General features: G+C 59.8%; 46 protein-coding genes and 1 tRNA gene. 14 read left to right on the top strand and 33 right to left on the bottom strand.

Annotation, left to right across the window (positions count from 1 at the left end):
• Positions 1-93: 93 nt before the first annotated feature.
• Together ACVW0Y_RS22685 and moaB are read right to left on the bottom strand one after the other, a co-directional pair.
• A complete protein-coding gene (locus ACVW0Y_RS22685) occupies positions 94-1,308 on the bottom strand; it encodes a molybdopterin molybdotransferase MoeA (RefSeq protein ID WP_457441466.1) in 1,215 nt (404 codons plus the stop codon).
• Entirely contained in the window at positions 1,305-1,844 is a 540-nt protein-coding gene (gene moaB / locus ACVW0Y_RS22680; protein WP_457441464.1) for a molybdenum cofactor biosynthesis protein B, read from the bottom strand. The genes ACVW0Y_RS22685 and moaB overlap by 4 nt, the downstream gene beginning before the upstream one ends.
• Positions 1,845-1,920: 76 nt before the next feature.
• On the opposite strand from moaB, the gene mobA reads away from it, so the two are divergent.
• The 4 genes from mobA to ACVW0Y_RS22660 all read left to right on the top strand — a co-directional run bounded on the left by mobA (position 1,921) and on the right by ACVW0Y_RS22660 (position 3,400).
• The gene (gene mobA / locus ACVW0Y_RS22675; protein WP_457441462.1) at positions 1,921-2,511 is read left to right on the top strand and encodes a molybdenum cofactor guanylyltransferase MobA; all 591 of its coding nucleotides are present in this window, start codon (positions 1,921-1,923) and stop codon (positions 2,509-2,511) included.
• Between the two features lie 194 nt (positions 2,512-2,705).
• Positions 2,706-2,927, top strand: a complete 222-nt coding sequence (locus tag ACVW0Y_RS22670) for a YgdI/YgdR family lipoprotein (RefSeq protein ID WP_457441460.1) — start codon at positions 2,706-2,708, stop codon at positions 2,925-2,927.
• A 100-nt stretch (positions 2,928-3,027) separates the two neighbouring features.
• Positions 3,028-3,104 (top strand) — tRNA-Pro (locus tag ACVW0Y_RS22665).
• Positions 3,105-3,208: 104 nt separating this feature from the next.
• Complete coding sequence (locus tag ACVW0Y_RS22660) at positions 3,209-3,400, top strand: hypothetical protein (RefSeq protein WP_457441458.1); 192 nt, start codon at positions 3,209-3,211, stop codon at positions 3,398-3,400.
• A gap of 3 nt (positions 3,401-3,403) precedes the next feature.
• Here the strand turns inward: ACVW0Y_RS22660 and ACVW0Y_RS22655 are convergent, their stop codons facing one another.
• The 3 genes from ACVW0Y_RS22655 to ACVW0Y_RS22645 all read right to left on the bottom strand — a co-directional run bounded on the left by ACVW0Y_RS22655 (position 3,404) and on the right by ACVW0Y_RS22645 (position 5,480).
• Positions 3,404-3,640: a glutaredoxin family protein gene (locus tag ACVW0Y_RS22655; protein WP_457441456.1), complete on the bottom strand. Its 237-nt coding sequence runs from the start codon at positions 3,638-3,640 to the stop codon at positions 3,404-3,406.
• 42 nt (positions 3,641-3,682) lie between these two features.
• Positions 3,683-4,807 (bottom strand): DUF5610 domain-containing protein, encoded by a 1,125-nt coding sequence (locus ACVW0Y_RS22650; RefSeq protein ID WP_457441454.1) that lies wholly within the window; start codon positions 4,805-4,807, stop codon positions 3,683-3,685.
• Between the two features lie 109 nt (positions 4,808-4,916).
• Positions 4,917-5,480, bottom strand: a complete 564-nt coding sequence (locus ACVW0Y_RS22645) for a TetR/AcrR family transcriptional regulator (protein WP_457441452.1) — start codon at positions 5,478-5,480, stop codon at positions 4,917-4,919.
• Positions 5,481-5,658: 178 nt separating this feature from the next.
• Between ACVW0Y_RS22645 and ACVW0Y_RS22640 the strand changes: the two genes are divergently transcribed.
• Positions 5,659-6,513 (top strand): MBL fold metallo-hydrolase, encoded by an 855-nt coding sequence (locus ACVW0Y_RS22640; protein WP_457441470.1) that lies wholly within the window; start codon positions 5,659-5,661, stop codon positions 6,511-6,513.
• Between the two features lie 125 nt (positions 6,514-6,638).
• Positions 6,639-7,943 (top strand): OprD family porin, encoded by a 1,305-nt coding sequence (locus ACVW0Y_RS22635; RefSeq protein WP_457441450.1) that lies wholly within the window; start codon positions 6,639-6,641, stop codon positions 7,941-7,943.
• A 152-nt stretch (positions 7,944-8,095) separates the two neighbouring features.
• Here ACVW0Y_RS22635 and cysS read toward each other — a convergent pair whose 3' ends face one another.
• Positions 8,096-9,478 carry a cysteine--tRNA ligase gene (gene cysS, locus ACVW0Y_RS22630; RefSeq protein ID WP_457441448.1) on the bottom strand — a complete coding sequence of 461 codons (1,383 nt, stop codon included), beginning with the start codon at positions 9,476-9,478 and terminating at the stop codon, positions 8,096-8,098.
• Positions 9,479-9,487: 9 nt separating this feature from the next.
• Positions 9,488-11,194, bottom strand: a complete 1,707-nt coding sequence (locus ACVW0Y_RS22625) for a glutamine--tRNA ligase/YqeY domain fusion protein (protein WP_457441446.1) — start codon at positions 11,192-11,194, stop codon at positions 9,488-9,490.
• Positions 11,195-11,315: 121 nt separating this feature from the next.
• Here ACVW0Y_RS22625 and ACVW0Y_RS22620 point away from each other — a divergent pair, with 121 nt between their 5' ends.
• From ACVW0Y_RS22620 to ACVW0Y_RS22610, 3 genes are all read left to right on the top strand, one after another.
• Positions 11,316-11,813, top strand: a complete 498-nt coding sequence (locus ACVW0Y_RS22620) for a peptidylprolyl isomerase (RefSeq protein WP_108097383.1) — start codon at positions 11,316-11,318, stop codon at positions 11,811-11,813.
• Between the two features lie 8 nt (positions 11,814-11,821).
• Positions 11,822-12,568: a UDP-2,3-diacylglucosamine diphosphatase gene (locus ACVW0Y_RS22615; RefSeq protein ID WP_457441468.1), complete on the top strand. Its 747-nt coding sequence runs from the start codon at positions 11,822-11,824 to the stop codon at positions 12,566-12,568.
• A gap of 172 nt (positions 12,569-12,740) precedes the next feature.
• Positions 12,741-14,087, top strand: a complete 1,347-nt coding sequence (locus tag ACVW0Y_RS22610; RefSeq protein WP_457441444.1) for a hypothetical protein — start codon at positions 12,741-12,743, stop codon at positions 14,085-14,087.
• Between the two features lie 126 nt (positions 14,088-14,213).
• On the opposite strand, the gene ACVW0Y_RS22605 is transcribed toward ACVW0Y_RS22610, so the two are convergent.
• The 4 genes from ACVW0Y_RS22605 to ACVW0Y_RS22590 form a co-directional block, all read right to left on the bottom strand.
• Positions 14,214-14,777 carry a DUF1285 domain-containing protein gene (locus ACVW0Y_RS22605; protein WP_457441442.1) on the bottom strand — a complete coding sequence of 188 codons (564 nt, stop codon included), beginning with the start codon at positions 14,775-14,777 and terminating at the stop codon, positions 14,214-14,216.
• Between the two features lie 11 nt (positions 14,778-14,788).
• Positions 14,789-15,391 (bottom strand): DUF4823 domain-containing protein, encoded by a 603-nt coding sequence (locus ACVW0Y_RS22600; RefSeq protein ID WP_457441440.1) that lies wholly within the window; start codon positions 15,389-15,391, stop codon positions 14,789-14,791.
• Between the two features lie 96 nt (positions 15,392-15,487).
• A complete protein-coding gene (locus ACVW0Y_RS22595; RefSeq protein WP_457441438.1) occupies positions 15,488-16,696 on the bottom strand; it encodes a S41 family peptidase in 1,209 nt (402 codons plus the stop codon).
• A 17-nt stretch (positions 16,697-16,713) separates the two neighbouring features.
• Positions 16,714-17,529: a hypothetical protein gene (locus ACVW0Y_RS22590; protein ID WP_457441436.1), complete on the bottom strand. Its 816-nt coding sequence runs from the start codon at positions 17,527-17,529 to the stop codon at positions 16,714-16,716.
• A gap of 648 nt (positions 17,530-18,177) precedes the next feature.
• Between ACVW0Y_RS22590 and ACVW0Y_RS22585 the strand changes: the two genes are divergently transcribed.
• A complete protein-coding gene (locus ACVW0Y_RS22585) occupies positions 18,178-18,468 on the top strand; it encodes a DUF3077 domain-containing protein (protein WP_457441434.1) in 291 nt (96 codons plus the stop codon).
• 114 nt (positions 18,469-18,582) lie between these two features.
• Here ACVW0Y_RS22585 and ACVW0Y_RS22580 read toward each other — a convergent pair whose 3' ends face one another.
• The 3 genes from ACVW0Y_RS22580 to ACVW0Y_RS22570 form a co-directional block, all read right to left on the bottom strand.
• The gene (locus ACVW0Y_RS22580) at positions 18,583-20,529 is read right to left on the bottom strand and encodes a hypothetical protein (protein ID WP_457441432.1); all 1,947 of its coding nucleotides are present in this window, start codon (positions 20,527-20,529) and stop codon (positions 18,583-18,585) included.
• Between the two features lie 461 nt (positions 20,530-20,990).
• The gene (locus ACVW0Y_RS22575) at positions 20,991-22,070 is read right to left on the bottom strand and encodes a Rieske 2Fe-2S domain-containing protein (RefSeq protein WP_457441430.1); all 1,080 of its coding nucleotides are present in this window, start codon (positions 22,068-22,070) and stop codon (positions 20,991-20,993) included.
• A gap of 51 nt (positions 22,071-22,121) precedes the next feature.
• Positions 22,122-23,075, bottom strand: a complete 954-nt coding sequence (locus ACVW0Y_RS22570; protein ID WP_457441428.1) for a PDR/VanB family oxidoreductase — start codon at positions 23,073-23,075, stop codon at positions 22,122-22,124.
• Positions 23,076-23,358: 283 nt separating this feature from the next.
• On the opposite strand from ACVW0Y_RS22570, the gene ACVW0Y_RS22565 reads away from it, so the two are divergent.
• Complete coding sequence (locus ACVW0Y_RS22565) at positions 23,359-23,832, top strand: MarR family winged helix-turn-helix transcriptional regulator (protein WP_457441426.1); 474 nt, start codon at positions 23,359-23,361, stop codon at positions 23,830-23,832.
• Between the two features lie 46 nt (positions 23,833-23,878).
• On the opposite strand, the gene ACVW0Y_RS22560 is transcribed toward ACVW0Y_RS22565, so the two are convergent.
• From ACVW0Y_RS22560 to ACVW0Y_RS22550, 3 genes are all read right to left on the bottom strand, one after another.
• Entirely contained in the window at positions 23,879-24,775 is an 897-nt protein-coding gene (locus tag ACVW0Y_RS22560; RefSeq protein ID WP_457441424.1) for a radical SAM protein, read from the bottom strand.
• Between the two features lie 43 nt (positions 24,776-24,818).
• Complete coding sequence (locus tag ACVW0Y_RS22555) at positions 24,819-25,787, bottom strand: GTP 3',8-cyclase MoaA (RefSeq protein ID WP_457441422.1); 969 nt, start codon at positions 25,785-25,787, stop codon at positions 24,819-24,821.
• Positions 25,788-25,878: 91 nt separating this feature from the next.
• Positions 25,879-26,517: a TetR/AcrR family transcriptional regulator gene (locus tag ACVW0Y_RS22550; protein WP_108097394.1), complete on the bottom strand. Its 639-nt coding sequence runs from the start codon at positions 26,515-26,517 to the stop codon at positions 25,879-25,881.
• A gap of 78 nt (positions 26,518-26,595) precedes the next feature.
• On the opposite strand from ACVW0Y_RS22550, the gene ACVW0Y_RS22545 reads away from it, so the two are divergent.
• Positions 26,596-27,729, top strand: a complete 1,134-nt coding sequence (locus ACVW0Y_RS22545) for an aminotransferase class V-fold PLP-dependent enzyme (RefSeq protein ID WP_457441419.1) — start codon at positions 26,596-26,598, stop codon at positions 27,727-27,729.
• Positions 27,730-28,281: 552 nt separating this feature from the next.
• Here the strand turns inward: ACVW0Y_RS22545 and ACVW0Y_RS22540 are convergent.
• The 13 genes from ACVW0Y_RS22540 to ACVW0Y_RS22480 all read right to left on the bottom strand — a co-directional run bounded on the left by ACVW0Y_RS22540 (position 28,282) and on the right by ACVW0Y_RS22480 (position 38,305).
• Entirely contained in the window at positions 28,282-29,067 is a 786-nt protein-coding gene (locus tag ACVW0Y_RS22540) for a TatD family hydrolase (RefSeq protein WP_457441417.1), read from the bottom strand.
• 11 nt (positions 29,068-29,078) lie between these two features.
• On the bottom strand, positions 29,079-29,435 hold the full coding sequence (locus tag ACVW0Y_RS22535) for a PilZ domain-containing protein (protein ID WP_108097397.1): 357 nt from the start codon (positions 29,433-29,435) through the stop codon (positions 29,079-29,081).
• A 35-nt stretch (positions 29,436-29,470) separates the two neighbouring features.
• Positions 29,471-30,457 carry a DNA polymerase III subunit delta' gene (locus ACVW0Y_RS22530; RefSeq protein WP_457441415.1) on the bottom strand — a complete coding sequence of 329 codons (987 nt, stop codon included), beginning with the start codon at positions 30,455-30,457 and terminating at the stop codon, positions 29,471-29,473.
• Positions 30,450-31,082 carry a dTMP kinase gene (gene tmk, locus ACVW0Y_RS22525; protein ID WP_457441414.1) on the bottom strand — a complete coding sequence of 211 codons (633 nt, stop codon included), beginning with the start codon at positions 31,080-31,082 and terminating at the stop codon, positions 30,450-30,452. The genes ACVW0Y_RS22530 and tmk overlap by 8 nt, the downstream gene beginning before the upstream one ends.
• A gap of 19 nt (positions 31,083-31,101) precedes the next feature.
• On the bottom strand, positions 31,102-32,151 hold the full coding sequence (gene mltG, locus ACVW0Y_RS22520) for an endolytic transglycosylase MltG (protein WP_457441412.1): 1,050 nt from the start codon (positions 32,149-32,151) through the stop codon (positions 31,102-31,104).
• A 3-nt stretch (positions 32,152-32,154) separates the two neighbouring features.
• Entirely contained in the window at positions 32,155-32,970 is an 816-nt protein-coding gene (gene pabC / locus ACVW0Y_RS22515) for an aminodeoxychorismate lyase (protein ID WP_457441410.1), read from the bottom strand.
• Positions 32,970-34,214 carry a beta-ketoacyl-ACP synthase II gene (fabF, locus tag ACVW0Y_RS22510; RefSeq protein ID WP_457441408.1) on the bottom strand — a complete coding sequence of 415 codons (1,245 nt, stop codon included), beginning with the start codon at positions 34,212-34,214 and terminating at the stop codon, positions 32,970-32,972. Before fabF ends, pabC begins: the two co-directional genes overlap by 1 nt.
• A gap of 112 nt (positions 34,215-34,326) precedes the next feature.
• The gene (gene acpP / locus ACVW0Y_RS22505) at positions 34,327-34,560 is read right to left on the bottom strand and encodes an acyl carrier protein (protein ID WP_058066290.1); all 234 of its coding nucleotides are present in this window, start codon (positions 34,558-34,560) and stop codon (positions 34,327-34,329) included.
• 193 nt (positions 34,561-34,753) lie between these two features.
• A complete protein-coding gene (gene fabG, locus ACVW0Y_RS22500) occupies positions 34,754-35,497 on the bottom strand; it encodes a 3-oxoacyl-ACP reductase FabG (protein WP_457441406.1) in 744 nt (247 codons plus the stop codon).
• Between the two features lie 15 nt (positions 35,498-35,512).
• The gene (gene fabD / locus ACVW0Y_RS22495) at positions 35,513-36,451 is read right to left on the bottom strand and encodes an ACP S-malonyltransferase (protein WP_457441404.1); all 939 of its coding nucleotides are present in this window, start codon (positions 36,449-36,451) and stop codon (positions 35,513-35,515) included.
• A gap of 116 nt (positions 36,452-36,567) precedes the next feature.
• On the bottom strand, positions 36,568-37,578 hold the full coding sequence (gene plsX / locus ACVW0Y_RS22490) for a phosphate acyltransferase PlsX (RefSeq protein ID WP_457441402.1): 1,011 nt from the start codon (positions 37,576-37,578) through the stop codon (positions 36,568-36,570).
• Positions 37,579-37,581: 3 nt separating this feature from the next.
• A complete protein-coding gene (gene rpmF / locus ACVW0Y_RS22485) occupies positions 37,582-37,764 on the bottom strand; it encodes a 50S ribosomal protein L32 (protein ID WP_110614910.1) in 183 nt (60 codons plus the stop codon).
• Positions 37,765-37,777: 13 nt separating this feature from the next.
• A complete protein-coding gene (locus tag ACVW0Y_RS22480) occupies positions 37,778-38,305 on the bottom strand; it encodes a YceD family protein (RefSeq protein ID WP_457441400.1) in 528 nt (175 codons plus the stop codon).
• Positions 38,306-38,411: 106 nt separating this feature from the next.
• On the opposite strand from ACVW0Y_RS22480, the gene ACVW0Y_RS22475 reads away from it, so the two are divergent.
• Positions 38,412-38,990: a Maf family protein gene (locus tag ACVW0Y_RS22475; RefSeq protein WP_457441398.1), complete on the top strand. Its 579-nt coding sequence runs from the start codon at positions 38,412-38,414 to the stop codon at positions 38,988-38,990.
• Between the two features lie 68 nt (positions 38,991-39,058).
• On the opposite strand, the gene ACVW0Y_RS22470 is transcribed toward ACVW0Y_RS22475, so the two are convergent.
• From ACVW0Y_RS22470 to rluC, 3 genes are read right to left on the bottom strand one after another with little or no spacing between them, the layout of a single operon-like run.
• Positions 39,059-40,018: a S49 family peptidase gene (locus ACVW0Y_RS22470; protein ID WP_457441396.1), complete on the bottom strand. Its 960-nt coding sequence runs from the start codon at positions 40,016-40,018 to the stop codon at positions 39,059-39,061.
• The gene (locus tag ACVW0Y_RS22465; protein ID WP_457441394.1) at positions 39,999-40,706 is read right to left on the bottom strand and encodes an HAD-IA family hydrolase; all 708 of its coding nucleotides are present in this window, start codon (positions 40,704-40,706) and stop codon (positions 39,999-40,001) included. Before ACVW0Y_RS22465 ends, ACVW0Y_RS22470 begins: the two co-directional genes overlap by 20 nt.
• Positions 40,696-41,652, bottom strand: coding sequence for a 23S rRNA pseudouridine(955/2504/2580) synthase RluC (gene rluC / locus ACVW0Y_RS22460; protein ID WP_457441392.1), 957 nt, complete (start codon positions 41,650-41,652; stop codon positions 40,696-40,698). The genes ACVW0Y_RS22465 and rluC overlap by 11 nt, the downstream gene beginning before the upstream one ends.
• A 569-nt stretch (positions 41,653-42,221) precedes the next feature.
• Here rluC and rne point away from each other — a divergent pair.
• Entirely contained in the window at positions 42,222-45,410 is a 3,189-nt protein-coding gene (gene rne / locus ACVW0Y_RS22455) for a ribonuclease E (protein ID WP_457441390.1), read from the top strand.
• Positions 45,411-45,559: the final 149 nt, after the last annotated feature.

Raw genomic sequence — 45,559 nt, 5'->3', positions numbered from 1 at the left:
TGGTGTGTGGTGGGGTGGTGCGCGGGCGTCGTGCTGGTCTACCCACCATCGGGGTGCCCCCCCCCCCCCGCTCCTACGGGTTTACGTGGTCTATCAGTTGAGCACTTCACTCAGGGGAATAAAGTTCACGCTCTCCCCTTCACTCAACGTCCTGCCTTCCGGCACTTCCACCAAGCCTTCCGCCCACGCCGCACTGCGCAGCACGCCGGAACTCTGGTTGCTGTAGAGCACGGCGCGGCCATTTTCGATACGTGCGCGCAGGTATTCGCGGCGCTCGCCGGCAGTGCGCCAGACAAAGCCCGCCGGCACCGGAAAACGCAGCGGCAACACCTCTTGCACGCCCATGCGGCGTAACAGATATGGCCGCGCCAGCAGCGCGAAGGTCACCAGCGTGGAGGCTGGATTGCCGGGCAAACCCATCACCGGCACGCCTCGGAAATGGCCGAAAGTCAGCGGCTTGCCGGGCTTGATCGCCAGCTTCCACAGCGCCAGCTCGCCCTCTTCGCGCAGGGCATGGCCAAGGAAATCCGCCTCGCCCACTGACACCCCGCCGGTGGAGAGAATCAGATCGGCCGTGTTGAAGCCACCCAATCGCTGGCGGGTAAGTTCGAGGTCGTCCGGCAGAATGCCGCCGTCGATCACTTCGCAGCCGACCTGCTGCAGCCACTGAATCAGCAAGGTGCGATTGCTGTTGTAGATCTGCCCGGGGCCGAGCGGCTGACCGGGTTCAATCAACTCGTCGCCGGTGGACAACACCGCGACGCGCGGACGGCGCACCACGCTTAACTGCGCCACACCGAGGGTGGCGCACAGGCCGAGCTTGATCGAATTCAGCCGCGTACCGGCCACCAGCACGGTTTCCCCAACACGGGTTTCCTGGCCTTGCGGGCGGATGTTCTGGCCAACGCTGAGGGCTTCGCTAAAACGCACCCGACCATCGTCCTGCACGTCAGCGTTTTCCTGCATTTCCACACAGTCCGCGCCCGGCGGAACCGGTGCGCCGGTGAAGATTCGCGCGCAGGTGCCGGGCTGCAAATGCTGCGGTGCCTGGCCGGCGAAAATGCGCTGGCTGACTTGCAACGGCTCGCCACGCCAATCGGCCAGGCGCAGGGCATAACCATCCATGGCGCTATTCGGCCAGGGCGGCAGATCCAGGCTGGCCACCAGCGGCTCGGCCAGCACACGGCCATGGGCAGCGGCCAGCGCCACGGCTTCAACCTCGACAATCGGCGTCGCCTCAGCCAAAGCCAGCAGACGCTCCAACGCTTGCTCCACCGGCAGCAGGCCGGGGCGTTTGGCCACACTCATCCGCGCGTCTCGCAGGGCGCAGCCTGCTTCAGGTGCGGGACGAAGTTGCACGGGCGATGACGGTTATCCAACTGCTCGGCCAGGATGCCATCCCAGCCGGTGCGGCAGGCATTGGTCGAGCCCGGCAGGCAGCACACCAGGGTGCCGTTGGCGAGGCCAGCGAGGGCGCGGGACTGGATGGTGGAGGTGCCGATATCCGGCAGCGAAATCTGGCGGAACAGCTCGCCGAAGCCATCGACCTGTTTGTCCAGCAGGCAGGCCACCGCTTCCGGGGTGCTGTCGCGGCCGGTGAAGCCGGTGCCACCGGTGATCAGCACCACTTGCACAGTGTCTTCGGCAATCCAGGTGGCGACCTGGGCGCGGATTTTGTACAGATCATCTTTAAGCAGCACGCGGGCGGCCAGGTGGTGGCCGGCGGCGGTAAGGCGATCAACGAAGAGTTGGCCCGAGGTATCGGTGTCCAGGGAGCGGGTGTCGCTGACGGTCAGCACGGCGATATTCAGGGGCACAAAGGGTGCATCAGCCTTGGTGTTCATAGGCTCAATCCGGTTGTGGGGGAGGCAGGTCGGTGTTTATATCACAGCCCTTACCTACAACGCGCCGGGAGCGCCCATGACTGATTCGACCACCCTGCCCGCCTGTTCGATTTTGCTTTTGGCCGGCGGCCGCGGCCAACGTATGGGCGGCCTGGACAAAGGCCTGGTGAGCTGGCGCGGCAAGCCGTTGATTGCCCATCTGCACGGGCTGACCCGGCCATTGACCGATGACCTGATCATTTCCTGCAACCGCAATCAGGCGCTGTATGCGCACTACGCCGACCAGTTGGTGGGCGACGACAATGCGGATTTCTGTGGCCCGCTGGCGGGTATTCGCGCCGGCCTCGCCGTGGCCAGATATCCCTGGGTGCTGGTGCTGCCCTGCGATGCGCCACTGATTGATCTGCCGCTGCTACAAGCCATGCAGCGCCTGGCCGAGGAACAGCAAAAACCTGTGATGCTGCGCCGCGGCGCACAGTGGGAACCGCTATTCAGCCTGCTGCCGACGGCCATTGCGCCGGGGGTGGAAGAGGCCTGGCAAGCGGGCAAACGCAGCCCGCGGCAGGTGTTTGAGTGGCAGGGGGCGATGTATCTGGATCTCGCCGAAGACGATCCGCGGCTGGCCAACCTGAATACCCCGGAGTTGTTGGCGAGTACCGAGCGTTAAATGACGTTTGCAGGGATCGCGGCTGAAGCCGCTCCTACGAGGTCGCCCAATCCGAAGGAGCGGTTTTAACCGCGATTGTTTTGATCTGAGTGCCATGGCCCAATGAACTTGACCGGTAGGCTTGCGTCTCATGCTGCGTAAAAAAGCTGTGCCACACGCGCAGATAGTCGTCTGCCTATAACGGAGAAAAACCCATGAATCAGCGGATCATTGCCGCCTTTGCATTGGCCTTTGGCCTGGTTGCCCTCGCCGGTTGCTCCTCGCCATCGGTGATCACTTTGAACGACGGTCGCGAGATCCAGACCGTCGACCAACCGGAATACGATAACGACTCCGGCTTCTATGAATTCGAGCAATTGGATGGCAAACGGACCAAGGTCAATAAAGACCAAGTGCGTACGGTGAAAGAACTCTGAAGTCTGTCCAGCACGCAAAGAAAAGGGTTAGTCCGCGTAAGAAAAATTTCCGGCTAACCCCTTGTGCGCTAAAACTTTTTCAGTAAAATCTGGCCTCATTCGGAGTGTAGCGCAGCTTGGTAGCGCGTCTCGTTCGGGACGAGAAGGTCGCAGGTTCGAATCCTGTCTCTCCGACCAATCCCTGAAAAACCCGCCCTCTCGGCGGGTTTTTTATTGGCCGCGTTTTCGCCTTTACTACAAGGCGTGCAGCCACCCATTTCTTACTTTATTGAGAACAGATAATGAGCGCAGAAAAAACCGTAAACGGTTATGTGATCAAGCAGATCGGCGCTGGTAACTGGTGGATGTGTTCGGCCGCTGGCGAACAGGTCGCCGGGCCTTTCCCGAGCGAAAAAATGGCCGCCGAAGTGGCGGCCGTTTTTGAAGACACCCCACCGCCACCGCGCCGTCGTGGCGAGAAAGACGACGAGTAACGTTCAGCGAAGAAAGGCGGCGACCTGGTCGGCATCGAACGGCCAGTTCAGCTCCGCCCCCGTGTCGCAGCGGCGCAGCACGGGAATGCGCAGGCCGTAGATTTCCACCTGCGCTTCGTCGTCGCCGATATCCACCAGCTCCACCAGCAGCCCGTGCTCGACAAAGGGCATCAGCAGCGCTTCGGCCACTTCACACAGATGACAGCCTAGGGTGCCGAACAATTGGCATTCGGGAAGCATGACTGCGCCTCAAGAAAAAAGATGAGGCGCAGTTTAGCCGACTCACTCGCCGCTGGCAGCGCCGGCCGCGGTTGGCGTGGCGGTTTGCGCAGTGATCAGGCCTTTGAGGCCATCGAGCAGGCGGTCGTTGAGGGTTTGCGCCTTGTCCAGGTCTTCCTGGTTGAAGCGCTCATCCAGACTGAACGCGCCCTTGAGCAGGTCGGACATGGTTTTCGCCGGATCGCTGGACAGCCCGCTGGCCGTCTGCAGCCCATCCACCAGGCTCTTGGCGTAGTCCTGCAGCGCACTGTTGCTGGCCCCGGCTTTGCTGCCGCCGGCCACTGAGCCATAGGCCTCGGTAGCGCGCACGCTGGCGCTGGTCATGTTCAGCGACAGACTGGCCAGTTGCGTGCCATTGATATCCAGCTTCACCGCCTGATCAAAGGCACCCTGCAGATCACCGGAATAAAACTTATCGGAGATATCCGAGACCTTGCTGAACAAGTCTTTCAGCGAAGCCATTTCCTCGTCGTTCAAATCGCCATCCACTTCCACGGAATAGCCGGCCACTTGAATGGTCTTGGTCGATGACGAGCTGCCATCAGCGGACGACGTGCTGTCGCTGGACGAGGCATTGGCGGCGCGGATACGCACTTTGTCGCCTTCCAGGGTGGTCAGGTCGAGGTTGAAGCTCTGCGCCTGGGCCTGGTAGTTGCGGTTGCTGTAATCACCGCTGATCGACGTGGTATCGCCGGACGACGGCGCGCCCAGGCTTTCGCCGAGCTTGTCCAGGCCATCGGTGATCTTGCTGTAGGTCTCGTCGATATCGCTGGCAATCTTGCCGCCCAGCACACCCAGACCATCGAGAATTTTCTTCGCTTCGGCAAAGCCCTGCTCCACACCCTTGCGCGCTTGCTCGAGCATGTCCTGCAGCTCGGCCGGATCGGCACCTGAGGCGGCCTTGGCTTTGATGCTGCCTTCGACAAAACCGAGAATGCGCTCGGACACTTTATCGGGCGTGTAATTGCTGGCTTTGTCGTTAAGGTCGCCGGGCTTCAGGCCGAGGCGGTCGGCCAAGCGATTGGCCAAGGTTTTTTGCGGATCAAGAGTGCCGCCGGTGGTGGCGGCAGAGCCAACATTGCCGGTACGCAGGTTGGCGGGCAGAAAGGCAGCGGAAGAAGTAGCCATGGTCATGTTCCTCGACAGGACATCTGCAAGGTTGACGGCAGCCCCCAGGGAAAGTTAAGGGCATTTCACCGCGAGCCCGACAGGTGGTCCTACAGATTAGTAGGAAAATTCACACTGAAACTACGGCCGCAGCCAGTAGCACCAGCGCCGCCGCCTTGGCTTCTGCGGCCTGATCGCCTGGGCCATACAAATGCGCCATATCCACCGCGCCCTCAAACAAAAACTGCAGCTGCCGCGCCAGTACGCCCGGCTGTGCCACACCAAGGCGCTGCAGGGCGTCCTCGAAGTACGCGGCGAAAAAGCGCTTCTGCTCCGCCGCCTGCTGATGCACCGGGTGGCTGCGCTCGGAAAATTCCGCCGCCGCGCTGGCGAACAGGCAACCGCAGAAATCATCTTGCTGCAGCCATTGCTGCAAGCCATCGAATGCCCCCAGTACCGCGGCGCTCGGCTCGGCATGTTGGCGGGCGAAATCCAGACGCTGACGGATTTCGCCAAAGCGCGACTCCAGGGCCGCCACGATCAGCTCGTCCTTGGATTTGAAGTGCTTGTAGAGGGTCATCTTGGCCACGCCCGACTCCGCCAGAATGCGGTCGATCCCGGTGGCGTGATAGCCCACGCGGTTGAATAGCGACAGGGCGGTTTCGATCAATTGCTCGCGCTTGCTTGCTGCCATGTAAGGCCTCCTGAGGGCCGCATTATGCGGTCCCCGCGCCGACTGCCGGAAGACGTAGACGACTTTGGGTAAAACTTCCCTTGAACTATACAGACCTGTCTGTTTACTATCCATTCCAGACCACAACAACATGAGCGATACCGTTATGCGTCTTACTGTGATGCCCAGAGGCCCCGCCATGCGCTCGCACTACTTAATCCTGCTGATGCTGTTGAGCCTGCCCAGCTTCGCCGACGGCCTGCGTTTCAGCCTGGTGAAAACCTCGCAGGCCGAAACCCTGGATGCCTTCACCTATGCCGGCGGCAGTTGGACCGACAAGGTCAAGGTCAACCACACCGCCGTGCTGATCCAGCACCACGCCGCCACCCTGCTGTTCGACACGGGCCTGGGGCGGCAAGTGGACAGCCAGTTCGAGGAAATGCCGGCCTGGGACAAACCCCTGCTGCAATACGGCCCGGTGACTCCGGCGCGCGATCAACTGGACCGCGACGGCATTGTGATCGACCGCATCCTGCTGTCCCATGTGCACTGGGACCATGCCTCGGCGCTGGTGGATTACCCGGAAGTGCCGGTGTGGGCACCCTATGACGATATCGACTTCAGCCATATCTCCACCCCGCCGGCCGTATTGCCCAGCCAGTTCAAACACAAGGTGCTGTGGCACCCCTACGAACTGGAGCCGGTGCCCTTCATGAGTTTTAGCGACAGCCTCGACCTGTTTGGCGATGGCAGCCTGGTGCTGGTCTCGCTGCGCGGCCACACTCCGGGGTCGGTGGGCCTGTTTCTGACCTTCGACGACGGACGGCAGTTCTTCTTTACCGGCGATGCCAGTTGGCGATTGGAAGGTTTTACCGGGCCCCACGAAAAATTCTGGCTTAGCCGCAAAATGGTCGACAACGACCCCGAACAGACAGCCAATATCCTGCAAACCGTGCACAACCTGCTGATCAGCCATCCCCAGCTGAAAATAATCCCGACCCATGACGCTGCTGTGCAGGACAAGCTCGGCTACTACCCGCACTGGGTCCAGTAACTGGCGCAAACGCCCGGCAGACTAAGGTCTAAAGGGCGTAGGCGATTTTCTCGTGCTTAGATTCATACGCGGTAACAATTCGGTCACACCATCACCGACCGAGCCGCCACGAGGAGAAAACAATAATGAGCAAAGCTCCCCTCGCCCACGCTGTAGCCCTGGCTGCCGTTGGCGTTTCGTTGTCCCTTCCAAACATTGCCCACGCCGACTTCATCAAAGACAGCAAAGCCAGCGTCGAGCTGCGCAACTTCTATATGAACCGCGACTATCGGCAGGATGGCAGCCCCAACCCGCCTGGCGTCACCGGCAAACCTGGCGAATTTCGCAGTAAATCCGAGGAATGGGCGCAGGGCTTTCTGCTGCGTTACGAGTCGGGCTACACCGAAGGCGTGGTAGGCGTGGGCGTTGATGCCCTGGGTACCTTGGGGGTGAAGCTGGATTCCGGCCGTGGCCGTACCGGCACCCAGTTGCTGCAAGTGGATCGGGAAACCGGCCGCGCCCAGGACAGTTATGGCGATGCGGGCGTCACGGCGAAACTGAAAGTCTCGAAGACCATTCTGAAAGTCGGCACCCTGGCACCCAAGGTGCCCGTGCTGCAAGCCAACGACTCGCGTCTGCTGCCGCAACTGTTCCAAGGCGGCCAGCTCACTTCGCTGGATATCGACAACCTGACCCTGGATGCCGGCCAGCTGAAACGGGTGAACTACCGCGACTCGTCCGACTATGAAGAAATGGTCATCAATGGCGGCGGTCGGCGCGGCATCGTCACCAGTGCGGGCCTGACCAGTGACGAATTCAACTTCGCCAGCGGCAGCTACAAGTGGAACGACCAGCTCAGCACCACTTACAGCTACGGCAACCTGGACGAGTTCTACAAGCAGCACATCGTCAACCTCACCCATGTACTGCCGCTGGCCGACAAGCAATCGCTGAAATCCGACATCCGCTACGCCAGCTCCACCGATGACGGTAGCCATAGCAACGTCGACAACAAAGCCTTCGGTGCCATGTTCACCTACAGCCTCGGCGGTCACGCCTTCGGTGCCGGCTACCAACACATGAGCGGCGACACCGGCTATGCCTACGTCAACGTAACCGACCCGTTCCTGGTCAACTATGTGCAGATCGGCGACTTCGCCGCCAAAGACGAAAAGTCCTGGCAGCTGCGCTACGACTACAACTTCGCCGCCATCGGCATTCCCGGCCTGACCTTTATGACCCGCTACCTCAACGGCGACGACGTCGACCGCGTCGGCGGTGCCAACGACGGCAAGGAATGGGAACGCAACATGGACATCGGCTACATCGTTCAGGACGGTCCGCTGAAAAACGTCGGAGTGAAATGGCGTAATGCCACGGCACGCTCGAACTTTGGTAATGACCTGGATGAGAACCGCTTGATCGTGAGTTACACCCTGGCGTTGTGGTAACAGACCCCGCCCCCTTGTAGGAGCGGCTGGGCGGCATTCCGATCAGCCGCGATCCCTGGCAAAAGCATCGCGGCTAAAGCCGCTCCTACGGGGACATGCGCCCCCCAACAAAAAGCCCGCCAATCGGCGGGCTTTTTATTTAGCGCGACACGTCAGTCAGCCAAGCGCCAGGTCGTCCCGCCCTTGCCGTCTTCCAACACCACGCCCATGGCGGTGAGTTGGTCACGGATGCGGTCGGACTCGCCCCAGTTCTTGTCGGCGCGGGCTTGCAGGCGCGCGGCGATCAAGGCGTCCACTTGTGCAGCGTCAACCTTGCCTTCAGCGCCAGCACGCAGAAAGTCATCGGCCTCCATCTGCAGCACACCCAGCACGCTGGCCAGCTCTTTCAGGCGCGCCGCCAAACCGGCAGCCGCGTTGATATCGCTGTCACGCAGGCGGTTGATCTCGCGCACCAGCTCGAACAACACGGCGCAGGCTTCCGGCGTGCCGAAGTCATCGTTCATGGCGGCGGTAAAACGCTCCACCAAGGCTTCGCCACCGGCGGCCGGTGCGGACGGCAGGCCTTTCAGTGCGTGGTAGAAGCGCTCCAGCGCGCCTTTGGCTTCCTTCAGGTTGTCTTCGGAATAGTTGATCGAGCTGCGGTAGTGGCTGGATACCAACAGGTAGCGCACCACTTCCGGCTGATACTTTTCCAACACATCGCGGATGGTGAAGAAGTTGTTCAACGACTTGGACATCTTCTCGCCGTTGATACGGATCATGCCGCAGTGCATCCAGGCATTGGCGTAGGGCTTGCCGGTGGCCGCCTCGCTCTGGGCGATCTCGTTTTCGTGGTGCGGGAATTCCAGGTCGTTGCCGCCGCCATGGATGTCGAAGGTGTCACCCAGGCAGCAGGTGGACATCACCGAGCACTCGATATGCCAGCCCGGCCGGCCTTCGCCCCAGGGCGATGCCCAGCTTGGCTCGCCCGGCTTGACGCCTTTCCACAGCACGAAGTCCAGCGGATCTTCCTTGGCCTCGTCCACTTCGATACGCGCACCAATGCGCAGGTCTTCGACCTTTTTGCGCGACAGCTTGCCGTAGCCGAGGAATTTATTGACCCGGTAGTACACATCGCCATTGCCCGGCGCGTAGGCGTAACCCTTGTCGATCAGGGTCTGGATCATCGCGTGCATGCCGTCGATATGGTCGGTGGCGCGCGGCTCCATATCCGGCTTGAGAATATTCAGCCGGGCTTCGTCTTCGTGCATGGCATCGATCATGCGTGCGGTCAGGGCATCGAAGCTCTCGCCGTTGTCGCGGGCGCGGTTGATGATCTTGTCGTCGATGTCGGTGATATTGCGCACATAGGTCAGGTCATAACCGCTGAAACGCAACCAACGGGTGATCAGGTCGAAAGCCACCATGCTGCGGCCGTGGCCCAGGTGGCAGTAGTCGTACACGGTCATGCCGCACACATACATACGCACCTTGTTGCCATCCAGCGGCTTGAACGGTGCCTTGGTCTTGGTCAGGGTGTTGTAGATGGAAAGCACGTTAACTCCTCAAGCCCACGAATCGCGCAGGGTCACGGTACGGTTGAACACCGGACGGCCTGGTTGCGAGTCTTTGATATCGGCGCAGAAGTAACCTTCACGCTCGAACTGGAAGCGGTCTTCCGGCTTGGCCTGGGCCAGCGACGGCTCGGCGCGGCAGCCGGTGAGCACTTGCAGCGAATCGGGGTTGATGTTGTCGAGGAAGCTCGCGCCTTCTTCGGCTTTTTCCGGGCTTGGCGAGCGGAACAGACGGTCGTACAGACGCACTTCGCACTCGACGCTGGCAGCGGCCGGCACCCAGTGGATCACGCCTTTGACCTTGCGACCTTCAGGGTTCTTGCCGAGGGTGTCCGGGTCGTAGGAGCAACGCAGTTCGACGATGTTGCCATCGGCGTCTTTGATCGCTTCGTCGGCACGGATCACGTAGCTGCCGCGCAAGCGCACTTCACCGCCCGGTTCCAGGCGCTTATAGCCCTTTGGCGGCTCTTCCATAAAGTCGTCGCGGTCGATGTAGATCTCGCGCTCGAACGGCAAGGCGCGTACGCCCATGTCGTTTTTCGGGTGGCACGGCAGTTCGAGGTTCTCGACCTGGCCTTGCGGGTAATTGGTGATCACCACTTTCAACGGACGCAGCACACACATGGCGCGCGGGGCGTTGTGGTCGAGGTCGTCACGGATGGCGAATTCGAGCATGGCGAAATCGACGATGCCGTCGGAACGGTTGGTACCGATCATTTCGCAGAACTTGCGGATCGAACCGGCGGTGTAGCCACGGCGGCGGAAGCCCGACAGGGTCGACATACGCGGGTCGTCCCAGCCATTCACGTGCTTCTCATCTACCAGCTGCTTGAGCTTGCGCTTGCTGGTCACGGTGTAACTCAGGTTCAGGCGCGAGAACTCGTACTGACGCGGGTTGGCCGGCACCGACAGGTGCTCGAGGAACCACTCGTACAGCGGGCGATGGCCTTCGAATTCCAGGGTGCAGATCGAGTGGGTGATGCCTTCGATGGCGTCCGACTGACCGTGGGTGAAGTCGTAGTTGGGGTAGATGCACCAGGTGTCGCCGGTCTGGTGGTGATGGGCGTGGCGAATGCGATAGAGGATCGGGTCGCGCAGGTTCATGTTCGGCGAGGCCATATCGATCTTGGCGCGCAACACGCGAGCGCCGTCTTCGAATTCACCCGCCTTCATGCGCGCGAACAGATCGAGGTTCTCTTCAACCGAACGCTCGCGGAACGGGCTGTTCTTGCCTGGCTCGGTGAGGCTGCCGCGGTATTCCTTGGCTTGCTCGGGGCTCAGGTCATCGACATAGGCGTTGCCGGCCTTGATCAACTCGACGGCCCAAGCGTGCAACTGGTCGAAATACTGCGAGGCGAAACGCACCTCGCCATCCCACTGGAAACCCAGCCACTGCACGTCGCTCTTGATTGCGTCGATGTATTCCTGGTCTTCCTTGGCCGGGTTGGTGTCGTCGAAGCGCAGGTTGCAAACGCCACCGAACTCCTCGGCCAGGCCGAAGTTCACGCAGATCGATTTGGCATGGCCAATGTGCAGATAGCCATTGGGCTCTGGCGGAAAGCGGGTGACGATCTTGCTGTGTTTGCCCGAATCGAGGTCAGCCTGAACGATCTGACGCAGGAAGTTGGCAGGGACAACTGGGGCGGCTTTGCCATCAGCGGCGGGAACGGCAGCAGAGTCGTGAGTAGGCTTGCTCATAGGATCCTTGAACGTACAGGTGCGCAGCCAGGGTAGGCCGACCAAAACAAAGCGCTTATCATAGCCGAAGCTGTCAACCCCCTGACAGGCCTTCGAATTTCTCGACAGAGTGGATTTTCCCATGATCAAGCTGCACACCAACCACGGCGTCATCACCCTGAACCTGTTCGCTGACAAGGCACCGGAAACCGTTGCCAACTTCGAGGAGTACGTTAAGGCCGGTCACTACGACAACACCGTATTTCACCGCGTGATCAGCAACTTCATGATCCAGGGCGGCGGTTTCGAGCCAGGCATGAAGCAGAAAGCCACCCGCGCCACCATCAAGAACGAAGCCAACAACGGTCTCTCCAACAAGGTTGGCACCGTGGCCATGGCCCGTACCATGGAGCCGCATTCGGCCTCCGCGCAGTTCTTTATCAACGTTTCCGACAACAACTTCCTCGACCACAGCGCACCCACCGTTCAAGGCTGGGGCTACACCGTATTCGGTGAAGTGGTGGATGGCATGGACGTGGTCAACAAGATCCGCGCCGTCGCCACTACCATGAAGTCCGGCCACCAGGACGTACCGGTGGATGACGTGATCATCGAACGCGCCGAGATCGTTGCCGAGTAAGCCGCTTGATCACACTTCTGATCTCGGATCTGCACCTGGAAGAACAACGCCCGGATATCACCCGGGCGTTTGTGCATTTTCTCGCCGGCCGTGCCCGCACGGCCGGTGCCCTGTATATCCTCGGCGACTTCTTCGAAGCCTGGATTGGCGACGACGCCATGAGTCCGTTCCAGGCCTCCATCGCCCAGGCCCTGCGTGAGCTGAGCGACAGCGGCACCGCCATCTACCTGATGCACGGCAACCGCGACTTTATGCTCGGCCAAGGTTTCTGCCGCGCCGCTGGCTGCACCCTGTTGGCCGACCCCACCAAGGTGGAACTCGGCGGTGAGCCGGTATTGCTGATGCACGGCGACAGCCTGTGCACCCGTGACCAAGCCTATATGCGCCTGCGCCGCTACCTGCGCCACCCGCTAACCCTGTGGATTCTGCGCAACCTGCCACGGCGCACCCGGGAAAAGCTGGCGCGCAAACTGCGCAAGGAAAGCAGCGCGCAAACGCGGATGAAGGCGGCGGATATCGTCGACGTCACCCCGGAAGAAGTGCCACGCCTGATGCAAGACTATGGCGTACGCACCCTGATCCACGGCCACACCCATCGCCCTGCCGTACACCGTTTGCAAGTCAACGGCGAAGCGGCGCGGCGCATTGTGCTGGGGGATTGGGATAAACAGGGCTGGGCATTGCAGGTGGATGACCAGGGTTTTCAGCTGGCGGCGTTTGAGTGGGTGCCCGTTGAACCGGCAGCCCAGGCCTGAGCAGACAAATGCTTCCCCTTTGCCGAATAAATCCCTTACACGAAAAGACGTGTTTCCCCTGCCTCTGGGAGGCAGCCTGCTGATTGCGTTTGTTCCTCGTTGGAAGCTGGCCGTACTAGCCAAGTAGCGTTGCTGCCTGGCTGGCCAACCTTTTTATAGAGGAATATTCGCCATGAACACACAGTTCGCATCTTCACGTCTCACCCTACTGGCCCTGGCCTGTAGCGCCGGTCTGGCGTTAATGCCGAATGCCCAGGCGGCCTATAACGGCAAGCTATTGGTGGGCGACCAGGTACCGGATTGGGCGGTGGGCAATGAATACAACTGCTCTGGCGTGCTGATCACGCCACGGGTCGTAATCACCAGCGCAGAGTGTAATAACGGCGCCCCCGTTTACTTCCATCGCAAAACCGGGCAACAGTATACCGGCAGAGCAATCTCATATCCCGTCGTCAAGAACGTGCTGGGCAATGTCAGCATCTTTATTACCGACGCTAAATTTGGTGGAGACGCGGCCATCCAGACCGCACCTGTCGCCAGCTATCTCGAACAAAAGAAAGAATTGGTCGATGGCAACGACGAACTGACCCAAGGTGCGCAGTTGGTGTTCTACACCCGAGATTCGCTAAACATTATTTCTGGCGATAAATCCAACCGCCAAATGCGCGTGGTAGATGCCTACCTGGATTGGACCAATTACCGCGGTGCCCCCGACAACGGTGACGCCGTCCCGGACGGCCCGCCGCTGATCTACCGTTCGGCGAGCCGATATCGGCAGCTGGAGCCCGACTACCTGACTGGCAGCATTGGCTATTTCTACTCGCTAGGCGGCCCGAACTTCACCGACCAAGATGCGGACGACGCCGTTATCTATACGGCGGGCTTGCCCAACGCACGCTTCACGATGGATTCGCCGGTAACGAATGACGATGGCGGTGGCCTGTTCCTTCGTAAACCTAATGGCGATTTGCGTCTGGTCGGCACGCAATTCGGCGGTTGGGCCCATGTACGCCTCAGTCATTACTGGCCATGGGTAGTGAATACCCTGGAGGAACAGGGCCTACGCCAGGACGCCATACTGCTCAGCCAAAAGGTGCTGGGTGTGGGTAACTGGGGTGAGAACAATCAAAGCGGGAAGATCGGGCAGATCTACGTCTACGACAACCCGTTCACCAGCAAGATGGAGTTCTTCCGCCTGGTGCACCTTGGGGCAGACCAGCGCTACGGGTACTTCCCCATCAACCAGAAAGACAACAGCTACTGGGAATACCTGGGCACTACACTGCCTGATATGGAACAGGCCACCACCGACTTCAAAACCTGGGGTAATAGCGACAGTAGTGCCACGCCGGGAGACCTCTATGTGTACGACAACCCGTTTACCCACGACGTTGAATACTTCCGCCTGAAATCAGCTGGCACCTACGGTTATTTCCCGACCAATAAAACCAGCAATGCGGACTGGACTTACCTGGGCACCGACCTGCCCACCCGTACGCTGAAGTACCCGCAACTGTAACTGCTGGCTATCTTCGCTTCACACAAGAAGGCGCAGTGGGTATTCCACTGCGCCGTTAGCTGGCCCGACTGAGGTGATGCCCGCCCCTCTCGAAGCCAGCCTTGCCGATGCTGCGTGTTTCGCGGGCTAATCCGGCTGCGGCGCAATCGGAAAAAACTCACCCCCGCTCCACAACCCCAACCAGCTCTGCCCATCAATCTCGCGGGACACCGCCAATTGCACCAATTGGTAAAACACATTGCGGTGAATCAGTGCCTCGAGGTTGCTGCGGATGTGCACATAGGGCGACGGTTCCTGGGTATCCGGGTCGATGACAAAGCGCAGCGGATGCTCCGGCCCCGCCTCGCTGACATCCTCAACGTTGGTGGTAAAACGCAGCAGCTGCGCCTCACCTTCCCCTTCAACCTCAACACTGACCGCCACAAAGGGCGCATCGTCGACCGTGATACCAACCTTCTCCACCGGGGTAATCAGAAAATAGTCATCGCCGTCGCGGCGCATGATGGTGGAGAACAGCCGCACCATGGGTTTGCGGCCAATCGGCGTGCCCAGGTAGTACCAGGTGCCATCACGGGCGATACGCATGTCGATATCGCCGCAGAAATCCGGGTTCCACAGATGCACAGGCGGCAAGCCTTTGCTTTTGGGAATCTGCCCGAGCAGATCGCCGGCCTTGCCTGGATCAGTCATGCCCTCTCCTCTTATTCGTTCAAGCCCAGCAGACGCCGTGCGTACTCGCGCATGGGCGGCCCGAGCAGGTCGTCGGGCTTAGTGTCGTATAGCGTCAGAAAACCGCCACGGCTACGGATGCGCACAGTATCCACCAGGTAGCGGGTGTTGGTCTCGATCAGCATCACCTGAATCACGCTGTGGTCAACGCCCAGGCGGTCCAGGGCTTCCTGATCTTCCCACTCTTCCACTGTGCCAATGCGGTCATCGGCCCCGGCAAAACGCGTATACAACAAGTAATTGGCCCCGGCCGCGCGGGCCTGGCTCAGCGACTCATCCAGCCCCGCGGGTGCCTTGGCGCGACGGACCATCGGGAAGTATTCGACAAAGCCATCGAACGCCTGCTCCGCCACCACATTGGGTCGCGGGTAATGGCCGCCCGGCGGCACAAAATGGCCCTGGGCGATATAGATAAAGGAGTCCGGCTGCAGGCGCCACGGGCTGGAGCGACGGATATCGCTATGGTCCAGCAGACCGGCATCACTCAATTGATCAAGGGTGCCATCGGTCATATCGCTGACCTTCATGCAGCCCCCCAGGGCCAGCAACGTCAGCAGCACAATCAGGCTACGCATGGTAAGTCTCCGCATGCCGGTGACGGAAAACCGGCGAATAACGCGGGGGCTTGCAGCTTCCGCGCCATATTCCTACACACCCTTCAGACTCTAACTCTAGAGGCTTTTGACTAAATCAATAGCACGCTGCAACGCCGCGTCATGGCCACGCCGTAAGTCTTCAGGCTCAAGTGGAAGGTGGATATCAGGGTCAATCCCAGATCCTTCCAGCGACCGACCGTCTTCCAGATATTCGCGCCTGGCCCCGACGGCAAACACCATCTCGGCATTTAACGAAACCATATACGGTTGCCCCGAACTGCCAAAGGTCCGCTCGCCAACCAGAAACGTACGAGGCCGCTGTTTCAGCGCCAAAATAAAATTCTCACACGCAGAGGCGCAGTCTCTATTGATCAACACGATCAGATTCCCGGTAAACAAAGGCGTAGCCACCTTCAACACCGGACTGGTGAAGCACATCGCAGTTTGCGCCTGCTCAAAGCGCGAAAGCATTGCCTGGTCGTGGGTAATAGTGGCCGTCGAGAACTCGGCGACTTTGCCACTGCGATGCAGGCGCTCAGCGATTTTCGGCCAATACCATTTCGCCGTTAAGGTACCGATAAGCTGCACCGGCGTTTGCCCGCCGCTGTTGCCACGCAGGTCCAGAATAATGGACGGCGCGGCGGCGTTTTCGCGAAAGAACTGAATCGCCGCCGCTTCGAACTCAGGACGTGAAAACGACTTGAGCTTGAAATAGAGCGGTGCCAGCGTTGCTTCAACCGGCAGCGATTCATCGAGACTTACCACGGGCTCGCCTCTGTCGATAAACACCGTAGCGCCGTCGCTAAAGGCAAGGGTGAACTTCTCGGGCCATAGCACGGCAGATTTACTGAAGCGGGTCGCCCTGCTGTCCTCGCAACTGGCAGAGATCATCAAACTCAACTCTGCGTAAAACGCACCGATGTCTTGGCCGTTCACTGCAATAACCTGGCTACCTACCGGCAACTGTGCGCGCCCAGAGCTCACCACAATCCAGGCTTGCTCTACTCGATAAAGACTGAAGCCTAGCGGGTGCCCCCAACGCTCATGCAGGTATTTGTCAAAATAAAAGGTATGGGCATTATTGAGGCTGGCGGCCAGGCGCATCAGCGATTGGGCATAGCTCACTCTTGAATCGTTATCGACGGATTCTTCCAAGTGCCTTTGAAAGCACGCTTCAAACTGCGACCTCGATACGTTTTCCCAGTGGGCGAAATACTGGTCTATTGCCGCATAAACCCTGGCGGAAAAATGCGCTCGTTGCACGCCGGATAAAACATTGCTCATGCCCTTGAAAGCCCCAATTAGTCAGCCAGTGAAATCTCTTTAAACCTGCCGTCTTCCAGATAAAAAAGGCTGGCCGCCGATTCGAACGTAAATAGCGAAATCCCCTCTTTCGCCATCTTTACCTCCGGAGTGCAGGTGCTGGTCGCAGGGCCATAACCTTTGCTACACGCAGACGTGTAACTACCGGGCTTCAGCGTGCGGATGCCCACCGCCTGGATATTATTTCCAGCCTTCAGCACCCGTTCCCTGCCGCCCTCGCCACTCAAGGCGACAACCAACTGGAATCTGCCACTCCCCGCCTTTTCCAGCTTCAGCACCGCGGAGTCTGCCTTGTCATCGCCATCGAAATCACCGACGGCCTTGGTAAATCCGCTGCCGGCTTTGTCGTTGGCGCGTAGCTGGGCGTTGGGGCCTTGGGCTAGGAGGTCTGGCGGGATTTCTAGCCGTTCGGCACGGTTATCCGCCAGCAGCAATTCGACGCTATACGGCTGGGCACCCACAACAAGCTCCGTCGTTTTAGGTGCCAGCACGTTGGCCAGGCGCGCATCTTCAATCTTCGGCTGGCGCTTGTTGGCGCCTGCGCGGCGTGTTGGGCGCATCTGGTCATAACACTGCGCACGGGCCGCTTCGTTTTTGATTTCTTTGCAGGAGGCTTGTAGCGCCGTATTGACGCACTTTGGGGTATCGCGCAGGGCCAAACCATCCATGCACGGAACCGCCCAGACCGCTTGCGAGGCGGCCCACCAATTGGAGGATTCATCGGCTTGAATGCGGGCTGATAGCGCGATGCAGAGGGAGATAAAAATGAAGTTGCGCAGTATTGGATTGATCACAGCCGCTCCCTTAGCTGGTTAAACGCAGTCCGTTATGCAAGGCAAATTTGGCCACAACATCCGGTTATGGCGCGTGCATCACAAGAGGCAGCGGGGACATTTTTTTCTATAAGCGGATGGGTTAATCGGCGCATTTATCAATAAGCCGTACAGTTTTTCTTGGCCGTCGGTGCCCGGCGCAAACGGGCCACTAACCTTCCCCCCTGACGTTACTGGGCTAGCCACTCAAACCGGGCGTTAACCGGCAAACTTAACCGAGCGGCCAGTTTTGCAAGCAGCTGTATCTAACCTCGCTTATGGCCTTGGCCGAGCAAACCGCTTTTTTGCCGAATCGGCACGCCCATCGCGGTTATCGAACCTACGGCCTCCTCGGCCAGAGCCGCCAGATTTGGCCTTTGCACCGCGCCTACCATCTGCTCCGTCACTGGATGTCCAGTGGCCGGATTTGAACGTCCGATTCCCTAGCTGTATCCCGCCATAAAGCCCAGGCGCGAGTAACGCCCGGGTTTGCAGTTATGGCGGCTGTACGTGGGACACCTTCGGGTGTGCCGAGCTAGTTAGGGATCGGTCGTTCAACCCGCGTACAGCTGCCACCTTCCATCGCCTTTGGGCACCCGTGGCAGTTCCTTCACTTTTGGAGCTGACGTTATGGAAAACCCAACCGCTTCTACCCCTGGCAATCTGATTGTCACCGTTGAAAAAACCTGTCTGAAAACCGAAGGCCAGGCGCTGCTGTGTGTGCGTGCTGGCGTGCCGGTGGAGTTGGCGCTGGAGCAGGCGTTCACTCTGCTGGGTTGTATGGAGCAACTGATTCTGAGCCGCGAACCCCGTGGCAAGGATATTCAGACCACTACGCTGCAATACCTCAACGACCTCACCCGCGCGCTGGTGGGGTCGGGTTTCGAGGGTGTGTGTGCGTATGAGAAAGCCGCCGCCTAAGGGCTGAAAGAAGCGGTGGCTCTCTGCAGGGGGCCACCGCGATAGCGGCGTATCGCGGTGCCTCTGGTTAGCGCACGCCGTTGCACCAGCGCCAATGGCGGGCACTTCGGCTGGTTAGTTGCGGCGATCTCGCTTGCGCGGCGTGGCAATCGGAAACTCCCCAAGCCGAATCACCGAGGTCATGCGATACACCTCAGAATTCGGCTGATTCGCTAAGGCAGCCGGCCCCTGATCATTGACCACATGCCAAATGCCGCCATCCCCGGCGATCACCGAACTGCTGATGGATTCAAGGCGTATACCGCGCGTGGCGGGTGCCTCAATGGCGCTGGAGGCATGCACGTTCTGCCCCATCACAAACAGCGAGTAAATCGCCAACCCCGCCGCTTCATGGGCCTTCACATCCTTGCCCACCACGTAGGAGGCAAAGCCGTCCTTGCTGCCATTTTTCCAGGCCGCCTGGCTGGGTGGGTCGTAAGGCAGTTCACTCTGGTAAAACAGGGTTCTGCCGCGTTCACCATTCCAGATAACCTGGTTTTTCTGGTAGTGCTCGACAAACAAGCCCAGGGCATTGACGTCATCGCCGTTGACCACCAGGCCATGATCGGCCTTGTTCGAGTCCCAACCTGCACCGGTGCCATGGTCCGCGCGCCACAGCCAGGTGTGGTCGAGGATCACGTTGTGGTTATTGACCTCGACGCTGGTTGTAGCCCGACCCAGTAATGGGCCACCGATGCGGACAAATACATCACTGACCGTGGTGGGGTCATGGGGCTCGCCCGCATAACTGCCCTTCTCGCCTATTTTCAGAAGAACGTTCGAATTGATAGGCCCCGCCTCAAGCAACAGACCGGAAAGCATCACGCCGGTGATATTGGCCACTTCAATCGCGGCAGTGCCATTGGCGGCAACCAATGAGGGAAAGCCCAGGCCCAATATAACGGTGTCTGGCCGAGTGACTTTCAGCGCTTCACTGAGCATATAAATGCCGGGCGTCAAGACGATGTTTTTACCGGCACGCAGCTGATGGTTGATAGTGGCGGCGGAATCGCTCGGTTTGGCGATATAAAAAGTTTGCAGCGGAAGTTGCCGACCCTCGCGGGATGACACCGACCAATCAAAGCCTGAAGTGTGGCTTTTCGCGTGGGGCACAAAGACGTTGAAGTTGCTTTTACTATCGACATAGATAAACGGTGCCTCGCGGGACGCCGGTGTAGTCGGCAAGCTGGTGATGCTGCCTGGGTCGAAGTCGGTGACCGGCGCGCCATCCACGCCGGAAAACATATAGTTCACCGCGCGCCCATCCCAATAACCGATGGCGCTGTTACGGGTATACCAGTGGGCTTGGGCTTTCTGCACCTTGCCATCACCGCTGATAACCGAACCTCGCACCCGACTGTTGGCCATATAGGTGCCAAAGGCATAGGCGCCGTATTGCCCGCTGAGTTGCAGATTGCCGAGCACATTGACCCGGCGCAGCGGTGCAGCCTGGGAAACCGCCCAACGCAGGGTATAAGGCGCGGCCACCCCTTCCGGGTAAGGACGCTCGGCGTCTTTGCCCACCGGGCGCTGGATGGGGTTGATGGTGAGGTTGGTTAACGAGCGCCAGAACTGGGTGAGCGAGTTGGACTCGAGGTTATCGTCCTGGGGGTTGCCGGCCGGGTTGTACTGCACGGGTTCAACATGCAGCGCGCCATTGATGCGGACTTCTTCCGGCGAGCGGCCCAGGCCATAGATGGCGGTGTAATAGCCAACCTCGGCGTTGACGATACCGGTCGCAGTAGCCGGATCATCTTTGCCCGCGTCGCTGCCGTAAGTGCCCGGCATAAAGAACACGGCATGGCGGTTGGTGCTGAATTCGGTTTCTTCGGAAAAACGCTGCAGGGTCTGGTTTATCTGCGCCAGCGGTGTGCTGGGCTGGAAAATAGTGACATTCGGGCCGAAGTCGGGAAGCGGATCTTTTTGCTTTTCCGCTACTGTGTTTGCAATTGCCGGGTTGGCAACTAACGCTGCCAGCGCCCATATCCCGGCCAGGGCCTTGGTGGTTGAATGAGTGTTCATTTCGCGCATCCATTTAATTAGATTTATTTTCGCTGGATATCCTTCAGCAATACATTCCAACCTCGGCAAGGCGAACGGCGTTGGAATAGGGAAATTGAACAAAAACCAGCAAAACGGACCAATCGTTTTTAACTCTGCAAGGTATCGCCGCAGCGAATGATTAAAATCCGGCAGATAAAAACAAAGGTGTCGCTCGCCCTTTTCAGCGTGCAACTTCAAGACATATAAAGCCCCCCATCAGTCTGATGCTGATAGCGGCTGTATATTTTTTATTTGATTGGCGGATATATGAACTTATCGGGCTTGGCCGGCAAAGGAGTTGATCCGAAGTTTATTGTCGCCTTCGGCGTTGCCAGTCGCCGCGATAAACCACGCCACGATTACCAGACATACACAATCTCCTTATGGTCAGCGACCTTTGCCGGATAAAAGCAAGCAGCCCGGCCCGGGCTGCCGGGCACTCAACGGGCCGCGTGGCGCAGTTGCTCAATGATCTTGCGCGCGCGGTTGGCACCGACATCCACATGGATATCGATCATCGGCGGCGTACCGAAGCGGCACATGTTCTGGTACTGGGCCTCGATGACCACTTTGTCTTCATCGAAGGTCAGCGCCGTCTGTTCAACCACCTTGGCTTTTATCGCCTGGTGATCACTTTGCGGGTTGGTGGCGATGGTCCAGAAGTAATGGCTGGTGGTTTCGGTTTCCGGGGTTACGCCATGGAAGCCGCGCATATGGAAACCACCGCGCTCGGGGTCGGTCATCGAGTCGGTATTGGCGTCTACCGCGCCGGTCCAGATACGCAGATGGCTGACGTGAAACTCGATTTCCTGCCAACGATCAACGCGCTCTTTGAACGGGTAAGCGGCCACATAGGTGGGTGGCGGAACCGAGCCCGGCATATAGCGGGTAACGGTCACCGTGCGCTCGTCGCTCTCGACCTTCATCTCGGCATTCATATGGATGCTGGCATTGCCGCCGATGGTGCGCAGGTGCACATAGCCGAGGTGGCTCAAGTCCATCAGGTTGTCGTGGATAAGCTGGTACGGCGCGTCGTAGTGGTACACATCGCCATCGAAAATGTACTTGCCGCTGCTGTGCACGTCATACGCCGGTGGCTCGCAGGTCGGCTCGGGGTGCTCGCTGCTGCCGAACCAGATCCACACAATCTGATCACGCTCTTTTACGTGATACGCCGGCACCTTGGCCTTGCTGGGGATCTTGTCCTGCCCCGGAATTTCAATGCATTTGCCGTCACCATTGAACAGCAGCCCGTGGTAACCACAACGCAGGCCGCGTTCATCCAGGGTGCCGTGGGAAAGCGGCAGTGCGCGGTGACAGCAACGGTCTTCGAGGGCGGCAACCTCGCCGTCCGGGGTGCGGAACAGCACCACCGGTTTGTTCAGCAAGGTGCGGCCGACGGGCTTGTCAGTGAGCTGCCAGGCCAGGGCGGCGACGTACCACTGATCCAGCGGAAAGCTGGGCACTGGTGCCGCTGCGGGTACTTCATAAGCAAGGGATTCGCTGCCAGAGACAGTCATGTTTGTTCTCCCGTAATCGAGTGGGGTCAGGGCTGATTCAGAGGTGCGAGTTCACAGGTCCAGGACCAGGCGTGGCGTCTTGGCACGTGAGCAACAGGGGGTGAATTGATCGTTGCGGCCGTGCTCGGCGTCAGTCATAAACTGGTCGCGATGATCCGGCGTGCCGCTCAGCACGCGGGTGATGCACGAACCACAGATGCCCTGCTCGCAGGAGGTTTCAATCTCGATACCGGCTTCATCCAGCACCTCGAACACCGAGCGGTCTGCGGGAATCTGCAAGACCTTGCCGGAGCGCACGAGCTCCACTTCGAAGGCCTGGTCCCCGTCGTGATCGATAGGTGCCGCAGCAAAGAACTCTCTATGCACTTGTTCCTCTGGCCAGCCAGCCGCTGCGGCGGTGCTGAGGATGTAGTCCATAAAGCCGCCAGGCCCGCACACGTAGATATGTCGACCGGCTTCGGGGCGTTGCAGCAAGGCGCTGGCGTCGAGGTTCGAGGGCTCTGCGCTGCTGTCATCGTGCAACGTCACCCGCTGGGCAAAGCTCGCGTTTTCCAGTGAATCGAGAAACGCCGCGCGGTCGCGGGAGCGAAAGCAGTAATGCAGCTCGAAGTCGGCACCCTGGCGCTCAAGCTCAAAGGCCATCGCCAGCATCGGCGTAATGCCAATGCCGCCGGCAATCAGCAGGTGCCGCTTGGCTTGCGCAGCCAGCGGAAACAGATTGCGTGGCGCACTGATCTGCAGCGTCTGGCCCTGCTCCACCTGCTCGTGCATGGCCTGGGAACCGCCACGGGACAGTGGGTCGTTCAATACGCCGATCAGATAGCGATGACGCTCCTCGGGTGGATTGCACAACGAGTACTGGCGAACCACGCCCGATGGCAGATGCACATCGACGTGGGCACCCGCGGTGAAGGCCGGCAGCGGCTCACCATTGGCCAGACGCAATTCGAAACTGCAAATGCCGTCGGCCACGAGCGCTTTGCGATTGACTAAAACCTGGAGCATAAAACGACCCTCCACACCAAAGTGGCTGCAAAAAAGCGAAAGGAAATAGCGGAGCTTGGGCGCTCGCTTTATGGAGGGCTGGTAACGGCTGGAAGGCGTCGCGAACGACAGGTGAAGGCGAAACGGTTCATGGGAGCTACCTGTTATTTATTTTTGTGGGAGCGGCTGTCGCCTATGATGCGAGCAGCCCACGCACTGCGCGGCTGGGAGTAGAATCCAATCATTTAGTTGCGGTGTCAACTAGTTTACCTATGCCGTTTATCTCACTTTCAAGGCTCGTTTTATGTCGGATACCGAAAAGCTCGACCTGAACCGCTACGTTCCCGCCATGCTGACCTTCCTGGCCAACAAACTGGCCACCGGCGCTTCGATCAGCTACCGCAAGCATTTCGGCATTGGTGTGGTGGAGTGGCGGCTGATCGCCCTGCTTGCCGTGGAAGACCACATCACCGCCAATCGCATCTGCCAAGTGATAGGCCTGGACAAAAGCGCGGTCAGCCGCTCGCTGCAGCTGCTGGAAGCGGCGGGTCGAATTTCAGGTCAAGTCGATAGCAAAGATGGCCGCCGCTACGCGGTCAGCCTGACGCCCGAGGGCAAGGCGTTGCATGACCGGGTGCTCAAGGTGGCGTTGGAAAGGGAGCGACGTTTGCTAAGCGATTTCTCGCCAGAGGAGGTCGATACGCTGGTGAACCTGCTTGGCCGGCTGCAGACCACGGTGGGCTACGTCAACGAGTATGACCCGCCGGCTTCTGCGTAAGGCTGACGAAACTGGAAGGATGGGCTCTGCCTCGCCAGCGGCCCGCCTACAACCCGCGCTGCCACTCCTGGCGCAAATGCGCCTGCTGCGGTTGCTCGATCGCTTGGCGTACCTGCGCCAGCAAGCGTGCCTTGTCGGCACCAAGGGTGCCTTTGAGCACCAGGTAGTTGGAGGCGTGGTCGCTGCGAAATACCGTGTTGTTGAGCTCCAGCCCCTGCAACAGGCGCTCGACTTCGACAAACAGCTGCTGCTGAGTGAGCGGCTGATAGTCAGCAAAACCCTCGCGAAAACGCGCTTCACCCTGGGGAAAGCTGACCACCAGGGTGGAGAGAAACTCTGGCTGCGCGGCGTTCATCAGCCGTGCGGAGTTGTCCGCATGCTGTTCGCTCAGGGTGGTACCGCCCAAGCCGTTGAGGACCATCACCGAACGGGTGATGCCCGCCTGCCCCAGCTTATCCAGCGCGCTCAAGGTGGACTCGAAGGTCTCGCCTTTGTTGACCCGGGCCAGCACTTCGTCGTCACCCGACTCGGCACCGACATAGGCCATTTTCAAGCCGGCATCGGCCAGTTCCTTGAGTTCGTCGACGGATTTCTTGCGCAGATTGCGCGGCAGGCAATAGCTCGACACCCGGTCGACTTCCGGCATGTGCTGGCGAATGGCGCTGAGGATATTCAGCAGACGCCGTGTCGGCAGCACCAGCGCATCGCCGTCCGCGAGGAATACGCGTTGGACGATCAGTTGCTCGCCACAGCGGCGAATCTCTTCCAACACGTCGGCTTCATCGCGGGCGCGGAATTTCTTCTGCTCGGCGGTGTACATCTCGCAAAAGCCGCACTGGTTCCATGAGCAGCCATTAGTGACCGGCAGGATCAGCGAATGAGCTTCACTCGGCGGGCGAAACACCGGTTCGATATAGCTGATGGGGAATGACTGAGCACCCATGCACGACGACTCTTGAATAGGGGTTGGGAAACACCGGGCGGGCTTAGCCGCCGATGATTTTCATCACGGTAACGCCGCCGGAAAAGGCGATTTCCTGCTTGTCGCCCAGGGCCTTAACCAACAGCCCCTGCAGCGCCGGCAGTGCTTGATGACGGGGTTTCTCCAGCAGATCGCCAACATAGTGGCGGTTGCTGGAGGACAGGCAGCCGTGCAGCCAGCCGGTGGACGACAGTCGCAGGCGCGAGCAGGTACGGCAGAACGGCACGCTTTCATTGGCGATCACGCCGAAAAAGCCTTTGCCAGGAATCTGATAGCGCAGCGCCGTGGCATCCAGCGGCGCGTCGGCCTGTTGGTACTCGTAGTGTTCGCCAATCATTTCCAGCAGCGCCGGCATGCTGATGAACTGCTGCTGGAAGCTGTTGCCATCGCGAGCCAGGTGGCCCATGCGCATCAGCTCGATAAAGCGCAGTTCGAAGCCGCGTTCCAGGCAGTAGTCGAGCAGCGGCAGCACCTGGTCGATGTTCTGCCCGCGCAGCGGCACCATGTTCAGTTTGATTTTCATGCCCGCGGCACGCGCCTGCTCCAGGCCGTCCAACACCGTCGCCAGATCGCCGCCACGGGCGATACGGCGAAAGGCCGTGGCATCGAGGGTGTCCAGGGAAACGTTGAGGCGGCGGATGCCGGCATCTAGCAACAGCGGCAGTTTTTTCGCCAGCAACTGGCCGTTGGTGGTCAGGCTGATATCGCGCAAGCCCAGGGTGCTTACACCTTGTAGCAAGGCTTCGAGCTTGGGGCTGACCAGCGGCTCACCGCCGGTGATGCGCAGTTGTTCGATGCCGGCGGCTTCGATCAGATAGGCGACGCCGCGCACCAGGGCCTCGGCCGACAACTCGTCCTGCGCCGCCACCAGACGTTTACCGTCCGGCACGCAGTAAGTGCAGGCGTAGTTACAGGCGGCGGTCAGGCTGATACGCAGATTGCGGAAACGCCTGCCCTGACGGTCGACGATCATGGGCGACTCCGGCGGTGGATAGGCCGGAGTATAAGCCCGCAGTCAGCGGCTCTGCATGGATTGCATGCGGAAATAGGCTGACTGAATGGGCTCAAATTACAGGCGTCTCACCGTCACGCTTGCGCTTGTTGCCCATACGCACGCCAATATCCATGAGGAACTGGAAGAAACCTTCCTGATCTTCCAGCACATTGCTCCAGAACGGCGAGTGGTACAGCGCTACAGCGCCGTGAACCAGGGCCCAGGCGGCGCAGTAGTGGAAGTATGGCGGCACGTCTTCAAGCTTGCCTTCGGCGATACGGCCCTTGATCAGCAGGGTCAGACGCTCGAAGTTGGAGGCACGGATCTTGTGCAGTTGCTCGACCATTTCCGGTACCTGATTGCCCTTCACCACCTTTTCTTCCAGGCGGTCGAACAAACGGTAGCGCTGCGGATCGCGCATACGGAATTCGAAATAGGCCCGCGACAGCGCTTCCTTGTCGCGGTCAACGTCGGCCGAATGCAGCAGTTCGTTCAGATCACGCTCGTAGTCGAGCATCAGGCGCAGGTAAACCTCGGCCTTGGATTTGAAGTGCTTGTAGATAGTGCCTTTGCCAATCCCTACGGCGTCGGCGATCATCTCGACCGTGACGCTATCCTCACCCTGTTCAAGGAAGAGTTTCAGCGCGACATCGAGAATCTCTTGCTCGCGGCGGCGAAATTCACGGATCTTTCGGGGTTCTTTCTGCATAGGAAGAGACTGCGGCGGTCAAAAATCGAAGCCGCGTATTATGCCTATTTAGTGCCAAATTGCACGGATCATCAGACCATGTACGCCTTTCATGACGAGTTTAAGCAAGATCCCGCGCTGCGCTATCTCAATCACGCCGCCGTAGCACCCTGGCCGCGACGGGCCTCGCTGGCCGTGGCGCAGTTCGCCGAACAGAACGTTTTGCTTGGCGCGCGCGACTATGCGGACTGGATGAACGTGGAGCAGCGCCTGCGTGAGCGTCTGATGCGCCTGCTCAATGCCCCCTCCAGCGACGATATCGCGCTGGTGAAAAACACCTCCGAAGCCCTGTCCTTCGTAGCCTTCGGCCTGGACTGGCAAGCTGGCCAGCAGATCATCATCAGCGATGAAGAATTCCCCTCCAACCGCATCGTCTGGGAAGCCTTGGCACCACTGGGTGTGGAAGTGGTGCAGGTCAGTCTGAGCGGGCCAGACCCGGAGCAGAACCTGCTCAATGCCTGCGGACCACGCACCCGCCTGATGGCGATCAGCGCCGTGCAGTTCGCCAGCGGCCTGCGCCTGGACCTGAACAAACTCGGCCAGGGCTGCCGCCAGCGTGGCGTGCTGTTCTGCGTCGACGCCATCCAGCAACTGGGTGCCCAGCCCTTCGATGTGCAGGCCAACCAGTGCGACTTCGCCATGGCCGACGGCCATAAATGGCTGCTGGGGCCGGAAGGTCTGGGCGTGTTCTATTGCCGCGCCGAGCTGCGCGACCAGCTGAAACTGCATGAGTACGGCTGGCATATGCTCGAGCGCATGGGCGATTACACCCGCACTGAATGGGAACCGGCACGCAGCGCCCGCCGCTTCGAATGCGGCAGCCCGAACATGCTCGGTGCCATGGCGCTGGAGGCCAGCCTGTCGCTGTTGGAGGATGTGGGCATGGTGCAGGTGGCACAGTTGATCGAAGAGCGCGTGCAGTGGCTGCAGGATGGCCTCAGCGCCCTCCCCGGCGTGGCTCTGCATACGCCGCTGAATCCAAGTCGCCGCGCCGGGATCATCACCTTCAGCATCGACGGGCAGGATACTCAGGCCCTGTATCAACGCCTGAAGGACAACAACGTGGTGTGCATTCCACGGGGAAAAGGCATCCGCCTGTCGCCGCACTTCTATACCGAAGCCCGGGTAATCGAAGAAACCCTGGCCCTGCTCCAGCAGGCCGTTGCTGGCTGAGAACTCAAGAGCTGCGCCAGTATTCCAAATCCGTTTAAGCAGCGGCCAGGCAGCACTGGCAGAACGGCAAAGTTCACCAATACTGGTGAGTACTGGCGTGCGGCATCTCCCCCAAGTGCCCCGCCGGCCAAGGTACCGTGGACTGTGTACCTTGATTTACTCCTAATGGTCTTAACCCGGATTCATTCCCCCAGAGTCCGGGTTTTTTTTCCCCTTCGTTTTTATAGCTACTGCGCTCGGCCATGCTGCGTTGGAGGCAGGGGTCGAAATACTCATTGGCTTGATGCCAACTCCGCTTTCTCGCCCGCCCTCCGCCTTGCCTGGCCTTCGCTCGCGACGCTCTAGAAGCGAAGTTCGTGTAGGCGGGGAGATCTGAGGATCACGATCAAAGGCGGCTTCGCTGCGCTGGCCATTTCCACCTGTCCCGTAGGAGCGGCTTCAGCCGCGATTGGGTGGACCTGAAACGGTCCGAAAAAGCGCAAAAGCATCGCGACTGAAGCCGCTCCTACAGGGGCGTGTTTGTGGTGTGAGAGGCTTTAGCCTAGAGGCTCTTTAGCCGGCGACGTGGGCCAGGGGGAACAGGCGTTTGAAGTTTTCGGTGGTCTGCGCGGCGAAGGCTTCGTAGTCGACGCCACGGTGTTGGGCGAGGAATTCGGCGACTTCACGGACGTATTGCGGCAGGTTGGGTTTGCCGCGGTAGGGAATGGGCGCGAGATAAGGCGCGTCGGTTTCGACCAGCAGGCGGTCGGCTGGAACCTGACGGGCGACTTCGCGCAGGGCATCGGCGTTGCGGAAGGTGACGATGCCAGACAGGGAAATGTAGAAGCCCAGGTCCAGCGCGGCCTTGGCCATCGGCCAGTCTTCGGTGAAGCAGTGCAGGACGCCGGCGGTCGGTAGCGCCGCTTCGCGCAGCAGCTCCAGGGTGTCGGCACGGGCTTCGCGGGTGTGCACGATCACCGGTTTGCCGGTGATTTTCGCGGCCTGCAAATGCAGGCGGAAGGCTTCGCGCTGCAGCTCGGCGGCTTCAGGTTCGTAGTGGTAGTCCAGACCGGTTTCGCCGATGGCCACTACGCGCGGGTGGTCGAGTTCGTTGAGCAGCCAGTCGAGGGCTGGCGCAGCACCGGGCTCGAGGTCCAGTGGGTGGACGCCCACCGAGCAGTCGACATCGGCATAACGCTCAGCCAAACCTTTGACGGCGGCGGCGTTATCGGCGCTGACGCCAATGCACAGGAAATGGCCGACACCCCGGGCGCGCGCGGCATCCAGAGCGGCATCCAGGGAGCCGCCGTGAACGGCGAGGTCGAGACGATCGAGGTGACAGTGGGAGTCGACAAGCATCTGCAACGGGCTTACATCGTGTGGGTCGGGCGATCAGAAGTAAGCGCGCCGGCCAGGTAGGTTTCGATCTTGTTGCGGGCGGTGTTGTCACCGTCGTTGAACTGCACGCCAACACCGGCGGCGCGGTTGCCTTGGGCACCTTTGGGAGTGATCCAGACCACTTTGCCGGCGACCGGGATTTTTTCCGGCTCATCCATCAGGTTGAGCAGCATGAACACCTCGTCGCCCAACTTGTAGCTTTTGTTGGTGGGGATGAACAAACCGCCATTTTTGATAAAGGGCATGTACGCGGCATAGAGCACGGACTTGTCCTTGATGGTCAGGGACAAGATTCCGTTACGCGGGCCAAGATTCGGTGGCATGCTCATGCTGCATTCCTAGCTTACTGATTCAAGGGCTGATTCTAGCCTTGTCCGGGCAGACTTGCCCACTGCACAAGGAGTGCTTCGAGTAGCAAAACACGATTCAGGTTGGCTTTACTCAGCACTTTCTGCCGTTGCATTAGCAACCATTCCTGAATCGCCAACACCTTCGCCTGCCCCGACTTGTCCGCCAGGTACTGCACAACCTTGCGCATATCGGCCAAACCCAGGCCTTCTTCGTCGTTGGTGAGCTGGTAGCGCAGCGTCAGTTGCGCCCACTCGCAGAACCAGTCGAACAATTGCAGCAACGGAATACTGTTCCAGCCTTCGGCCAATTGGCTGGCGGCGACTTGCTGTTTCAGCAATTTCTTTACGCCATCGACAACCTGGGCGCGTTGTTCGCGCACGCCTTGGGCATTGAGCTTCACTGCATTCAGTGGCGAGCCGGCGGCCAGGGTTAGCAGTTCGACACGCTCTTCTTCGCTGCTGTCCGGAAGCGCCGTGGCCAGCCAGGCCAGGCTCTGCGCTTCGCTCGGTAACGGGCAGGCCTGTTGGACGCAACGGCTTTTCACGGTCGGCAGCAGGCGACTGGGTTGATGGCAGACCAATAACAAGACGGTGTCGCCAGACGGTTCTTCCAGGCTTTTCAGCAAGGCGTTGGCGGCATTCAGGTTCATCGACTCGGCGGGTTCGACCAATACCACCTTGCGCCCACCCAACTGTGCGGTCTGCACCACAAAGCCCACCAGCTCACGCACCTGGTCGACCTTGATGGCCTTGTCGGCCTCTTCCGGTTCAAGAATGAAATTGTCCGGGTGGGTACCAGCGGCCAGCAGCATGCAGGATTTGCACTGCCCGCACGCCTTCAAGTCCTGCGGGGCACGGCACAGCAGCGCAGCCATGAGGTTTTCCGCCATGGCCCGTTTGCCGATGCCCGCCGGGCCATGCAGCAAGTAGGCATGGGCATGTTGGGCGCGGCCGGCCAGGGTTTGCCAAAGCGAGGCCTGCCAGGGGTAGACATCAGCCACGGGCGCGCTCCAGCAATTCCGGCAGCAGACCGTCCAACTGCACCTGCACCTCGGCCAGCGACTGCGCGGCATTCACCACGCGATAACGCTGTGGATTGGCTTCGGCCCGTTGCAGATAGGCATGGCGCACGGCATCGAAGAACCCCCTGCCCTCTTGCTCGAACCGATCCAGACGGCCACGGGCGCTGGCGCGGGCCAGACCGACTTCCACGGGAAGATCAAAAATCAGGGTCAGATCAGGACGCAGCTCACCCTGGACAAAGCTTTCCAGCGTGGCGATGCGCTCCTGCGACAGGCCACGACCACCGCCCTGATAGGCGTAGGTCGCGTCGGTAAAGCGATCACAGAGCACCACGGCACCACGCGCGAGGGCTGGATGAATAACTTGCGCCAGGTGTTGAGCACGGGCGGCAAAAACCAGCAGCAGTTCGGTGTCGGCGGCCATTGGCTCGTCGCTAGGCACCAACAACAGTTCGCGAATGCGCTCGGCCAACGGCGTGCCGCCCGGCTCGCGGCTCAACACCACATCCAGCCCCTGTGCGCGCAAATGGGCGGCCAGGTATTCACGGTTGGTGCTTTTGCCGGCGCCTTCCGGGCCTTCGAGGGTAATAAACAGGCCAGTCACAGGCGGTCCCTTAATTGCGTTATTGCACAGCCGGCACAGGAGCCGGGCTGGAGCGGTAGTCGGCACGCCGCTTGAGTTGGAACTCGCGCACCGCTCGGTTGTGGGTATCGAGGTCGTCGGAGAATACATGGCTGCCATCGCCACGGGCGACAAAATACAGGCTCTTGCCTTCGACCGGGTGCAGGGCCGCATGAATGGCTTCGCGGCCGACCATCGCGATCGGCGTCGGCGGCATGCCGGCAATCACATAGGTGTTGTAGGGCGTGGCTTCACGCAAGTGAGCGCGGGTGAGTTTGCCGGTGTAGCGCTCGCCAAGGCCGTAGATCACTGTCGGATCGGTCTGCAGTTGCATGCCCTGCTGCAGGCGGCGGACAAACACGCCGGCGATCTGCCCGCGTTCCTGCGGCACACCGGTTTCCTTTTCGATCATCGAGGCCATGATCAGCGCGTCGTAGGCTTCCTTGTACGGCAGGTCGGCATCGCGCTGCTGCCACTCTTCGTCCAACACGGTGGCCAGGCGGGCGAAGGCTTGCTTGAGCAGGTCGATATCGCTCATGCCACGCACATAGCGGTAGGTATCGGGGAAGAACAGCCCTTCAGGAAAGACCCCGGCCTGGCCGATGCGCTCCATCACTTGAGCGTCGGTCAAGTTGGTGATGGTTTGCTCCAGCTTGAGCTGCTTGGCCAGCGCCGCGCGCACCTGGCGGAAGTTCCAGCCTTCCACCAGGGTCAGGCTGTATTGCACCACGTCACCGCGCTGCCAGAGCACCAGCATGTCTTGCGCGGTAGCACCGGGATTAAGTTGGTATTCGCCACTATGCAGCGCCTGCCCGGAGAGGTTGAAGCGCCAATACAGACGCAACCAGAAGGCACCGTGCAGCACCCCTTCACTTTCCAGTCGATTGAGCACGCCACCTGGGGTGGCCCCGGCCGGCACTTCCATCACATAGCCGTCGGGCACATTCAGCGGCTGCTTGAGCGCGCTGTTTTGCTGCCAGACGAAAACAGCCAGCAGCAGGCCAGCCAGCAGCACTCCGCCTTCCAATAGCAGCAGTAATTTACGAATCACGAATCAGCAGTCCAGTAGGTCGCGGGCAAGGCTTTGCAGTTTACGGGTGAGCGGTCCAACCGGCCAGCTATGCCCTTGCAGGCCAATCACTGGCCACACGCCATAGAGACTGTTGCAGAGAAAAACTTCATCGGCGGCCAGCAGTTGCTCCTGGCTCAGCACCTGGATGGAAACCGCGATGCCCAGCTGTTCGGCCTGGGCCAACAGCTCAGCACGCATCACCCCGGCCACGCCTGAGCGGCTTAGCTCAGGCGTGATCAGCAGGCCATCGCGGACCACAAACAGATTGCTGTACACACCCTCGATCACCCGGCCGGACACGTCCAGCATCAGCCCTTCGGCATGCTCGCTGTCCTGCCATTCGGAACGGGCCAATACCTGCTCCAAGCGATTGAGGTGCTTGAGGCCGGCCAACAGCGGCTGTTCGGCCAGACGGGTGACGCAGGGAAACAAGCGCACGCCTTGTTCGGCATTGGCAGCAGGGTAAGCAGGATAAGGCGAAGCCAGTAGAATGCGGCGCGGCGTTGCCGATGGCGGTGCGGCATAACCACGCAAGCCATCCCCACGGGTGAGCAGCAACTTGGCCACGCCCTCCCCGACCTCAGCCGCGAAGGCCAGCAATTCGCGGCGAATCAGCGCCAGGTCAGCGGGAATAGCCAAGCGCTTGCAACCCTCGGCAAGACGGGCCAGATGGCGCTCGAACAATTGCGGCTGGCCGTCCTTGACGGCGATGGTCTCAAACAGCCCATCGCCGTAGGCCAGACCACGATCCATCAGGGACACAGCCTCTGCCGGGCGACCATCCAGCCAGCTCAGCATTACTCGGCGAACCGGCGGAACACCAGGGAGCCGTTGGTTCCGCCAAAGCCGAACGAGTTGGAGACGACGATATCGATTGGCATGCTGCGCGCTTCGTTGGCGACGAAGTCGAGGTCGCAGCCTTCGTCCGGCTCTTCCAGGTTGATGGTCGGCGGCGCTACCTGATCACGGATGGCCAGCACACTGAAGATCGCCTCGACCGCACCGGCTGCACCCAGCAGGTGACCGGTCATGGATTTGGTCGAACTGACTGCGAGCTTGTAGGCGTGGTCGCCGAATACCGACTTCACCGCCTGAGCTTCGGCCAGGTCGCCGGTTGGTGTCGAGGTGCCGTGAGCGTTGATGTACTGCACCTGGTCGGCATTCACACTGGCATCGCGCAGGGCATTTTTGATGCAGCGCGCGGCACCGGCACCGTCTTCGGGCGGCGAGGTCATATGGTAAGCGTCGCCACTCATACCGAAGCCGATCAGCTCGGCATAGATCCGCGCACCGCGGGCCTTGGCGTGTTCCAACTCTTCCAGCACCAGAGCACCGGAACCGTCGGCCAGCACGAAGCCGTCGCGGCCTTTGTCCCATGGACGGCTGGCGCGGGTCGGGTCGTCATTGCGGGTGGACATGGCGCGAGCGGCAGCAAAACCACCGATACCCAGACCGCAGGCAGCCATTTCGGCACCGCCAGCAATCATCACGTCGGCTTCGCCATAAGCGATGTTACGGGCCGCCATGCCGATGCAATGCGTACCAGTGGTACAGGCGGTGGCGATGGCGTAGTTAGGCCCCTGTAGACCCAAGTGGATCGACAGGAAACCGGAGATCATATTGATGATCGAGCCAGGCACGAAGAACGGCGAAATGCGCCGTGGGCCTTGGTCGAATAGGGCTTTGCAGTTGTTCTCGATATTGGTCAGGCCGCCAATGCCCGACCCCATGGCCACGCCAATGCGTTCACGGTTGGCGTCGGTGACTTCCAGCCCGGCGTCACGCACAGCCTGAAAGCTGGCCGCAAGCCCGTACTGAATGAACAGGTCGATTTTGCGAGCATCCTTGGCCGAGAGGTAATCCTCGACGTTGAAGCCTTTCACCGAACCACCGATACGGGTGGTGAAGGCGGAAAGATCCGTATGCTCAATCAGGCCAATACCACTTTGGCCGGCCAAAATACCCTGCCAGCTGCTTGGAACATCGGTACCCAGGGGCGACAACATGCCCATACCGGTGACCACGACGCGTCTACGCGACACAGCAATCTCCTCTTATGCGTTTTACACAGCGCTCGACATGCGCTTAAAGAAAAACCGCACGCCTTGTGGGCAGTGCGGCTTTTCCAAGTCGGGAGTCGACGATTACGGGTTATTACGCGTGAGCGGTAACGTAATCGATAGCTTCCTGAACGGTGGTGATTTTTTCGGCTTGCTCGTCCGGGATTTCGGTTTCGAATTCCTCTTCCAGAGCCATCACCAGTTCAACGGTGTCAAGGGAGTCGGCACCCAGGTCTTCAACGAAGGAAGCGCTGTTGGTCACTTCTTCTTCTTTGACGCCCAGTTGCTCGGCAACGATTTTCTTGACGCGTTCTTCGATGGTGCTCATACCTTGTTTTCACTCCTAATGAACAAATCCAGGCAGCTGGTCTGTGTCAGTGTATAGAAAGGGTTTTGCGCATTTCAAGCTGAATGCCGTAGCCCCTCTGGATCACTCCAACGATATGTCTATAAACCAATTGCAGCTTTATAACGGATTTTAGACAGCTCGTATGACAGTTTTCCGCAGGCGCTCGTCACATTCAACTCATATACATTCCGCCATTCACGGGAATAGTAGCCCCGGTCACGTAAGCTGCGCCATCGGAAGCCAGGAAAGACACCACATTGGCGATTTCTTCAGCCTGACCCAGACGACCCAGCGGAATCTGTGCCTGAAGCGCTTCACGCTGCGCTTCGGGCAGTTCGCGGGTCATATCGGTATCGATAAACCCTGGCGCCACCGAGTTAACGGTGATCGCCCGCGAACCTACTTCACGCGCCAGGGCACGGCTGAAACCTTCCAGCCCGGCCTTGGCTGCCGCGTAGTTTACCTGCCCGGCGTTGCCCATGGCGCCCACCACCGAACCGATATTGATAATTCTGCCCCAGCGCGCCTTGGTCATGCCGCGCAAAACGGCCTTGGTGACCCGGTACAGGCTACTCAGGTTGGTATTGATAACGTCGTGCCATTCTTCGTCTTTCATGCGCAGCATCAGGTTATCGCGGGTGATGCCAGCATTGTTCACGACGATCAGCGGCGCACCGAACTGCTGCGAAATAGCTTCCAGCACGCTGCTGACCGACTCATCGCTGCCCACGTCCAGCACAAAACCTGCGCCTTCAACGTTATTGGCTTTGAAGTACTCGGTAATCTTTTGTGCGCCCGATTCCGAAGTCGCAGTGCCCACTACCGTGGCACCCTGACGGCCCAACTCAAGGGCAATGGCCTGGCCGATACCACGACTGGCACCGGTAACCAGCGCAACCTTTCCTTGCAGACTCATGGAAGCTTCTCCTAATCAGGCCAGCGCCGCACGGGCGGCGGCATAGGCGTCTGGGGTGTCGAGATTGTAGGTGTTGATGCCTTTGACGCAACGCTTGTTCAGGCCGGACAACACCTTGCCCGGACCACATTCCACCAGACTGGTAACGCCCGACTCGGACAACCGCACAATGGATTCAACCCAACGAACCGGGTTGTACAACTGAGCCAGCAGATCACGCTTGAGCACCTCGAGATCGTCAACCACTGCCGCGCTGACGTTCTGCACCAGGGCAATCTGCGGGGCCTGCCAGGCAATCGCAGTAACCGACTCGGCAAATTGCTCTGCCGCCGGACGCATCAGCGCACAATGCGACGGCACGCTGACCGGCAGTGGCATGGCGCGCTTGGCACCACGCGCCTTGCAGGCATCAATGGCACGCTCGACGGCTGCAGCGGAACCGGCGATTACGACCTGACCGGGAGCATTGAAGTTCACCGCACTGACCACGTCACCCTGCGCCGCTTCGGCACAGGCGGCCAGCACATCAGCATCTTCCAGACCGAGAATGGCAGCCATACCGCCCTGCCCGGCCGGCACCGCCTTTTGCATCAGCTGGCCACGACGCTCAACCAGCTTCACCGCATCGGCAAAGCCCAGGCTACCAGCGGCGACCAGCGCCGAGTACTCACCCAGGCTGTGCCCTGCAACGAACGCCGGGCGCGCGCCAGACTCGGCCAGCCACACGCGCCACAGCGCGATAGAGGCCGCCAGAATGGCCGGTTGGGTTTTGTCGGTTTGATTAAGGGTTTCTTCCGGACCGGCCTGGGTCAGCGCCCAGAGGTCATAACCTAACGTTTCAGAAGCTTCGGCAAAGGTATCAAGCACCAGCTTCTGCTGTGCGCCATGCTCGGCGAGCATTCCCAGAGACTGTGAGCCTTGGCCTGGGAAGACGAATGCGAGGGATGCAGACATGTGGACGGTCCCTAATGGTCTGATCGTCGGGAGGATCACGCGCGAGCTAATCGAGCGCAACAAACTGACAGTTGGATGACAGGCCACCGAGTGCAGTCACATCGGCGGCACACGCATTACAGCAACAGATGTTCGAGACGGCCATGCAGGCGCTGCGGCAAATCTTCGCGCACCTCCATGACAGCCCGGCGAATGGCACTTTGGAAACCATCCGGCCCGGCGGCACCGTGGCTTTTCACCACGATGGCCTGCAGCCCGAGAAAACTCGCGCCGTTATGCCGAGCCGGTGCCAGTTCACCCTGCAAACGCCTCAGTACCGGCAGTGCCAGCGAGCCGATCAGGCGTGAACCGAGGTTTTGCTTGAACAGCGCCTCCATACGCGCCGAAATCATCGACGCCAAGCCCTCACTGGATTTCAGCAGAATATTGCCGACAAAGCCGTCGCAAACCACCACATCAGCCTCGCCACGATACAGGCCATCGCCTTCGATAAAGCCGATGTAATTCAGTTCGCTGACCGGCTGCAACAGGCTCGCCGCCAGCTTGACCTGCTGATTGCCTTTGACCTCTTCGGTGCCGACATTCAACAAGGCGATACGCGGCCGCACCACGCCCAACGCTTCCGCTGCCACTGCGCCCATCACGGCGAACTGATACAGATGCTCAGCGCTGCAATCGACGTTGGCCCCCAGATCGAGCAACTGGCAATGGCCACGCTCGGTGGGAATGGCGGTCATCATCGCCGGACGGTCGATACCGGGCAGGGTTTTCAGCAGATAACGCGACAGCGCCATCAGCGCTCCGGTATTGCCGGCACTGACACAGGCCTGGGCGCGGCCGTCGCGCACCAACTCCAGCGCTACGCGCATCGAGGAATCGGGCTTGCTACGCAGCGCCTGCGCCGGACGGTCATCCATGGCGATCACTTCGCTGGCCTGCTCAAGATGCAGACGAGCGTGATCGACACCGGAATGGCGTGCAATCAGTTCATTGAGTAAGGAGGTTTGGCCGACCAGGACCAGGTGTAACGAGGGGAATTCAGCCAGGCAAGCGATGCAGGCTGGAACAATGCTGTGGGGACCGAAATCCCCACCCATTGCGTCAATCGCGATGATCGGAGCGGACAAGGATTACTCGTCAGCGCCCTTGTCGATCACTTTACGGCCACGGTATACGCCTTCTGGCGATACGTGGTGACGCAGGTGAACTTCACCGGTGCTCTTCTCAACCGACAGAGTGCTTGCAGTCAGAGCGTCGTGCGAACGGCGCATGTCGCGAGCGGAGCGGGATTTTTTGTTCTGCTGAACAGCCATAATTAATTAACTCCTAAACGTTTGGGTCACGCTTTAACTGTGCCAATACACTGAACGGGTTGGACCGCGATACCTCGTCCTCGCTCGGTTCAGGCTCTTCAAGGCCCGCCGGTTGCTGGCAATCTTCTGGATCATGCAGAGGGACGATGGGCAAGGCGAGCAACAGCTCCTCCTCGATCAACGCCGGCAGATCCAATGGATCCTCACCCAATTCCAGCACGTCGTAGCCTTGCGGCACAGACTGGGTATTCGCACCTTCTTTCACCACAGCGTAACTGCATTCGCTGTGGATAGGCAGGGCGACCAGCTCCAGACAACGCTGACAAACCATCTTGACCTCAACGTTGATCGTGCTGTGCATCACTGGCGATCTGCGCTCATCACGTTCGAAAACAAACTTCGCACGGATGACACCGACATTGTCGGCAAGCGGGTCGCAGAGACGCTGCAAATCGGCTAGGGGCAGCTCACCTTCAAGGGTGGCACCACGATCAGCCAGTTTGCGCGGATCAACGTGAGGAGGAATCGGGCCATTCAACATAGGCGCAGCATTCTAGGGATGCACCCCTACTCTGTCAAAGGGAAATTCAGCCTGGGCGCAAAGGGACTGGCTGGTTAGAATCGCTGGCGACTATAAAGGAATCAACATGTTGCCTCTACTCCTCGCTTCCAGTTCCGCTTACCGCCGCGATCTGCTGGCACGCTTGCGCCTACCATTCGTCTGCGCCAGCCCGGATATCGATGAGTCGAGAAGACCCGACGAGACGGCCGAAGCCCTGGTAAGACGCCTCGCCGAACAGAAGGCACGAGCACTGGCGGCGCACTATCCGCAGCACCTGATCATCGGCTCCGACCAGGTGGCCGTGCTAGGCGAGCAGATTCTCGGCAAACCCCATGACTTCGAACGCGCCCACCGCCAACTCAGCAACGCCAGCGGCAACAGCGTGAGCTTTCTCACCGGCCTGGCGCTGCTCAATACGACGAACGACCACTGCCAGGTCGACTGCGTGACCTTTACCGTGCATTTCCGCGAACTCAGCGCCGAACGCATTAGCCGCTACCTGCACGCCGAGCAACCCTACGACTGCGCCGGCAGCTTCAAGGCAGAAGGCCTGGGTGTCAGCCTGTTTCGCGCCACCGAGGGCAGCGATGCGACCAGCCTGGTCGGACTGCCGCTGATCCGCCTGGTGGATATGCTGCTGCAGGAAGGTATCCAGGTACCCTGAGCCCTTCCTTTATATAGAACCAACAAAAAACCCGGCATCAGCCGGGTTTTTTATTAGCGCAACTCAGATCAACGCAGAGTTGGCCCAGAAAAACCCATCCACATCGCCGCGTGCTCGGCCACGCTGGCACCCAGTTTCTTGGCGAAACGATCGAACGGCGTTTCCTGCACGGTGTAATCCACCAATTCTTTCTCGCCAATCACGTCACGAGCCACCGAGCTGGTGTTGCCCAATCCGTCGATCAGGCCCAACTGCAGCGCTTGCTCACCCGTCCAGATCAGACCGGAGAACAGCTCCGGATGCTCAGCATCCTTCAGCCGATCACCGCGACCCTGCTTAACGGCGGCAATAAACTGCTTGTGGGTGGTGTTAAGCACACTCTGCCAGAACGCAGTTTCATCCGCCTTTGGCGGCTGGAACGGATCGAGAAACGCCTTGTGCTCACCCGAGGTGTAAACACGACGATCAACCCCAAGCTTGTCCATAGTGCCAACGAAACCAAACGTCGCCGCGGTTACACCGATAGAACCCACCAGGCTCGACTTGTCGGCATAGATCGAATCAGCCGCGCTGGCGATGTAATACGCACCAGAAGCACCCAAGTCCGAGATCACCGCATACACCTTGATATCCGGATGCTCGCCACGCAGGCGGCGGATTTCGTCATAGACATAGCCGGACTGCACCGGACTCCCGCCCGGGCTATTGATGCGCAGGATCACCCCCTTGGTGTTGGCATCCTCAAACGCAGAACGCAGGCTGCCGACGATATTGTCAGCGCTGGCCGCTTCCTGATCGGCGATCATGCCGCGAATTTCCACCACGGCGGTGTGGGACTTGCTTTTCGACGCACCCTTGGAGAAGTCCAAGCCTGGCGTGACCATAAGAATCACACCAAACAGGTAAATAAAGGTCAGCGCCTTGAAGAAGATGCCCCAACGCCGCGCTCGACGCTGTTCCTGCACGCTGGCGAGCAGGGTTTTTTCCAACAACTTCCAGCTTTTGTCGTCATTCGACTCGTTCGACATGCTTACTCATCCCTAGCACTGGTTGTGTTGCGCGCGATTCCAGCCAGGCGCGCAGCTCAGAAAAATGTTCGACCATCAACGTCGGGCCGCAAGCGCTCAGGGTATCCAGCGATTGCGCGCCGTAACCGACTGCCACCGAATCCATCCCGGCATTGCGCGCCATATCCAGATCAAATAGCGAGTCGCCCACCATCAGCGCCCGCTCTGGGGCCACGCCACACTCTGCAAGAATCTGCTCTAGCATCAAAGGCGCAGGCTTGCTCGCGGTTTCATCGGCGCAGCGGGTGGTATCAAAGAAATCGGTCCAGCCTTGGTCAGCCAACACGCGGTTTAAGCCGTGACGGCCCTTCCCCGTAGCTACCGCCAGCTTGTAGCCGGCCGCACGGAAAGCCGCCATCGACTCGGCAACACCAGGAAACAGCGTGGATGGCGTCGACTCAAGTTCCAGATAACTCGCACTGTACGAGCGGCAATAACGAGCGGCCAGTTCGGCATCATCCAGGTCGGGATAGAGGGCGACCACCACCTCGGGCAACCCCAGGCCGATGATGGCCTTGAGCTCGGCATCGCTGCGCGGCGGCAGATCGCACTCGCGCGCCGCCTTATGCAGCGCGGCAACGATACGGCCAATGGAATTCACTAGCGTGCCATCCCAATCAAAAATCAACAGCTCGTAATCAGGCCGCACTCAAGCGCTCCACGGTCTTGCGCCACATGTCATCGACCGGCGCTTCCAGCTTCAACACGCCGCCTTCAGGCAGCGGGACATTCAACTCATAGGCGTGCAGAAACAGCCTTTTCCCCCCGAGCCCACGGATCTCACTGGTGAAGTCGTCGTCGCCGTACTTAGGATCGCCAGCGATGCAATGCCCGGCATGCTTGGCATGCACACGGATCTGATGGGTACGGCCGGTTACCGGCTTGGCCTCAACCAGCGTGGCGAACTCGCCGAAACGGCGCAGTACGCGGAACAAAGTCAGGGCCTCTTTGCCTTCATCATTGATCTCGACCATTCGCTCGCCGGAACGCAGATTGCTCTTGAGCAATGGTGCATTAACCTGCTTCTTGGCCGTCGCCCAATGACCGCGTACAAGGGCCATATAACGTTTGTCGATGCCGTCTTTGCGCAAGGCTTCGTGCAGATGGCGGAGCATGCTGCGTTTCTTGGCAATCATCAGCAGGCCCGAGGTATCGCGGTCGAGGCGATGCACCAGTTCCAGATCCTTGCAATCCGGGCGCAACTGGCGAAAAGCTTCAATCACCCCATAGTTCAGCCCGCTGCCGCCATGCACAGCAATGCCGGACGGCTTGTTAATCACCAGCAGGGCTTTGTCTTCGTAGACGATGGCCGCCTCCAAACGCGCCAGCAGGCCTTGGGCCAACGGTACGTCTTCGTCCGGCTCGGACATGCGCAACGGCGGCACGCGCACGATGTCGCCTGCCTGCAACTTGTACTCGGGTTTGATCCTGCCTTTGTTCACTCGAACTTCGCCTTTGCGCAAAATTCGGTAAATCAAAGTCTTGGGCACACCTTTGAGACGAGTGCGTAGGAAGTTATCGATTCGCTGGCCGGCAAGTTCCGGCTCAACCTCGAGCAGCTGGACGCCGGAGGTAGGGGGAGTGGGTTCTGTCATGGCCGCGATGATAACAATTTTTTATTGATTTGAAGCACTTAATCATTGCTGCTATAGTCCCGAACGCCGCCAAAAGTGGCCCGGTTGCGGATGATCGCTAACATGCCATCCCCTCCCGTGTGCAAAGTGATTCAGGACGTAAGGCCGTCCGACGGGTTATTCGGTAAAGAATGGCTGAAAAAGGCCACGAATAATTCGGAAATAAAGCCTTGAGCCATGACGCGTTGACTGCCCTCGGGGGAGTCAACGGTAAATGCCAACCCGCTGCAGATTCTGCGAGCGGCACCCGATTTTCAGCGATACGTGTAGGGTGGAGATGCACAACCTCGGACTGCGTAGCTTTAGAAGACGTGTTATTTCGTCCGCTACCGATGGTTGATTCCTCCTCCTGACCAAGTGCTTGTTTCACAAACAGCAAGCAGGAGACGTCCGTCGCCACCCCGGCCCCGTTGGCCGGCGTTGTTAGACATGGAACGACTTACAACCGTTTCTGACGAGCCCTGACACCGACCCTGAGAGTCGTGTGTGCCGAACGCCGTTTCCGGCAGCCCGGAAACCGACGGTACTACATGAAAAGAATGCTGATTAACGCAACTCAACCTGAAGAGTTGCGTGTCGCGCTGGTAGATGGTCAGAAACTCTTCGACCTCGATATTGAATCGGGTGCTCGCGAGCAGAAAAAGGCCAACATCTACAAGGGCAAAATCACCCGCATCGAACCTAGCCTTGAAGCCGCTTTTGTTGATTTCGGCTCCGAACGCCACGGCTTCTTGCCCCTCAAAGAAATCTCCCGCGAGTACTTCAAGAAAGCCCCTGAAGGCCGCGTCAACATCAAAGAAGTGTTGAGCGAAGGTCAGGAAGTCATCGTTCAGGTGGAAAAAGAAGAACGTGGTAACAAGGGCGCCGCCCTCACCACCTTCATCAGCCTGGCCGGTCGCTACCTGGTTCTGATGCCCAACAACCCGCGTGCCGGTGGCATCTCCCGCCGCATCGAAGGCGAAGAGCGCAACGAACTGCGTGAAGCCCTCAACGGTCTGGTCGCTCCGAGCGACATGGGCCTGATCGTGCGCACTGCCGGCCTGGGCCGCAGCAGCGACGAAATGCAAGGCGACCTCGACTACCTGCTGCAACTGTGGAGCGCCATCAAGGAAGCTTCGCTGGATCGCTCCGCACCTTTCCTGATTTACCAGGAAAGCAACGTCATCATCCGCGCCATCCGCGACTACCTGCGCCAGGACATCGGCGAAGTGCTGATCGACAGCGTCGAAGCGCAGGAAGAAGCCCTCAGCTTCATCCGCCAGGTGATGCCGCAGTACGCCAGCAAGATCAAGCTGTACGAAGACAGCGTGCCGCTGTTCAACCGTTTCCAGATTGAAAGCCAGATCGAAACCGCCTTCCAGCGCGAAGTGAAACTGCCGTCCGGCGGTTCCATCGTCATCGATCCGACCGAAGCCCTGGTGTCCATCGACATCAACTCGGCGCGCGCCACCAAAGGCAGCGACATCGAAGAAACCGCGCTGCAGACCAACCTCGAAGCAGCCGAAGAGATCGCCCGCCAACTGCGCCTGCGTGATATCGGCGGCCTGATCGTGATCGACTTTATCGACATGACCCCGGCCAAGAACCAGCGCGCCGTGGAAGAGAAAGTCCGCGAAAGCCTGGAAGCCGACCGTGCCCGTGTACAGGTTGGGCGCATCTCGCGTTTCGGCCTGCTGGAAATGTCCCGTCAGCGCCTGCGCCCTTCCCTGGCCGAAGGCAGCGGCATCGTCTGCCCACGCTGCAACGGTCAAGGCATCATCCGTGATGTGGAATCGCTGTCGCTGGCGATCCTGCGCCTGATCGAAGAAGAAGCGCTGAAAGACCGCACCGCCGAAGTTCGCGCGCAAGTGCCGATTCCGGTTGCGGCCTTCCTGCTCAACGAAAAACGCAACTCGATCACCAAGATCGAACTGCGTACCCGTGCGCGCATCGTCATTCTGCCGAACGACCACTTGGAAACCCCGCACTTCGAAGTGCAGCGTATCCGTGACGACAGCCCGGAAGCCCTGACCTCGCAGTCGAGCTACGAAATGGCTGCCGCCGAAGTGGAAGAAGTCGCCCAGACCAGCGCCACCCGCACCCTGGTTCGCCAGGAAGCCGCAATCAAGACCACTCCGCAACGTGCTGCGCCAGCTCCGGCTGCCGAGCAACCGGCTGCCGCCAGCAGCGAACCGAGCCTGTTCAAAGGCCTGGTGAAATCGCTGGTCAGCCTGTTCGCCGGCAAGGAAGAAGAGAAGCCAGTCGTCGTCGAGAAGAAAACCACCAGCGAGCGCCCACAGCGCAGCGACGAGCGTCGTAACGGTCGTCAGCAGAACCGCAACCGTGGTGGCCGTCGCGACAACGAAGAACGCAAGCCGCGTGAAGACCGTGGCCCACGTGAAGAACGTGCACCGCGCGAGCCGCGTGAAGAACGCGCTCCTCGTGAAGCCCGTGAGCCACGCGAGCCACGTGACGACGCTGCGCCACAAGAGCGTGCGCCGCGTGAAGAACGTGCCCCACGCGCACCGCGTGAAGAGCGTAAACCACGCGAGCCGCGTGCTCCGCGTGAAGACCGCGCACCACGTGAAGACCGCCCGCAACGCGAACTGCGTGAGCCGTTGGACGCCCAGGGTCAGGAGACTCCGAGCGAAGAGCGTGTCGAGCGTAAGCCGCGCGAAGAGCGTCAGCCACGTGCCCCGCGTGAAGAGCGCCAACTGCGCCCTGTCGTGGATGCCGATGGCAACGAAGAAGAACTGTTGAACAACGACGAGCAGCACGACGAAGAGCAGGAAAACGCCGAGGGTGGCGAGCGTCCACGTCGCCGCTCCCGCGGTCAGCGTCGTCGCAGCAACCGTCGTGAGCGTCAGCGTGATGCCAACGGCAATATCATCGAAGGCAGCGAAGAAGGCAGCAGCGAAGAAACCACCGGCACTGCCGACGGTAACAGCGCCAACGCCGAAGTCGCCGTAGCCGTTGCGGCAACCACTGCTGCAGTGGTCAGCGAAATCGTTGCCGAGCACCAGGCACCTGCCAGCGAAGCGGTTGAAGCGCCGGTCGCCGAGCGTAGCGAAGCTGTTGTCGCCGTTGAAGCTAACGTCGTCGAAGCGACTGCCGTTGAAGCTGCCGCTGCTGCTGAAGCCGCCTCCGTTGAAGCGCCTGCTGTAGAAGCAGCGGTGGTCGAAGCACCCGTTGTTGAAGCGCCAGTTGCCGCTGAACCCGCAGCCACCGAGCAAGCACCTAGCGCTGCTGAAGCTGCACCGATTGAAGCACCTGCCGCACCTGCAGTAGAAGCCGCGCCTGCCGCCGCTGAACCTGCGGTAGTGGAAGTTGCCGAAGTCGCCTTGGCGGCCGAAGTGGTTGCTGAGCCTGCACCGGTAGTGGCCAGCAATGGCCGTGCGCCGAACGACCCACGTGAAGTGCGTCGCCGTCAGCGTGAAGCCGAGCGCCTGGCCAAGGAAGCTGAAGAAGCCTCCGCAGCCGTGGTCGAAGCCGTGGTTGCTGCTGAGCCGGTTGGCGTTACTGCCCACGCCGTGGCTGACGTGGAACACACTGTCGAAGCCGAACAGGGCAAGCAGGAAGAGGCGGTTGAACCGGCTCCAGTGCACGTTGCTGAACCGGCTGTGATCGTCGAAGAAATCAAGGTAGAAGAAACCAGCGCCCCAGAAGTGGCAGCGCAGGAAGAAGCCGCCGAGAAAACCGAGAAAGAAGAAGACAAGGACGAGAGCAAACCGCTCGTTTAACTCTTCGCGCTGAAACAAAAAGGGATGCCAGTGGCATCCCTTTTTTATTGCCTGTGTCCCGTCCTGAATAAGGTTTACACCTTTAGCCATATCTTTCAGGAGAACCCCATGGCGCAAGGTGCGAGACGAAGTCAGCGTGATTACACGCT

It is taken from the genome of Pseudomonas sp. TE3786, assembly GCF_054057335.1.
The sequence above is the reverse complement of the archived record's forward strand: the minus strand, read 5'-3'. Positions and strand labels throughout refer to the sequence as shown.

What these genes read in the sequence shown, in the direction of transcription:
- ACVW0Y_RS22535 (WP_108097397.1), bottom strand. Translation starts at nt 29,435, where the DNA reads ATGAGCATGCCACCGAATCTTGGCCCGCGTAACGGAATCTTGTCCCTG.
- ACVW0Y_RS22635 (WP_457441450.1), top strand. Translation starts at nt 6,639, where the DNA reads ATGAGCAAAGCTCCCCTCGCCCACGCTGTAGCCCTGGCTGCCGTTGGC.
- ACVW0Y_RS22620 (WP_108097383.1), top strand. Translation starts at nt 11,316, where the DNA reads ATGATCAAGCTGCACACCAACCACGGCGTCATCACCCTGAACCTGTTC.
- ACVW0Y_RS22545 (WP_457441419.1), top strand. Translation starts at nt 26,596, where the DNA reads ATGTACGCCTTTCATGACGAGTTTAAGCAAGATCCCGCGCTGCGCTAT.
- mobA (WP_457441462.1), top strand. Translation starts at nt 1,921, where the DNA reads ATGACTGATTCGACCACCCTGCCCGCCTGTTCGATTTTGCTTTTGGCC.
- ACVW0Y_RS22570 (WP_457441428.1), bottom strand. Translation starts at nt 23,075, where the DNA reads ATGCTCCAGGTTTTAGTCAATCGCAAAGCGCTCGTGGCCGACGGCATT.
- fabD (WP_457441404.1), bottom strand. Translation starts at nt 36,451, where the DNA reads ATGTCTGCATCCCTCGCATTCGTCTTCCCAGGCCAAGGCTCACAGTCT.
- ACVW0Y_RS22640 (WP_457441470.1), top strand. Translation starts at nt 5,659, where the DNA reads ATGCGCTCGCACTACTTAATCCTGCTGATGCTGTTGAGCCTGCCCAGC.
- ACVW0Y_RS22565 (WP_457441426.1), top strand. Translation starts at nt 23,359, where the DNA reads ATGTCGGATACCGAAAAGCTCGACCTGAACCGCTACGTTCCCGCCATG.
- ACVW0Y_RS22645 (WP_457441452.1), bottom strand. Translation starts at nt 5,480, where the DNA reads ATGGCAGCAAGCAAGCGCGAGCAATTGATCGAAACCGCCCTGTCGCTA.
- pabC (WP_457441410.1), bottom strand. Translation starts at nt 32,970, where the DNA reads ATGCTGAGCTGGCTGGATGGTCGCCCGGCAGAGGCTGTGTCCCTGATG.
- ACVW0Y_RS22610 (WP_457441444.1), top strand. Translation starts at nt 12,741, where the DNA reads ATGAACACACAGTTCGCATCTTCACGTCTCACCCTACTGGCCCTGGCC.
- ACVW0Y_RS22605 (WP_457441442.1), bottom strand. Translation starts at nt 14,777, where the DNA reads ATGACTGATCCAGGCAAGGCCGGCGATCTGCTCGGGCAGATTCCCAAA.
- ACVW0Y_RS22585 (WP_457441434.1), top strand. Translation starts at nt 18,178, where the DNA reads ATGGAAAACCCAACCGCTTCTACCCCTGGCAATCTGATTGTCACCGTT.
- rpmF (WP_110614910.1), bottom strand. Translation starts at nt 37,764, where the DNA reads ATGGCTGTTCAGCAGAACAAAAAATCCCGCTCCGCTCGCGACATGCGC.
- ACVW0Y_RS22470 (WP_457441396.1), bottom strand. Translation starts at nt 40,018, where the DNA reads ATGTCGAACGAGTCGAATGACGACAAAAGCTGGAAGTTGTTGGAAAAA.
- ACVW0Y_RS22600 (WP_457441440.1), bottom strand. Translation starts at nt 15,391, where the DNA reads ATGCGTAGCCTGATTGTGCTGCTGACGTTGCTGGCCCTGGGGGGCTGC.
- ACVW0Y_RS22480 (WP_457441400.1), bottom strand. Translation starts at nt 38,305, where the DNA reads ATGTTGAATGGCCCGATTCCTCCTCACGTTGATCCGCGCAAACTGGCT.
- ACVW0Y_RS22670 (WP_457441460.1), top strand. Translation starts at nt 2,706, where the DNA reads ATGAATCAGCGGATCATTGCCGCCTTTGCATTGGCCTTTGGCCTGGTT.
- ACVW0Y_RS22625 (WP_457441446.1), bottom strand. Translation starts at nt 11,194, where the DNA reads ATGAGCAAGCCTACTCACGACTCTGCTGCCGTTCCCGCCGCTGATGGC.
- ACVW0Y_RS22655 (WP_457441456.1), bottom strand. Translation starts at nt 3,640, where the DNA reads ATGCTTCCCGAATGCCAATTGTTCGGCACCCTAGGCTGTCATCTGTGT.
- ACVW0Y_RS22660 (WP_457441458.1), top strand. Translation starts at nt 3,209, where the DNA reads ATGAGCGCAGAAAAAACCGTAAACGGTTATGTGATCAAGCAGATCGGC.
- ACVW0Y_RS22580 (WP_457441432.1), bottom strand. Translation starts at nt 20,529, where the DNA reads ATGAACACTCATTCAACCACCAAGGCCCTGGCCGGGATATGGGCGCTG.
- ACVW0Y_RS22560 (WP_457441424.1), bottom strand. Translation starts at nt 24,775, where the DNA reads ATGGGTGCTCAGTCATTCCCCATCAGCTATATCGAACCGGTGTTTCGC.
- ACVW0Y_RS22555 (WP_457441422.1), bottom strand. Translation starts at nt 25,787, where the DNA reads ATGATCGTCGACCGTCAGGGCAGGCGTTTCCGCAATCTGCGTATCAGC.
- ACVW0Y_RS22685 (WP_457441466.1), bottom strand. Translation starts at nt 1,308, where the DNA reads ATGAGTGTGGCCAAACGCCCCGGCCTGCTGCCGGTGGAGCAAGCGTTG.
- ACVW0Y_RS22475 (WP_457441398.1), top strand. Translation starts at nt 38,412, where the DNA reads ATGTTGCCTCTACTCCTCGCTTCCAGTTCCGCTTACCGCCGCGATCTG.
- moaB (WP_457441464.1), bottom strand. Translation starts at nt 1,844, where the DNA reads ATGAACACCAAGGCTGATGCACCCTTTGTGCCCCTGAATATCGCCGTG.
- ACVW0Y_RS22650 (WP_457441454.1), bottom strand. Translation starts at nt 4,807, where the DNA reads ATGGCTACTTCTTCCGCTGCCTTTCTGCCCGCCAACCTGCGTACCGGC.
- rne (WP_457441390.1), top strand. Translation starts at nt 42,222, where the DNA reads ATGAAAAGAATGCTGATTAACGCAACTCAACCTGAAGAGTTGCGTGTC.
- fabG (WP_457441406.1), bottom strand. Translation starts at nt 35,497, where the DNA reads ATGAGTCTGCAAGGAAAGGTTGCGCTGGTTACCGGTGCCAGTCGTGGT.
- acpP (WP_058066290.1), bottom strand. Translation starts at nt 34,560, where the DNA reads ATGAGCACCATCGAAGAACGCGTCAAGAAAATCGTTGCCGAGCAACTG.
- rluC (WP_457441392.1), bottom strand. Translation starts at nt 41,652, where the DNA reads ATGACAGAACCCACTCCCCCTACCTCCGGCGTCCAGCTGCTCGAGGTT.
- ACVW0Y_RS22575 (WP_457441430.1), bottom strand. Translation starts at nt 22,070, where the DNA reads ATGACTGTCTCTGGCAGCGAATCCCTTGCTTATGAAGTACCCGCAGCG.
- ACVW0Y_RS22540 (WP_457441417.1), bottom strand. Translation starts at nt 29,067, where the DNA reads ATGCTTGTCGACTCCCACTGTCACCTCGATCGTCTCGACCTCGCCGTT.
- ACVW0Y_RS22550 (WP_108097394.1), bottom strand. Translation starts at nt 26,517, where the DNA reads ATGCAGAAAGAACCCCGAAAGATCCGTGAATTTCGCCGCCGCGAGCAA.
- ACVW0Y_RS22595 (WP_457441438.1), bottom strand. Translation starts at nt 16,696, where the DNA reads ATGAGCAATGTTTTATCCGGCGTGCAACGAGCGCATTTTTCCGCCAGG.